At 38.1% G+C, this 57,671-nt stretch carries 49 protein-coding genes and 1 pseudogene (2 of these 50 cut by a window edge); 16 read left to right on the top strand and 34 right to left on the bottom strand.

Annotated elements, in window-relative coordinates:
- From LQ216_RS14945 to LQ216_RS14930, 4 genes are all read right to left on the bottom strand, one after another.
- Positions 1 to 609, bottom strand: the 5' portion of a protein-coding gene (locus LQ216_RS14945; protein ID WP_230130277.1) for a hypothetical protein. 75 nt of this gene lie to the left of the window's left edge; the window shows 609 of its 684 coding nt (coding positions 1-609); it begins with the start codon at positions 607 to 609; the stop codon falls past the left edge of the window.
- 502 nt (positions 610 to 1,111) lie between these two features.
- Positions 1,112 to 3,346, bottom strand: a complete 2,235-nt coding sequence (locus LQ216_RS14940) for a DUF262 domain-containing protein (RefSeq protein WP_230130276.1) — start codon at positions 3,344 to 3,346, stop codon at positions 1,112 to 1,114.
- A complete protein-coding gene (locus tag LQ216_RS14935) occupies positions 3,339 to 5,102 on the bottom strand; it encodes a DUF262 domain-containing protein (protein ID WP_230130275.1) in 1,764 nt (587 codons plus the stop codon). Before LQ216_RS14935 ends, LQ216_RS14940 begins: the two co-directional genes overlap by 8 nt.
- 123 nt (positions 5,103 to 5,225) lie before the next feature.
- Positions 5,226 to 6,074 (bottom strand): hypothetical protein, encoded by an 849-nt coding sequence (locus LQ216_RS14930; protein ID WP_230130274.1) that lies wholly within the window; start codon positions 6,072 to 6,074, stop codon positions 5,226 to 5,228.
- 1,206 nt (positions 6,075 to 7,280) lie between these two features.
- Here LQ216_RS14930 and LQ216_RS14920 point away from each other — a divergent pair.
- From LQ216_RS14920 to LQ216_RS14910, 3 genes are read left to right on the top strand one after another with little or no spacing between them, the layout of a single operon-like run.
- Entirely contained in the window at positions 7,281 to 9,182 is a 1,902-nt protein-coding gene (locus LQ216_RS14920) for a nuclease-related domain-containing protein (RefSeq protein ID WP_230130273.1), read from the top strand.
- A gap of 53 nt (positions 9,183 to 9,235) precedes the next feature.
- Positions 9,236 to 9,742, top strand: a complete 507-nt coding sequence (locus LQ216_RS14915; RefSeq protein ID WP_230130272.1) for a hypothetical protein — start codon at positions 9,236 to 9,238, stop codon at positions 9,740 to 9,742.
- On the top strand, positions 9,690 to 10,148 hold the full coding sequence (locus LQ216_RS14910) for a hypothetical protein (RefSeq protein WP_230130271.1): 459 nt from the start codon (positions 9,690 to 9,692) through the stop codon (positions 10,146 to 10,148). Before LQ216_RS14915 ends, LQ216_RS14910 begins: the two co-directional genes overlap by 53 nt.
- A gap of 9 nt (positions 10,149 to 10,157) precedes the next feature.
- Here LQ216_RS14910 and LQ216_RS14905 read toward each other — a convergent pair whose 3' ends face one another.
- From LQ216_RS14905 to LQ216_RS14860, 10 genes are all read right to left on the bottom strand, one after another.
- Positions 10,158 to 10,712, bottom strand: coding sequence for a hypothetical protein (locus LQ216_RS14905; protein WP_230130270.1), 555 nt, complete (start codon positions 10,710 to 10,712; stop codon positions 10,158 to 10,160).
- A 219-nt stretch (positions 10,713 to 10,931) separates the two neighbouring features.
- Complete coding sequence (locus tag LQ216_RS14900; RefSeq protein WP_230130269.1) at positions 10,932 to 11,357, bottom strand: hypothetical protein; 426 nt, start codon at positions 11,355 to 11,357, stop codon at positions 10,932 to 10,934.
- 56 nt (positions 11,358 to 11,413) lie between these two features.
- Entirely contained in the window at positions 11,414 to 11,572 is a 159-nt protein-coding gene (locus LQ216_RS14895) for a hypothetical protein (protein ID WP_230130268.1), read from the bottom strand.
- 205 nt (positions 11,573 to 11,777) lie between these two features.
- The gene (locus LQ216_RS14890; RefSeq protein ID WP_230130267.1) at positions 11,778 to 13,394 is read right to left on the bottom strand and encodes a type I restriction-modification system subunit M; all 1,617 of its coding nucleotides are present in this window, start codon (positions 13,392 to 13,394) and stop codon (positions 11,778 to 11,780) included.
- A gap of 18 nt (positions 13,395 to 13,412) precedes the next feature.
- Positions 13,413 to 14,609 (bottom strand): restriction endonuclease subunit S, encoded by a 1,197-nt coding sequence (locus LQ216_RS14885; RefSeq protein WP_230130266.1) that lies wholly within the window; start codon positions 14,607 to 14,609, stop codon positions 13,413 to 13,415.
- Between the two features lie 42 nt (positions 14,610 to 14,651).
- Positions 14,652 to 17,708, bottom strand: coding sequence for an HsdR family type I site-specific deoxyribonuclease (locus LQ216_RS14880; protein ID WP_230130265.1), 3,057 nt, complete (start codon positions 17,706 to 17,708; stop codon positions 14,652 to 14,654).
- Between the two features lie 4 nt (positions 17,709 to 17,712).
- Positions 17,713 to 18,291 carry a restriction endonuclease subunit S gene (locus tag LQ216_RS14875; RefSeq protein WP_230130264.1) on the bottom strand — a complete coding sequence of 193 codons (579 nt, stop codon included), beginning with the start codon at positions 18,289 to 18,291 and terminating at the stop codon, positions 17,713 to 17,715.
- 996 nt (positions 18,292 to 19,287) lie between these two features.
- A complete protein-coding gene (locus tag LQ216_RS14870; protein WP_230130263.1) occupies positions 19,288 to 19,494 on the bottom strand; it encodes a hypothetical protein in 207 nt (68 codons plus the stop codon).
- Positions 19,495 to 19,896: 402 nt separating this feature from the next.
- Positions 19,897 to 20,619 (bottom strand): hypothetical protein, encoded by a 723-nt coding sequence (locus LQ216_RS14865; protein WP_230130262.1) that lies wholly within the window; start codon positions 20,617 to 20,619, stop codon positions 19,897 to 19,899.
- 14 nt (positions 20,620 to 20,633) lie between these two features.
- Positions 20,634 to 21,443 carry a hypothetical protein gene (locus LQ216_RS14860; protein ID WP_230130261.1) on the bottom strand — a complete coding sequence of 270 codons (810 nt, stop codon included), beginning with the start codon at positions 21,441 to 21,443 and terminating at the stop codon, positions 20,634 to 20,636.
- 136 nt (positions 21,444 to 21,579) lie between these two features.
- On the opposite strand from LQ216_RS14860, the gene LQ216_RS14855 reads away from it, so the two are divergent.
- Positions 21,580 to 21,813: a DUF4368 domain-containing protein gene (locus LQ216_RS14855; protein ID WP_230130260.1), complete on the top strand. Its 234-nt coding sequence runs from the start codon at positions 21,580 to 21,582 to the stop codon at positions 21,811 to 21,813.
- A 7-nt stretch (positions 21,814 to 21,820) separates the two neighbouring features.
- Here the strand turns inward: LQ216_RS14855 and rlmD are convergent, their stop codons facing one another.
- Positions 21,821 to 23,197: a 23S rRNA (uracil(1939)-C(5))-methyltransferase RlmD gene (gene rlmD / locus LQ216_RS14850; RefSeq protein WP_230130259.1), complete on the bottom strand. Its 1,377-nt coding sequence runs from the start codon at positions 23,195 to 23,197 to the stop codon at positions 21,821 to 21,823.
- A gap of 227 nt (positions 23,198 to 23,424) precedes the next feature.
- On the opposite strand from rlmD, the gene LQ216_RS14845 reads away from it, so the two are divergent.
- The gene (locus LQ216_RS14845; RefSeq protein ID WP_230130258.1) at positions 23,425 to 23,640 is read left to right on the top strand and encodes a methionine aminopeptidase; all 216 of its coding nucleotides are present in this window, start codon (positions 23,425 to 23,427) and stop codon (positions 23,638 to 23,640) included.
- Positions 23,641 to 23,706: 66 nt separating this feature from the next.
- On the opposite strand, the gene LQ216_RS14840 is transcribed toward LQ216_RS14845, so the two are convergent.
- From LQ216_RS14840 to LQ216_RS14830, 3 genes are all read right to left on the bottom strand, one after another.
- The gene (locus LQ216_RS14840; RefSeq protein ID WP_230130257.1) at positions 23,707 to 24,429 is read right to left on the bottom strand and encodes an alpha/beta hydrolase; all 723 of its coding nucleotides are present in this window, start codon (positions 24,427 to 24,429) and stop codon (positions 23,707 to 23,709) included.
- A 16-nt stretch (positions 24,430 to 24,445) separates the two neighbouring features.
- The gene (locus LQ216_RS14835; RefSeq protein WP_230130256.1) at positions 24,446 to 25,006 is read right to left on the bottom strand and encodes a GNAT family N-acetyltransferase; all 561 of its coding nucleotides are present in this window, start codon (positions 25,004 to 25,006) and stop codon (positions 24,446 to 24,448) included.
- Positions 25,007 to 25,072: 66 nt separating this feature from the next.
- Positions 25,073 to 25,987: a diacylglycerol kinase gene (locus LQ216_RS14830; RefSeq protein ID WP_230130255.1), complete on the bottom strand. Its 915-nt coding sequence runs from the start codon at positions 25,985 to 25,987 to the stop codon at positions 25,073 to 25,075.
- Between the two features lie 358 nt (positions 25,988 to 26,345).
- On the opposite strand from LQ216_RS14830, the gene LQ216_RS14825 reads away from it, so the two are divergent.
- From LQ216_RS14825 to LQ216_RS14815, 3 genes are all read left to right on the top strand, one after another.
- Positions 26,346 to 27,140, top strand: a complete 795-nt coding sequence (locus LQ216_RS14825; RefSeq protein WP_354959112.1) for a carbohydrate ABC transporter permease — start codon at positions 26,346 to 26,348, stop codon at positions 27,138 to 27,140.
- A 74-nt stretch (positions 27,141 to 27,214) separates the two neighbouring features.
- The gene (locus LQ216_RS14820) at positions 27,215 to 28,279 is read left to right on the top strand and encodes a slipin family protein (RefSeq protein ID WP_230130254.1); all 1,065 of its coding nucleotides are present in this window, start codon (positions 27,215 to 27,217) and stop codon (positions 28,277 to 28,279) included.
- Positions 28,280 to 28,743: 464 nt separating this feature from the next.
- Positions 28,744 to 30,660, top strand: a complete 1,917-nt coding sequence (locus LQ216_RS14815; RefSeq protein WP_230130253.1) for a glycoside hydrolase family 3 N-terminal domain-containing protein — start codon at positions 28,744 to 28,746, stop codon at positions 30,658 to 30,660.
- A 552-nt stretch (positions 30,661 to 31,212) separates the two neighbouring features.
- Here the strand turns inward: LQ216_RS14815 and fabF are convergent.
- Positions 31,213 to 32,445, bottom strand: a complete 1,233-nt coding sequence (fabF, locus tag LQ216_RS14810; protein WP_230130252.1) for a beta-ketoacyl-ACP synthase II — start codon at positions 32,443 to 32,445, stop codon at positions 31,213 to 31,215.
- A 190-nt stretch (positions 32,446 to 32,635) separates the two neighbouring features.
- Between fabF and LQ216_RS14805 the strand changes: the two genes are divergently transcribed.
- Positions 32,636 to 33,772: a HAMP domain-containing sensor histidine kinase gene (locus LQ216_RS14805; RefSeq protein ID WP_230130251.1), complete on the top strand. Its 1,137-nt coding sequence runs from the start codon at positions 32,636 to 32,638 to the stop codon at positions 33,770 to 33,772.
- A 101-nt stretch (positions 33,773 to 33,873) separates the two neighbouring features.
- On the opposite strand, the gene LQ216_RS14800 is transcribed toward LQ216_RS14805, so the two are convergent.
- A complete protein-coding gene (locus LQ216_RS14800; RefSeq protein ID WP_230130250.1) occupies positions 33,874 to 35,502 on the bottom strand; it encodes a M4 family metallopeptidase in 1,629 nt (542 codons plus the stop codon).
- 241 nt (positions 35,503 to 35,743) lie between these two features.
- Positions 35,744 to 38,533: an EAL domain-containing protein gene (locus LQ216_RS14795; RefSeq protein ID WP_230130249.1), complete on the bottom strand. Its 2,790-nt coding sequence runs from the start codon at positions 38,531 to 38,533 to the stop codon at positions 35,744 to 35,746.
- A 348-nt stretch (positions 38,534 to 38,881) separates the two neighbouring features.
- Between LQ216_RS14795 and LQ216_RS14790 the strand changes: the two genes are divergently transcribed.
- Positions 38,882 to 39,019 carry a hypothetical protein gene (locus LQ216_RS14790; RefSeq protein ID WP_230130248.1) on the top strand — a complete coding sequence of 46 codons (138 nt, stop codon included), beginning with the start codon at positions 38,882 to 38,884 and terminating at the stop codon, positions 39,017 to 39,019.
- Between the two features lie 124 nt (positions 39,020 to 39,143).
- Here LQ216_RS14790 and LQ216_RS14785 read toward each other — a convergent pair whose 3' ends face one another.
- Entirely contained in the window at positions 39,144 to 40,337 is a 1,194-nt protein-coding gene (locus LQ216_RS14785) for a nucleoside transporter C-terminal domain-containing protein (RefSeq protein WP_230130247.1), read from the bottom strand.
- 947 nt (positions 40,338 to 41,284) lie between these two features.
- Between LQ216_RS14785 and LQ216_RS14780 the strand changes: the two genes are divergently transcribed.
- A complete protein-coding gene (locus LQ216_RS14780; protein WP_230130246.1) occupies positions 41,285 to 41,410 on the top strand; it encodes a hypothetical protein in 126 nt (41 codons plus the stop codon).
- A 42-nt stretch (positions 41,411 to 41,452) separates the two neighbouring features.
- On the opposite strand, the gene LQ216_RS14775 is transcribed toward LQ216_RS14780, so the two are convergent.
- The gene (locus tag LQ216_RS14775) at positions 41,453 to 41,908 is read right to left on the bottom strand and encodes an SRPBCC family protein (protein WP_230130245.1); all 456 of its coding nucleotides are present in this window, start codon (positions 41,906 to 41,908) and stop codon (positions 41,453 to 41,455) included.
- A 315-nt stretch (positions 41,909 to 42,223) separates the two neighbouring features.
- Between LQ216_RS14775 and LQ216_RS14770 the strand changes: the two genes are divergently transcribed.
- Positions 42,224 to 42,820, top strand: a complete 597-nt coding sequence (locus tag LQ216_RS14770) for an NAD(P)H-dependent oxidoreductase (protein WP_230130244.1) — start codon at positions 42,224 to 42,226, stop codon at positions 42,818 to 42,820.
- An 83-nt stretch (positions 42,821 to 42,903) separates the two neighbouring features.
- Here the strand turns inward: LQ216_RS14770 and LQ216_RS14765 are convergent, their stop codons facing one another.
- The 6 genes from LQ216_RS14765 to LQ216_RS14740 form a co-directional block, all read right to left on the bottom strand.
- Positions 42,904 to 43,872 (bottom strand): oligopeptide/dipeptide ABC transporter ATP-binding protein, encoded by a 969-nt coding sequence (locus tag LQ216_RS14765; protein WP_230130243.1) that lies wholly within the window; start codon positions 43,870 to 43,872, stop codon positions 42,904 to 42,906.
- An 11-nt stretch (positions 43,873 to 43,883) separates the two neighbouring features.
- Complete coding sequence (locus LQ216_RS14760) at positions 43,884 to 44,891, bottom strand: ABC transporter ATP-binding protein (RefSeq protein WP_230130289.1); 1,008 nt, start codon at positions 44,889 to 44,891, stop codon at positions 43,884 to 43,886.
- Between the two features lie 14 nt (positions 44,892 to 44,905).
- A complete protein-coding gene (gene opp3C / locus LQ216_RS14755; protein WP_230130242.1) occupies positions 44,906 to 45,913 on the bottom strand; it encodes an oligopeptide ABC transporter permease in 1,008 nt (335 codons plus the stop codon).
- Entirely contained in the window at positions 45,910 to 46,842 is a 933-nt protein-coding gene (gene opp3b, locus LQ216_RS14750; protein ID WP_290369282.1) for an oligopeptide ABC transporter permease, read from the bottom strand. Before opp3b ends, opp3C begins: the two co-directional genes overlap by 4 nt.
- A gap of 109 nt (positions 46,843 to 46,951) precedes the next feature.
- A complete protein-coding gene (tnpB, locus tag LQ216_RS14745) occupies positions 46,952 to 48,130 on the bottom strand; it encodes an IS200/IS605 family element RNA-guided endonuclease TnpB (RefSeq protein ID WP_230130241.1) in 1,179 nt (392 codons plus the stop codon).
- A gap of 194 nt (positions 48,131 to 48,324) precedes the next feature.
- On the bottom strand, positions 48,325 to 49,974 hold the full coding sequence (locus LQ216_RS14740; RefSeq protein WP_230130240.1) for a peptide ABC transporter substrate-binding protein: 1,650 nt from the start codon (positions 49,972 to 49,974) through the stop codon (positions 48,325 to 48,327).
- 159 nt (positions 49,975 to 50,133) lie between these two features.
- On the opposite strand from LQ216_RS14740, the gene LQ216_RS20525 reads away from it, so the two are divergent.
- The gene (locus tag LQ216_RS20525; RefSeq protein ID WP_354959106.1) at positions 50,134 to 50,499 is read left to right on the top strand and encodes a DUF3899 domain-containing protein; all 366 of its coding nucleotides are present in this window, start codon (positions 50,134 to 50,136) and stop codon (positions 50,497 to 50,499) included.
- A gap of 1,105 nt (positions 50,500 to 51,604) precedes the next feature.
- Here LQ216_RS20525 and LQ216_RS14735 read toward each other — a convergent pair.
- Positions 51,605 to 52,012, bottom strand: a complete 408-nt coding sequence (locus LQ216_RS14735; protein WP_230130239.1) for an RDD family protein — start codon at positions 52,010 to 52,012, stop codon at positions 51,605 to 51,607.
- 546 nt (positions 52,013 to 52,558) lie between these two features.
- Here LQ216_RS14735 and LQ216_RS14730 point away from each other — a divergent pair.
- Positions 52,559 to 53,080 carry a hypothetical protein gene (locus LQ216_RS14730; protein WP_230130238.1) on the top strand — a complete coding sequence of 174 codons (522 nt, stop codon included), beginning with the start codon at positions 52,559 to 52,561 and terminating at the stop codon, positions 53,078 to 53,080.
- Positions 53,081 to 53,154: 74 nt separating this feature from the next.
- Here the strand turns inward: LQ216_RS14730 and LQ216_RS14725 are convergent, their stop codons facing one another.
- Positions 53,155 to 53,541 (bottom strand): general stress protein, encoded by a 387-nt coding sequence (locus tag LQ216_RS14725; RefSeq protein WP_230130237.1) that lies wholly within the window; start codon positions 53,539 to 53,541, stop codon positions 53,155 to 53,157.
- Positions 53,542 to 53,829: 288 nt separating this feature from the next.
- Here LQ216_RS14725 and LQ216_RS14720 point away from each other — a divergent pair.
- Positions 53,830 to 54,254, top strand: a pseudogene (locus LQ216_RS14720) (VOC family protein).
- A 464-nt stretch (positions 54,255 to 54,718) separates the two neighbouring features.
- On the opposite strand, the gene LQ216_RS14715 reads toward LQ216_RS14720, so the two are convergent.
- From LQ216_RS14715 to LQ216_RS14705, 3 genes are all read right to left on the bottom strand, one after another.
- The gene (locus tag LQ216_RS14715) at positions 54,719 to 55,438 is read right to left on the bottom strand and encodes a YebC/PmpR family DNA-binding transcriptional regulator (protein WP_230130236.1); all 720 of its coding nucleotides are present in this window, start codon (positions 55,436 to 55,438) and stop codon (positions 54,719 to 54,721) included.
- A gap of 138 nt (positions 55,439 to 55,576) precedes the next feature.
- On the bottom strand, positions 55,577 to 56,137 hold the full coding sequence (locus tag LQ216_RS14710; protein WP_230130235.1) for a GNAT family N-acetyltransferase: 561 nt from the start codon (positions 56,135 to 56,137) through the stop codon (positions 55,577 to 55,579).
- A 153-nt stretch (positions 56,138 to 56,290) separates the two neighbouring features.
- Positions 56,291 to 56,836, bottom strand: a complete 546-nt coding sequence (locus tag LQ216_RS14705; RefSeq protein ID WP_230130234.1) for a CGNR zinc finger domain-containing protein — start codon at positions 56,834 to 56,836, stop codon at positions 56,291 to 56,293.
- Between the two features lie 119 nt (positions 56,837 to 56,955).
- Here LQ216_RS14705 and LQ216_RS14700 point away from each other — a divergent pair, with 119 nt between their 5' ends.
- Positions 56,956 to 57,671, top strand: the 5' portion of a protein-coding gene (locus tag LQ216_RS14700) for an MFS transporter (protein ID WP_230130233.1). 469 nt of this gene lie beyond the right edge of the window; the window shows 716 of its 1,185 coding nt (coding positions 1-716); it begins with the start codon at positions 56,956 to 56,958; the stop codon falls past the right edge of the window.

The raw sequence follows: 57,671 nt of genomic DNA, 5'->3' as shown, positions 1-57,671 counted from the left end.
ATATTCATGTTCCACAATTGTAAGTGGAACGAGGCCTTTGGAAAAAAGTTTATCCGTAATAGCTGTTACTTCTCCGTGAGTTAACGTTGGATCGAATGAAGCGATAGTAGTGGCCATAACACTTTCAACCTGTTGTGCCCAGTCTGATTCATAGTTATCTTCAGCAAAGACAAAGGCCCTTTTCACAGCATCTTTAGGACCTTCCACACGATTCAAGGTTACAGCTACATCATCATATACATCTGTTGCTGAGTCGTATAAATCATCACCACTAATATAATCGTCAAACTTTACTGATCCAAATTCCTGAGATACTGTATTATAGCGGTCCATAAACTCATCAGATGAAACGGTGTTTTTGGGTATACAATATTTTTCTATACCCCCATCATCTTCACCATAATCCACTTGATAAGCTTCCCCTGCACAGTCTGGATCTTCGATTGTAACCGGAACAATTGGCCTGTTTACAGTGTTATCTTCTATTGTTACCTTTTCTTCTGGCTGTTCTTCGTCTGGTTGTGCTTTATCATTAGAAAACAGAGCATTGCATCCATTTATGACCATAATAATAATGATTATTGCCAAAGCTGCTTTAAGATTTCCCATTATGTATGTTCCCCTCTCAGATGTGTTAGCAAGTATTATATCGGCTTAAATTGAAAGGTTTGCACACAGAAAAACGGAGAGCCTAAGCTCCCCGCTTATATATTTTCCGGTCATTTGATTCTTACTGTAACCTGATTGAGTAAGCTGTGCAGATGTCCGGCTTTTCTAGCGATACATAATTTAAGTAGTTGTAGAAAACAATAATCACTTCGTTACACAGATTTTTCAAATCAATTAGAACTCAACAGTCCCCTAGAATCAGATTTGTTACATGGGTTTTGAACAAATCCTGTATTACGTCTGAAACCCATGAATACGAAAGGTTTAATCTATAATGTTTCATTTAAAACTATTTCTGCAACCGCTTCGCAGTGTGTTTTGATAGAATGGTGATACTGAAACGCGTATATATTGATTTTGCGTAAAGGTGTACCCCCTACTGAAAGGGGCGTTAAAAATTTTCCTCAACAATTAAATATTATCTATATATTCGATAACGCAGCTAACTTATATATTGTTGAGCTTTTAGATAGTTAATAACATCTTCTTGTGTATCAAAATCATTTTCGATTCCATTTCCTTCCACTAAATAACACCATTTATTATCAACCAAATTATATGTTATCTCTATATTTGCATCATTGTTTATTAATTCAATATATTTGTAGTAATCTACTCCCCTTGTTTCAACATACGGTGGAAGAATATTATCCTTTGTTAATTCTTGATATAATGCAAATGTGTAGTATTCTTTACAATATCCTCCTGTTGTTGAAGAGTTTAACAACAAAATATTATTTTCATTTTCTTTTCTTATAAACCTTTTTTGACCGCATGCTTGAAGTATTTTCGGATACCTAATAAAATACTTTCTCCAATCTGATACTGTAGATATTTCTATTATCTGTAGCAAAGATTTTTCTATGTTATTTATATCAATTTCATCAAAAAGCTCTTTTACAAATCTTCTCTTATCCTTATCCCTTAGTAACCTTTTCCAACTAACATCTCTATCACTATCTACAACAAAACTGAGGTTTCTACTTTTACGAAGTAAATAATCCCCTTTACATAGAAGTGCTCTCCGCCATAAATCGTTGTTTACTGAAAGTCCATCATTAGAAAAAATAATCTTTGCTTTATTATAGTAATAATAAAATTTATTATAGAAATTCTCATCAATTTCGGATGACCAATCCAAATCTTTATTTTGATTGTATGCACTTTGTATACCTGCAAAGTTAAGTAAGAAACTTATTTGCCCTTTAAAATATCCATGGTTTTCAGCTTCTGTTATAATGTTTCTCCATCTATCATTTTTCAATATCAATATTGCTTTAATTCGTTCTTCCTCAACTTGTTCTCCTAAAAACCTACTGACAGTGTTGTCAGGGTCAACAAAATAGCCTAAGATACCTCTACTATAAGTGACTAGTTTTTTAATTGATTGAATTGATCTTGAAAACTCCCCAGAATTATTATCAATGGTATTTGCGGATAAATTTCTAACAACTCTAACCCATTCTGTAAATTCATCATTAATAATATCTTGATGATTATGAACAAAATATTGAGTTATTGAATACAACATTACACGATCATGATATGTTAATTTTTCCATACTATAATTATTAATTACTCTTTCAAATAAAGCATCTTCATCAAAAGTAGATTTATTTTGTATGTACTGCTTAATACCACTACCTTTGTTTTCCAGGGTATTAAGCATGGTGATTATTTCCAAAATTATTCTATCATCAAAACAACCCCATTCTAGATACTTAGAAAATGATATATCTTTTTTCACGTCTATTAAATCGTCTAATCTATCTTCTAAATCTATAATTTCATTTTTCAATGCATAATTATTTATTATGAGTGCTCTAATAAAATCCATTATTTTTTTGTCATAAGTATTGGTTACGGAATCTCTGTAATACCAGAATAAATCAGCCCATTTGCCATCCATGTTAAAAGAAAATTCATTAGTAATACCTTTTGGAATTGTTCCTTCATCTTCTTTTAATTGTAGTAGTTGTTGAAGTTTAGCTTTGAAATTCTCGAATTTAGTAAGCGATTTCCCTCTTGCATTCATTTTTATATATAAACTATCCTCTAATCCAAAGTTTTCTAGCTCTATAAATTGAAAAGAAATTGGCGCATTATTCCCCAGGAGCAGTTTCCCAAATAAATCATTACTGACTTTAAATTTTTCATGAATTGCATCTAACATTACAAGCATTGCTTTAATTGTAGGGTCTTTTTCCCAAGACATGAAAAACCAATATGCATTCTTAATTTTGTTACTTATATTCTTTTCGTTATTGAAATCCATATCCTTAAAAACACTATCATCTCTCACAAGTGCATTACAGAATTCTCTTGAACTTGACCTTGTTTCATATGTAAAATTTATTAAGTTATTTCGTGCTTTATCGATATGCCTTTCTTTTACAGCTAGGTACCAATGCAGTAGAAAAAGAGTAGTTAAACGTTGCTGCCCATCTAAAGGGATGAATTTTTTTTCTTTTTTAATTTCTTTTAAACTACCATAAACAAAATCTAAATCTAAATTTTCATCATTAACCAATACCACATAGAGTTTATCTAGAAAAGTATTACGAATTTCTTCTTCACTTTCTCTACCCTGAGCATAATCCCTTTGAATAATAGGTATTTCAACTATATAATTTTCAATTAACTGCCAGAATGTATATCTACTACTTTCCTCACTCATTGTTTAACCCCCTAAACGGTAAGAAATCTTTCAAAGTTTCAGTAATATTATTAAAATACCTCTTTCTATCATTATTACCCCAGAAGGTCATTTGTCTAATATCTTCACTATAATACTTCAGAAAAACATTTTTAGTGCATATAGGGATAAATGTACCTCTCCTATCATTTTCTAAAATAATTTTTCTCTTAACTGGAAAAATCGCATTTTTATATGAACGATTTGTTGCGGCATCTAATAATGTTAAATTTGAAATATCATTTATATCTTCATTATCCCCATAAGTTACTAAAATTTCATTATAAAGCTCTACAAAAGCATTCTCATCAGAAACTAAATCATCTTCTATAAGTTGTTTAATTTTATTTGCAAGTACCTTGTTATCAATTTCATCTTGAGCAGCTTTTAACCAATCCACTCTATGTTTTTTATCATTTGGCATTTCAGAGTTTACAGCATGAATATGTTCAATATCCCAATCCTCTATTTTGTAACTATCAAAAGGGAAACGAATATTTGAATTTTTATTTGAGAGTAATGAAATAACGTTAAATAATAACAACACGTTTTTAATTTTTTTTCGATCCAAATTATAATCCCAATCTTCTAAATCTTTTCTAGAAAAAATACTACTTCTTATTTTTTCATGAAAATAACCAAGCTGCTCTAATTTTGTCATAGTTTCTGTTTCTCTTTTCAACTCTTCAATCTTTACATCCACAGACACAAGGTATCCAACAAGATGATAAAATTGTCTATTATTAAACCATTCTTCAAACGTCATAAAATATTTCTTTATTCTTAACCATAGGTTATCGATTGGAGAATTATGATAGGATAGATTCCCATTTTTAATACGTTGTTCTTCTTCTTTGAATAATTTATTAAAGACTAAAAAAGAAAAGTATTCATTATTACTTTCTTCAATAGGTACATCAAACTGATTATTAACTTCACGCGACATTAGATTAAGGATAAATTCTATACGAGTTTCATATTTATATGAACCATTATATAAAAAATACCAAAAATCTTCCTTTTGAAGAGAATACTCTATTTGATCCCATTCATTTGCAATCTCTAACTGCTTCATATGAATTCTTTCTTTTTCGGATTCCGAACCAAAGTTTTCTTTCTTTAAGAAAAGAGCTTTTATTAATTCTGAATTTGTCAGTGGTATTTTTCCTAAATTAATACGTGTAAAAATATCTATAGGATCAATATCTTCATTAACTTGATACCAAATAAATTTAGTTTGATTTAAGAGTTTATTGTAAATTTCTATTGCTGTAGAAGTCTCATCTCCTTTGCTCTCAAACCATTTAGTTGCGTTATGTAACGCATTGTACATATGATAATAATCTATGTTATTGTACTTCTCGGCTTCATCAATGTTTTTTAGAAATTGACCACTGTCTGTTCTCGTTTCATACTCTAGTGAAAAAGTTGTTGCCGCTTTAGGTAAGATATTATTTTTAATATAAGTCAATATAATATAAATGGTTGTTAACCTCTGTTGACCATCAATAACTTCCCATTTATCTTCCCCTAATACAACTGTATTCTTAACAACAATAGGTTGCAAACAGTAAAATTCATCCTTTTTCAATTCGTTTTTTTGTGAAAACTCCCAAATATCTTCAAGTAAATCCGTCACTTGTTGCTTATTCCATCTGTAGCCTCTTTGATACCTTGGAACGTAAAATTTATATTCCAATATATCCTTGATTGTTTTTAAGTCAATTTCATTTGCCATTTGATAATCCCCCACCATGAAAAATTTTTGAATATGGTTCTCTTCTTACTGCTATTGAAATATTTACTGAGTATCTTTTAATTTCAACATTCAAGCTGCTGTAAGTTAAAACGTTATCTATATTTATATTAATGGTAACTGTTTAATAGCATTAATTGTCTTAAGCAAAAATCCTTGATAATTACCTAGCATTAATTCAAATTCTTCTTTCGAGATATTTTTCCCTGTTGGGTGTCCACTATCATTTCTTGTTTGTCTAATAATATCTAAGAAATTAAAATTCAAATTAATATTTTCAAAGCCTAATTGTTTAAAAACAGTAGGGTTAGCTTCTGCACGTTTCAAAAATTCAGCCAATCTTATATAAGCAGTCTTAGCATTTAAAACTTTTTGTTGAAAAGTTGACTGCTCTGTATGCGTACCATTGTTATTTAGATAAATCATATAACCTTCACATAATTGCTTTAATAATATCTCAGCAGAACAACCAAGCATTACTGATGCTGATAATATATTATTTGCACTTCCAGAAGCACATGCTTCATACAAATATTTTTTTTGCAATTCATCTATAATTGTGTTGTCAGCTAAAAACTTCATAAAACTCATATAAACTGAATCTTTTTCAAGCATCACTTTATGATTATCCACTTGAATCTCTTCTGTTTGAATCGGCAGCACACCTATACTACTGATTCCATAACAGGCGTAACTGTCATCATTAATATAGATATCCATACATATTTCTGATAGTAAGTCCTTATTTTCATTTATCATTTTTCTGAAGTTTAATGGAACCCTTAACTTAACAAATAGTTTCCTTTGGTCAGAAACTACTCTAGTAAATTCCCATTGAGGATCGAATACCAATTTCGAAATAGATAAAACATTAGCTAAAGTATTATGACTATCAACTTTTAACACCTCTACTATTGTTAAAAGTAAATCTTTTTCACTTACTGTAAATCTCATGTGCTATTCCCCCATCTTCAAAATTATTGTACGTTTTATTTAAACAAGCACTGAACAGATGATAAAACCCAGTCATTATACAGTTACCTTCCTTTTAACTCCTTGCACTTTTTTGAAACAGTATAACAAAGTTAAAATTTCCTAGTTATTTCGATTGCAAGTAAGGCAATGTCTTCTCAAGATACTGCTGCCAATAGTCCTCATCACCATTTAATTCATGGAGCCAGTAATACATCATCAGTATCTCAAATTCCTGTTTTCTTCCTTTTGTATATGACTTTTTCGGCATTTTCCTATAAAGAGAATCTAAATTAAACAAATTGCTTTTTTGCTTAAAATCATTATCATATTTCCTATAATTAGTAGTACTCTTTTTCCTATGAGAAGCTGGCCATAAATTGTCATTGTCCCAGAAGTAATTCACCCACTGGAAGGAAAATTCATGCAGATTAACCTGGTACTTTGTCCACGTTTTTTGTATCCATTCATTTATTTCAGCTGAAATAAAAACACTCTCACTTTGCATTCCCCTCTGACTCATTACCCTATGATAATCCTTAATAAATAAAAACAACATCTCTGTTTGATCCTTTATATAAGGATGCTTTTTAATCAACTTCGAATAACAGTCATAGGATAACGATCTAAATTCTTTATCAGAGCTGTATAGAAAAAAGAACTCATCTTCCTTTAAAATATTTCCAATGTTCTTGTTTATCTGCTTACCATACTCAGAATAAATACCTGTTAACCAGTCAATTATTTCTGGATCATATTCCTTCAGTTGCTGTTGATATTTAGTTAATTTCTCGTCTTTTAGTGCGGTTTTTTCTTCAGCCTCAGTAATATTTAAGTAATTATTAAAGTATTCAAAGACTTAATTAACGCACAGTCTCATGTTTTCATTTCGTTCATCTATATTAAATTCATCTATCTTATCTTCTCTTTTTCTCCTTGCAACGTATTCTTCAATGGTAAGCATTTAAATCACTTCGCTTTGCATATAGTTAATAAGAAATGCTGAATAAATTTATTTAACTTCAAAACCTTGTACGATAGTAACCAATTTTATTTATTTATTCGACTCCATCAACTCCATTATAATTTTATGTATTATAAGTTTCCAATAAATTACTAGTTTTTTCCCAATGTTTAAGTTTTTTGTAATATGATAAAAGTACTACATATTTCTGTGAGGTGTTATTAATGCCTGCAACAATAATTGAAAATTTTAATCCAAATGATCCTAGAACAGAGGGAGAAAAATATTTATTAGAGATGCTCAGAACAAGTCCGAGATTTGAAGGCTGGACAGTATTTGAACAGCCCCATATTAATTCTATGAAACCAGATTTTGTATTAACTCATCCCCAAAAAGGTATTTTGATTATAGAAGCTAAGGATTGGAATTTAAACTCCGAGGTATACAGTAGAAATGGCTATATTCGTGGTACCGATGGAAATTATTATAAAAGCAATCCTATAAATCAAGTGGAATATTATAAAAAAAACATTTTACATTATCAGCTGCTTTCGAGTGTCAATCTATCTGAAAGGTTTTCTCGTTATTTTTCATGTATTGAAACGATTGTTTATTTTCACAATGCAACTAAACAGGCAGCTATGAATTATTGTAATGCGTTTCATAGCCACACAAAAGTATGGACCAAAATAGATATGGATTATATAGGAGACACTGAGAATCCTTTAAATCACAATGATCATACTTATGCGTTATCAAGAAACTATTCAAGCTTTTCACAGAATGGTTTACTTGAAAATTTAGTTTCTGAGTTAAACCTTCAACTCCAACATGCTGATTATAACTATGAACGCCGGCAACCTTTTACTTTAACAAGTGACCAAAAAAAGTTAGCAAGTTTAAGTCCTGGTTCTATTCGTAGATGGAGCGGAGTCGCTGGTTCAGGAAAATCAATAATAATTGCTGAAAAGGCCACTCAAGCAGCGAAAATAGACAAACAAGTCTTAGTTTTGAGTTTTAATATTACTTTAAGACACTATTTAAGAGATCTTTGTAGTCAACAATTCGGTCCAGGAAAATATCAAGGGGAACGAAAAAAGCTAAAATCGCACATTACTATTAGTCATTTCCATGACTTTCTTAAATTGCTTTTAACAGAACACCAATTAGAGGTTAATTTTGATGACGAGAATGAAAATGAGGGTTATGAAATCACTCTTATGAAAACTGCAAATGATTACTTTCAATCACACGCCATAAAACCCCATCTTAAATTTGACTATATCCTAATTGATGAGGGACAAGACTTCAAGGCTGATTGGATACGTTTTTTAAAGAACTTTTTCACCGATAGAGGTGAGTTATTTATTGTATATGACAAAGCACAAAATTTATATGGTCATGGTGTATGGATAGAGGACAGTGAACAAATAAAGGATATAGGTTTTAGAGGAAAGCCGGGTCACTTAAAATATACACACAGATTGCCAAATAAGATAGTTCAAAAAATTGCTTTAGTAAGACAGAAATTACAACTCGACGGTGAAGATATTTTATTAGCTAAACAAGAACAAGAAAGTTTCTTTCAAAAAACATTTTGGCATAATTATCGCCCTCATACCCGTCTAGAAAAGTTACAACAAATTGAGCAACATCTTCGACATTTATACGGTTCTAACCAACTAGAGGATATCACTATTTTAACAACCAATGAAAATACCGGCGCTGAAATAGTAAAGTACGTTAATAATCTCGGTGCCGAGACTTCTCATGTTTATGATTTAAATAGACAACAAGACAGAGAACGCCGAAGAGTAGAAAAGTGGAAGTTCCAGGGGGGAACAGGTCGTTTAAAAGTTTCCTCTTACCATAGTTTCAAAGGATGGCAAACACCCAACGTATTACTAATTTTAGACTCTCCGACTACCAATTATAATGGGGAGCAAATCATTATGGGAAATCCACCACTTGAAGCTGTTCAATATGCATTATTTATAAGTATGTCACGAGTAAAAGGAAGAGCTAACAATGGAGAATATACATTCACATCCTTAAATTATTTACCTGAATATGACCATTTGTCATCTATTTTTGATGATCACTTTGAGGCGGAATTGCCTTTTTAGATATGTACCCTGTGTGTTGATTAATCATTTTTATGAGATGGGAGATAAAACTAATGGAATCTATGAAATTGCTTGAACAAATAGATGTTTGTATCGAGCGAACTGCTTCTATTACCAAAACAAAGGAAGAACCTATATTTGCATTGTCTGCTGGACAAATAATAGAATTAATAAGTATTTTTATGTTAACCAAAGAAGAGCATTTGCAAGACCCTTTATCTTTGAATAGAATTTCTCCTAAAAAAATACTAGATGAATGTTTCAATAAAGGTTATCTTCGAACTGATATTTACATGATGATGAATACTATAAGAATTTACAGAAATTATGCAGCACATAAAATCGATGGTAAAGACGATTACTATCACGTTTGTATGCCAATGTTAATTAACATCCTTCAGTGGTTCTATCTAGATTATTTAGGGGATACTGCGCAATTTGCTAATGTTAAAGAAAGATTTTATAAAGAGACTAATACCTTTCTTGTGAAAGAAGCTGTAGCAAGATATGAAGTTGACAAATGTATATGCAAAATTAGAACAAGTAATGAACGTATGTAATAGTATGTATAAGAAACTGACTGATTTAGGTGTAAAAGTTGAAAATATTGATTCAAATGTTACAAAGATATTGAGTCTAGTAAAAGAAATTAATAACGAGATACATAGTATTAAGAAATCCGCCTTAGATACTGAGGAGAAAATGTTCCTTATTAATGATAAACTCGATGGATTACTATCTGAAAATATTGAAATTGACACATACATATCCATTGTAAAACGTTGGCTTAGTTTTGACTGGGAACAGCTTGATTCTTATAGTAAGAATTATTTACCTACTGCAGAATTTCTTTTTGGCGAATTATTCGTTTTAAAGTGGCACCACACTTCTCGCAATAAGGCATTCCGGTTAAAGGGTATCTGTTATGATATTTGGATGGGTCTCCAATATTCCCCTTTGATTTAGCCCTTATTTTCATTTCTCTTTGTAGTAGTTGACGCCATATTTATTTGGACTTGCTTTCACATCGAAAATCAAACAGCATTCATCTATATGTCGTCTTGCGTAATCTGTTAGATTTGCATATCCGTAATCATTTCGGTATATGTATTTCGGATCGTTTATACAAAAATGAGAATCAACATATAGATATTTCCCCGAATCTAATAGACTACTAAGGTTAGAATTCGTCGCATATTCAAACAATGCATCCTGAATACTAATAGTGAACGTTTGATTGTTTTTAAGAGCTTTTTTATCAAAAGCATGGCTTGCCACATAGCGATCATCTACATAAGTGTAAACGCCAACCGCCTCTCTATAACCGAGATCAATCATTCTAATCTTTGCTGCCACCTTAGACACTTCAAAAAACTCAGATAATTCAAGGACTACTGATTCAAAAATCTCATAAGAATTTTCTCCTGAATGTAATCGTTTGTTTTTTGCAATTAACTCTTCTATCTTTACCCTTGTTTGCTTTTCTGGCATCAGTATTCTTGGAGCTAAAGCGTTAGCCAGCCATTCCATCCAATCCAATCCAACGGAGTTCTATTCTTTTCCGGCTTAGCACTTTCTATTACTCTACAACTGTTGCCTTTGCTTCTCGATTATAGAGTTTCTCGAGTTCAAAGAATTCTTTGTGCAATTCCCAGTGAACACACTCATGGATTATCGTATTATTCATAGATCCAATGTTGCGCATAAAAAACACATCGGGATCAATAAGCATTGTTCCTCTTTTTACCTTTACTGACTTTTAGACCCCAGAATCGATGTCATAATATCGAGTTTTAGCATTCGAAAATATATCTGCCCAAAAACAGAACCCGTTTTTGTGATGTGTATTTCTCGAATGCCAAGACCCATTCTTTCAGCTATTTTACGAGCTGGGACCTTCATAGGCTTTTCGAGAGCTTCCGGATAATACTTTTCAAGAAATCCTTCTGCTACTTGATCTAGTTGGTCCTTGCTAATGACAGGAACCAAGTATTCTGAAAGGCGATTCTCCTTATTCTCTCTTTGTTTCATGTAGATAGACACATCTGTTACACCAAAGTCCTGAAGGCCGTCCTCTAATATTGCTGCACAAGAAATTCTGAACCATTGAATTAACCCGTCAGTTTCCCTATTGCCTTTTACTGTTTCAGCAATTTGAATTTCAGCAAAAAACAATTACATCAAAATAAATGCAATGATCCTGTGAGCTAGTTATATTAATCCACTTCACTTCAAAGTCTTCTAAAGCTCGCCTCATCTGGTTCCTCAACAAGGTATGATCTTGATTCATGATGAGAAGGATTTTCTTCTATAAACTCTGATAACTCATCAAAAATTTCGTTATAATACAGTTCCTGAATAACGTCTCTGAATGAATGTAATTTCCCCATAGGCAAGTCTCCTTGCTCTTCTGATAAAAATAAGTCTAGTACACTATTCTCCTAGATTTCCGAATATCTCCGAAAACTGATCCTCAACAGAATCTTTATCATACTCAATTTTATATAGTAACTAAGTAATCATTTTTTTCAACTATTCCAAGCGTTTGTGAAAAGAGCCAAGGTTTAAATCCTCCTTAGCTCTTTTCTAACACTATTATTTACCTAAAAGACTGATAAATTTACTAAGTTCGTTTTTGGCTTCATCGGTTGTCCCGTTCAACTCGTTCAAAAGCTCAAACAATTTGTCATATGAAATCGCGATATCTGCTTTTACTTCTGTCAACTCTTGAGCCACTTGTGAAAGTGGAATAACTTCTCCTTCTTCAAACGTGTCGACATAACGTGGTATGTTCAAATTGTAATCATTTTCTTTGATCTCATCCAAAGATGCCACATGAGCATATTTCTCAACGTCTTTACGATTACTGTAAGTTTCAATAATTTTGTCAATGTTTTCAGGAGAGATTTTGTTTTGGTTCTTTCCTTTTACAAACTCATTTGAAGCATCGATAAACAAAATATCTTTACTTTTCCGAGCTTCACGACCTTTGAACACCAGCACACATGTTGGGATGCTTGTGCCATAGAACAAGTTAGCTGGCAATCCAATAACAGTATCTAACAGATTGTTGTCGATGATATTTTTACGGATTTTACCTTCAGACGCACCGCGGAAGAGTACCCCATGCGGTAACACGATAGCCATTGTTCCAGCTTTATCTAAATGGTACAGTCCATGAAGAATAAAGGCATAATCTGCCTTAGATGCAGGAGCTACACCATAACCCTTGAAACGTGTATCTTTTTCTCGGTCAACGTTTTTTGTATCCCAATTCTGAGAATATGGGGGGTTGGATACGACCGCGTCGAACTTCAAAGGAATTTGTGTGCCATCTTTTTCCGCAAATGGCCAGTCAGCATCAAGTGTGTCTGCGCGCTTCAACTCCATATTGCGATAATTTACCCCATGCATCATCAAGTTCATGCGAGCCAAGTTATAAGTTGTAGTATTCAACTCTTGACCGTAAAACTCAACGCTTCCTTCTTCATTACCATTTGGCAATTCTCTTTGAACTGTCAAAAGAAGTGAACCTGATCCCATTGTAGGGTCATATACACGGAATTGATGGCCAGTACCAGCTGCATCAAGCGTAACAATTTTTGCTAAAATTTTACTAACTTCATGAGGTGTATAGAATTCTCCACCTTTTTTACCAGCATTGGCCGCAAATTGCCCAATCAAATACTCGTAAACGTCACCCAAGATGTCACGGGCTGAATCGTCTTTGAAAGTAAACTCGTTAATCATCAAAACGATATCATTCAAGGCCTTTGCACGTTCGTTTGTACTTGAACCTAGACGTGTGTCCCCAAGGTTAACATCTGAAAATACATTAGCAAAGTCCGCTTCTGCGACTGCGTTACGTTTGGCATTTGTATTGAACGAGTCAAACATATCTTGGAAATCACTAGCTTTGATTTTGTGATTTTCAATTTTTGATACGATTTTGTCCCAGGTGTAGGCTGGGTCAATCGCATATCCGATACCTTTACTGATTTCTTCAAGGTAATCTTCTTTTTCAGTGTCATCTGTCACTTCGTAGAACTCTTCCAAATCATTGACTTTTAAGTATTCATCTTGATTTTCCGATAAATAGCGATAGAACATAAATGGTAAAATATAGTTCTTGTACTCACTTGCATCCATTGTCCCTCGCAGTTTGTTAGCCATCCCCCATAGCTTGGATGTAATATCTTTTGCATTACTCATCTGTGTAATCTCCTTTTCTTATACAAACATGTGTTGAAGCAGTGACTTTTTTAAATTATCAAGCGAATTTAACTCACGCTGATGAAGGGTGATGAGGTGGTCAATACTCTCGAAGAACTCTGAAATCATATTTTGTTCTTCAATAGCTAATGGTAATGAAATCATAATATCACTCATAATGTTGTTCATCAGTTTAGGATTTCCAACTCTTGATACATATTTCCAGGCCACACAATTTAATGCTTCAGCAACTGCTTTATTGGCATATCCCTCATCAGAAAGTAAAACACCATTAACGTTTGTGCTATAAAACTTTCCGTCACGGTAATTTACCGTTCCTGCATTTGCTCCGTCAGTTGTCCATGTAATTGCTGTATCGAATAAATAGTCTTTGTAATAGCCCATTAACCCGTTATTTTTGGTTTGTGATGAGTAAACCGGATATGGCATTTCGTCCGTTTTATTTTCGCTTGTTTCAGTTGCTGCAAGCACTTGACCACGTGTAACTTTGAAAATTTCTCCTATCTTCCGCTTTTCCCAAGCATCATTAAATCCTGCAAATCGAATTTCAGGAACATTGGCTCCATCCTTCGGAAACATTTTTTGAAGTAGACTCTTTTTCGTATCCCTCAGCAGTTCCAACTTACGCTGATGAAGGGTGATAGTTTCATCAAGTTGTTTGAAAAATGAACCGACTTTTTGTTGTTCGTCGTTGGTTTTTGGTAAAAAAAGTTCAGTATCAAAAAAATCAGCTGCGGTAATATTTAGTAAACCATGGTTGCGTGCACCTTCAGCAGCTCTCATTGCAATTTCTTTATGCCAATTATGCGTATCGTAATAACAAACTAAAAAATCAGAATCAACCTTCATAGGTTTAAATGTAATATAAAGTGTTGATAAAACACCATTATCATATAAATCCAAACGTTTCACTGCACCCCATGGGTAATCTTTAGAATAGCTTTTATTGTATGCAAACTCACCATTCATCAATAAATAGTATCCACTAATATCTTTACTTGCTACCACTTTTTTGAAAAATGTTTCTTGGTCTACTAACCCATATTGAGCCGAAATAGTTAATGGCAATGTTGATTCTAAATCTTTATTCTTTCTGGTAACTCTTTCAGTAACGTCCCCCAACCTACAATGTTCCCAAGCATCAATAAATCCTGCGAATCTGATTTGAGGTGATTTTGTTATTTTATCACTCATTTCTGTTCTCCTTTTTGTAGTCTGCTTAATTTTATCACTTGACTATTCTCCCTTCTTAATTTCGTCAGCCATTTCGTAAAATGCCTTACGGAATTCAATGCGATATCGTACCCAGGTTAATTCTGCAATCTTTTCAGCTGCAATTTCTTTATAATCAGATCTTGCGTCATTCATGATTGCGGTTAACTCACCTTGTTTATCCATATCCTCTTGACCTAATCGGTGTTTCTTAATCAAGTTTTCAAGTTCCTTAGGCTTTGTGCTGTTATCAAGTCCCCAAGTACGGATGAAGTTCGTTACAAGTTGGATATTAGTATCTTTTTGTGTTCTATCCATAGCTTGGTTCATTTTTTCAACACTTCGAGGTGCTGGATAATTATCAAACTCAAACTCTTTCGAGAAAATCTTAGATACAAAGTTCCGCATCTTAGATTTTTCTTTTTCATTGTCAGACTTGGCAATTTCAAGATGGATTTCATCACGTGTGCTTTCCGCTTTTGACATATCGTTCGCGTGAACCTCGTCAGCCATCCGGGCAATCAAATCAATCAAATAATCATAGTTGATGGTAACATCGTGAATATGAACCATAGAGAGATTGACTTGCGAAATATCAATGTCTTCTCGCTTTGCACGTCTTTCCTTCAACTCACCGGCGATTACAGTTGTTAAAATTACTTCCTGCTCTTCAGTAATACCTAGCCGTTCATAGAACTCTTCAGGATTATCATAGGCGGAAATAGGATTTTTGTCATCATCTTCGGTATATTGTTTCAACTGACTCAACAAGCGATTATACTCTTTCAAATTCTCAAAGACTTCATCCTGTGCTTTTTCACTTGGTGGTAATTGTACAAAATCGTCTGTGAGCGTTGAAAGTTTCTTGATGACTTCTTGCATCTCAGCTTGGACCTTGCTAAATGGTTTAGAAATGATACCAGACTCTTCGTTGCCTTCTTTCAAATCTTCAAGTGAAAGCTGTTCTTCAGCAGATGCACGATTTGAATAGATAGCAAAAGCCTTATTCATTTCATACTCGTTTTGCTCCGGCCAACGATAGTTCACGACATTTCCCCAAGGCTTATCGACAAGGTTATGCATTCGGTTAGTACGTGAGTATGCCTGAATCAAGTTCCCACCCTTAAGCGTTCGATCAATATAGAGCGTATTCATCTCAGGCGCATCAAAACCAGTCAAAAGTTGATCCACAACGATTACCAAATCTAAATAGTTACCATCATCAGCTGTTTTGTTTAAACGTCGTGCTAAGTCTTCTGTATAGGCTTTAACTGTCGTCATATCGAAAGCTGTGCCAAACATTGCGTTATACACTTTGATGGCTCTGTGCAAGTTTTCGTTCGTTTTCAGTTGATGAATACTATTGGATGTATCTGCCGAGAAACTCACCGCAATTTTTAGTCGTTTATCTGCTGGACGATTCGCATTCTCTTCCGCAAACTTATCGAAGTATTCCATCGCTCTTGGTGTACTTGCTTTATTACCACCAACGTGGACTGTAAACAAGGCATTATACTTACGGTCATTTGAACGTTTCTTCCAGTTATCGAAGATGTCTTTAACTACTAAGTTCACATGTTCTGGACTAACGTCGTAAACACTACCACGAACATTTTCATCGATATCATCTTCGGTGGGATCTTCGGGAGCCTCGATCGTTTCCTTGAATTCAACGTTAAACCCTAAGACATTTTTATCCGCAATAGCTTCTTTGATGGTATATGCATGTAGTAGTTCACCAAAGATTTCTCGTGTTTCAGGAAATTTTGGTGTACCGGTATAACCAACCCAAGCAGAATTAGGAATCGCTTTTCGGATTGTTTCGAGCATACCTTCATTTTCAGTACCGTCACCAGTTGAACGGTGGGCTTCATCCACGATAAAAAGAATATTTTCATTAAGCGGCTTGAAGCTGTCCCGCGCTACATAACGCGACATCTTTTGGATACTTGTCACAATGATGTTCTTATCGCTTTTCTTCGTTAGTTTGCGATTAAGGTCTGAGATATTGGCTGTGTCACCCACCACACCAGTTTTCCCCTCAAAACCCGCAACAGGATCATAGGCTTTATAGGCATCAGCTGTTTGGTTGGTAAGCGCGATTCGGTCAACCAAGAAGACAACTTTATCTACATTAGATAGACGGCTTGCAAGCCACGCTGTCTTAAAACTTGTGATTGTTTTACCTGAGCCTGTCGTGTGCCAAATGTATCCCAATTTACCATCGTCATATTTGAAGTTAAACTTTCTAACTTTATCAAGCACACGCTTTGTGGCATAGACTTGATAAGGACGCATGACTTTGATACTTTCTTTGTTTTTTGTACCATCAAGTACCATGTAGCGTGTTGCCAATTCATGAGCCATTGGAATGGACAACACTTTATCCGCAAACGTCTTCCATGAACGAATAGGGCGAGCATCATTTTCGTTTTGCCAGTTGAATACAAAAGCTCGGTTAAATTTTTTGAGTGGCGTATTTGCCATATAACGAATATCAAACTGCGTCATCGCAATTAGAATCTGCAAGGTTGAAAAGATATCGCTGTATTGTTTTTCAGCAATATACTGTTCCATCTGGTTTAAAGATTCTGTAGCGCTGTGAAGTGCTTTCTTTAATTCGATTTGAATAATCGGCAAACCATTAATAAGTAATGTCACATCAAATCGACGGTTAGGCTTACCATCAATAACTTTTGGCCGTTTAATTTGATTTACCACTTGATAAACAGTGTTTCCACCCCCAACTTGGGCTTGGTCAAATACTGTCAAAAACACATGCCTACCATTGTCAAGGTCAACTTCAATTTCAGAAACACCGTTAACACCATACAAAAATTGTCCAGCCTGGTAAGGTGTTTCAATATTAGTGATGATTTTCTTCACCTGGTTAAATTCAGTGACAGACAATGGTTCATCTAAACGAGCACGATTGTTTTGTTCTAGGATCATTTTAAAGTTATCCCAGAGTTGTTCGGTTGATTTGATTTCTTTTTTGTATTCCCATTGTTTTACTCCACCGATTTTGGTCAAATAATCGATGACTTCATTTTCAAATGCTAATTCCGATTGACTTTTCATTTGATTATTTCCCCTTTAAGGTTTCTTCTATTATCGAGCTCGTAAACTGCTCAATCAATTCTGCGTATTTGTTTAACTTACTTTGCAGATTCAATGTTTCTGCGTAAATAGCGCCTATTTTCTTCTGTTCCTCGAGCGGAACAACAGGAACGATAATTTCCCCAAGAGCACGTAGTGGAATTCTAAGAACCGGGCCAATCCCCTGTAACTCCCTTTCTTTTTGCCGCCTCACATCTTTGTAAGCATTAAACAAGAAGATAAAATATCGCTTATCAAGTTGTCCGCTATCAAACTCTATTTTTGTGAAGTTAAGAGACAACACTTTACCAACATTATTTTTACCGACACTTGTTGCTAGCTGCAATGAGTTACTGATAACAACATCACCTTCATTTAATGATAGGTTATTTTGAAATAAAGGTTTTGCCTTATCTTCAACAACTACGTCCTCATGATTATAATCAACTTCAAAAGACGCCTGGTCATAATAATTTATCTCTTGTTTTCCAAACTGCTTTTGCGCCCTGGTTGGATTTATACCTGGAACAAAAGTTACGAATTCTTTTATTTTTCTTTTCTCCAAATAAATTGCCTCCCAAATTTCAGATAGCATTTTTTGAAATATTTTTATATTCCTTATTAAATCACTTCAAAATACGTTTTGTCAAACGATAATTTGAAATATTATTATATTTCTTATTCTAGGGGTTCTAACTCTTAATTGATATTCATAGCTATTTGGCACTTCAGGAACGGTACCATATGTGTTCTGCTATTACATTTTGAGCAAATAGGTGTGATTTTTCTAACGGTGTTCATTTCCAATCTCCGCTTTAACATATAATAGAAAGTGCATAAAAAAGACCCCCAACCAAATCGGTTGAGAGCCTTTAGAGCGTTGATAATTAACACTTTGAGAACTGAGGTGCACGACGAGCGCCTTTAAGACCTTATGTTTTACGTTCTTTTGTGTGTATATGAATATGAAGAAACATGACAAACACGCACCTTGCATTAGAACTGTTTATTAAACTTTTTCCAAATCATAAGTACATTACTTCACAAACTTATTAAATTAATAAAACACCCACTAGATTAGTTTATTAATAAATAATAAAGAGCTGTTCACATTATGATAGCCATGAAGGACTAAGAATTAGCCCGAGTCACCCCTAGTTGTAGTTCACCACCTTAACAATTCTTAACAATTCTTAGGAATCCTTAGGAATTCTTAGCAGCCTACCTGCAGTTACTTCAGTTGAGTTTCATACAGCTTAATAACTGGCCCTTGATTAACTTCAGCTGTATTACCTAATTTAATGTAATAGTCTACAAGCCTTCTTTACCTAATGTTCAAATTATCCATACTTACCTCCCCTTCGATTATTCCTGTATATTTTCAAGCTTCTGCTTTTTTTCTAGCGATAAAATCAAAGTATCTCTCTGTTTTACGCCCATTTAATAATCCATAAAATTGAGTTAACCCTTAATAGTAGTCTGAGTGCAGTATAACTCAGGCAAAGGGTTTATATAAGTGTATTCCTTACCTAGTAAACGGATTTTACCGAGTGAAAATACATCACTTCAAATGAATTTGAACAATAGTTGCGATGCCGAATTTTTGTTTGACCCTATGAAAATTACTCTTTTCGATCGTATATAATGTGCCGTCCAGAAAAACATTTGAGCCTTTTTCTGGAAGATGAAATTGTTCGTCGTACCCCGGAAGTTTATTCACTGCTTCTGCTCTGAATAATTGGCCATCCTTTAAAAACTGAAAAACCATCTCACATCCCCCCCCCCATCATAAGGGATTCGCTACTTAAATTTGATTTCCTTTAACTAACATAAAATGAGCTGAAAATGCCAGACAGGTTCGGTTATCATGGATTACGTTTTGTGTGACCTCCCCTATTACTGGTCGACAATCTGTTAGGATACCATCCAAATAAAATATCTTTTTGAAGGTGGATTAATCAGAAAATTTACCTCACAATTATTTCAATTCAACTTTCGCCATACACTCCACATGTGTTGAGTGCATTTAACAGATGTAATTTACAAGAAGCGGCTATATCCACACTTTTAAAAGGTTATTAAAAAAAGCTTACCTTGATTAAAGTTTAAGGTAAGCTACATTCAAAAATGACCAAGAGGTGTATAACCTTATGCAAGACAAAAATAAGGATTAAACTACAACCAACTTTTTTGATAAAATAACAATAATTTTATCAGCAATTTGGAGCATTTTCTTATGGGGAATATTGGTCTGGCTAAATAGAACACCTCTCTTACTCAAAGAAACTTTTACCCAACCGTTATCAAAATCACTATCATCTATTATCAACTCTATATTAGATAATTTAGCACCCGATGTTTTTTTAAACCTTGTCCACTCAGGGCCAAGATTTACCTCATCCCCTTGTAAGAGCACGTTATTTAAATTTGGTAACCCTAAATTACTAAACCATCCAGATTTTATCTTTATATCTGGAGCAAATTTAATTATTTTCTCAACGGCCTCTAATAAATCTACTTCATAAGGCTCACACTTTACTCCGGTACCGGTCCGTAATCTTTTAAAGGCAATATGAGCTATGTCAGCTTTATTACTACCGATAGAATAAACGTAGCCAATACTTTCACTTTTATACACATCGAGAGTAAACAACCTCATTATATGGTTAAATTCTTTGTTCCATAGTTTTCCTTGTATTTTATATTTCTGACTATGTTTTAATTTAAACCGCTGATAACCCTGGATATTTTTCTTATCATCAGTGCCTTTATATATTCGTGTTTCAGCGGTGTCAGTTTTCCCTTCTATCTCTACTTGTTCTTTTCCAATCACAGTCTCCTCTATATCATTCGGGAAGTCTATTACTTTATTTATTGTTAAAATTCGTGGCATTAAGTTATCCCCCTTTAGCTGATCAATACGCTTTTTAAAGCTTCTATGGAGTTTAAAAAGTCCCCTTTGTTCCTAGATGTCATTGCAACTCCTTTATTAGTATCTATTGTTATAACCGTCGTCTCATTAGACGTAATCTCTACAAATGCCTGATTTACATTATATTTCCTTGCACTTAAGAGTACTCCCATATTATTCAAGCTATACTCAGAATTGCGCCTGGAAACCGTTATACTGATTTTATTGGAATGAACATTTCGTCTCGATAATAATTCTAAGTAACTGTTACATAAAAAATTTATATTTCTTTCTAGCACTCTGTAAGGTGATACTCCATCTATTTGGATAATCCAATTAGTTAGATCCTCACAGTCTTCATCCTCATCGTCATTACTACTTTTATAAATTTCTACATTTCCAGCTATAGCTCGATGAAAGATTTTCACTTTATTGTGATTACTAAAATTCATTGAAAAATCGTTACTTGAAAACTTCTGAAAACTCCTAATAGCTTCTTGAAAATTTAAAAATAAATCCTCAACATTCTCATTGGCGGCAGCTTTAAAGTTAACGGTTATGTGATAATCCAATTGTAAAAAATTAGTTTTTAACAGTACACTAACTATTAACCTTCTCAATAATGGAATTTTTAAAACTATCATTGATAGAAAAGCACCTAATAAACCTAAAAGGGTCAACCCATCTGTATTTAACATTCCTCTCCAAGTAAATTCATCATTAAAAAAAGTATGCGCAAAAAATGATAAAATTATAAATGAAAGAGCAAAGTAAAATCCAATACCATCTATAACTTTCTTATACACAGCTCTCCTCCTTTAATCACATAAAATAACAATATAATATAATAATTTTACCAGATCATTAGCAAGCTTCCCATATTATTCCTAAAAGTCCGACAATAATATAATTTTTATATAAATATTATTTAAGAATTATCGTATGGTACAGGATAAGTTTCAACGATTAGAATTAGAAAAAGCAGAGATTAAAAAGTCAACAGCTGAGAAACAGGCAGTCATTAAAATCTCTGCTATCTTGGATCAACTGAAAGATTTTTTCAAATTCAAAACGTTAACTAGTGAGATGCTATTCAGTTTTGTTGAAAAAATCGAGGTAAATGAGACTAAAGATATTAAGATTTACTACAAATTTGCACAGATTGAGGGGCTTTAAGCCCCCCTCAGTCTTTTTTTAAAACTAACTGTGAAATGCACTCCACATGTGTAGTCTGCGGAAACATATCCACCGGCTGCACCTCAACCGTCCGATACCCACCATCCTCAAGTATCTGCAAATCCCGCGCCAGCGTAGCCGGATTACAGGACACATACACAACTTTTCCCAGCTTCATCTCAATTATGGTGTTCAGTAACGCCTCATCACAGCCCTTGCGCGGAGGATCGACAACCAATACATCAGCCTTGTTACCATTCTCATACCACTCCGTAATGACATCCTCCGCTGCCCCGACAGCAAACTCCGCATTCTCTATCCCATTCAACTCCGCATTCCGCCTCGCATCCTCAATCGCTTCCGGCACGATCTCAACTCCGAACACCTTCTTCGCTCTCTGCGCAAGAAAAAGAGAAATCGTCCCGATCCCGCAATAAGCATCAATCACCGACTCTTCCCCGGTCAATCCTGCATACTCCAAGGCCTTATCATAAAGCACCTTCGTCTGGTCAGGGTTCACCTGGTAGAACGACAACGCCGAGATCGCGAATTTCACGTCCCCTATATAGTCATAAATCACTTCATTGCCCCAAAGTACCTTTGTCTTCTCACCAAGAATCACATTCGTCCGCTTCGAGTTCACATTATGGACAATCGATTTCACATGCGGCAGACGGGCGACAATTTCTTCAACAATCTTATTTTTCTGCGGAAGCTCGGATGTCCTGGTGATAATCACAACCATCAACTCCCCAGTTGTCTTCCCATACCGGCCCATAATATGCCGAAGAACCCCTTTATGATTTACCTCATCATACGCCTGGATCCCAAGCTCACTGCAAATCTCCTTCACAGCCTGAATCGCTTCATTCACAGCCGGATGCTGGATTAAGCTTTCATTCGTATCGACGATTTCGTGGCTGCGCGGTTTAAAGAACCCGGCAATCAGTTTGCCGTCCTTCTCACCGACGGGTACCTGCGCCTTGTTTCGGTAATGCCAAGGTTCTTCCATGCCCAATATCGGATGGACCTTGACGTTCTCCAGCTTTCCAATCCGGGTAAGCACTTCACGGACCTGCTTTTCTTTAAACTGCAGCTGTCCTTCGTAGCTTAAATGCTGCAGCTGGGTGCCGCCGTATTTATGTGCCTCAGAATCTGGCACATCAATTCGGTGCTCGCTTCTTTCATAGATCTCTACCAGTCGGCCAAATCCATAGCCTTTGTTCGTTTTAATCACTTTGATTTGTGCCTTTTCGCCAGGAAGGGCGTTTGGGACGAAGATGGGGTATCCGTCCACCTTCGCCACGCCTGCTCCGTCGTGGGTCAAGTCCTCGAATATTACATCTATATAATCATTTTTTGCAATGGGTGCTGTTTTTTTCATGGTCTACTTCCTTTTCTATTAGAATCCCTTTAGAGACTGACAGTATTTTAACATATATCCGATCGATGGGACAAAATTGGTAAAATTCCATGCCGGGCTTAGTCACAAAATGAGTTCGTTTTTCATATTAAATAGTAATGAATATTTTTTTCCCTAAAACTCGAGTTTTCTTGGTATATAAATCCTATTTCTAAGCAAAATAAGGAAAAATAGGTGAGGTGAGTAGAATGGGACTATTTAGTGCGATATCTGCCTGGAACGCTTCCAGATTTGATAAGCATGTTTCGAATATGGAGGAAAAGGGGCTGTGCCCGGACTGCCGCGGCAAGGGGTTTAATGCGTATGCTCCGAATGAGTTTTACTATGCGAATGTGTACGAATGCAATGGCTGTAGCGGCTCTGGTTCGTTTACCGACTGGGCGGAAAATAATACGCCAATATAATATGCAAGTCAAAAGGACTGATGTTTAACTCAGTCCTTTTGTTCTTTCAGGCATCAACCTATTCAGCTAACGATCAATTTCCTCAAAAAACTCCTCAATCCTCTGCACGAATTCTCCCGTGCTCGGATGAAAGATATCCTCGCCTTCTTCATTAAACTCTCGTATATTCGCGTCCGGCACCGCCAGCAGATACTCCTTTGCTCCGTCTTCGGTCAGGCCGGCTCCTTGCTGTGTTCCCCGAAGCACGAGAACCGGGCAGTTTACATTTTTTAATGGCTCGAGGAAATGGATGTCTCTGGAGTCCTTTTCAATTTCCTTCAATGTAGCCATGCTGACCCTGTCCAGGACCGGCCTTTTTCTGTATGGGATTTCTGCAAAGAATTCCGCCCAGCCTTCTTCCAGGTTGGCTTGGATCGGCGGATAATCTCCAATGATAAGTCCTTTCATCCGGTCAGGATGGCTGACGGCATAGCCAAGTGCGTAGGATACGCCGCGGGCATAGCCGAAGAGGACAAAGTCATCGATTTCAATATGGTTGATCACACTTTCAATATCGGACACGTGATCCTCGAGCGTGTAGCCTTTTTCAGGGGTGTCGCTTTTCCCTCTTCCTCGCATCGTAATCACGAGAACCCTTCGCGGCAGCAAGGCCTGCAGGATATCTTCATAATCCTCGTCGATTTCAGCCATTCCCGGAATGATGACAAGCGGCGTGTTGTCGTCGGAAGATCCTGTATTATCTAGATAATGAATTTTGACATCTTCATTGTGCACCCAGCCTTCAAGCAATCTCTTCTCCTCCTTTTTATAGTATTTTCACCATATAATCATAGCTGTGATGATTGATTGTCATCATCCTTTCTGAGTGATATCCAAGCCTTTCATACAGGTGCCTTGCATTTGGATTATCCTTTTCTACAATCAAGGAAATCCGAGCATGCCCTTTCTTTTCTGCTTGCTGTTCGGCTGCTTCTATTAATTTCGTCCCGATACCTTTTCCCTGAAAAGCCGCTTTTACACTTATTGTATCGATATAATAGTCTTCAGGCTCCGCTTCCTTCTCGGCTTTAATAGCCGGATCCCCTGAAATTTCCCTCAACCGTTCATTAATGGGCAGGTCTAGTTCATCTGCTTCGCTTCCATGATAGACGACAATAATTCCGCTCATTTCATCTTCCTCCATGGATACGATGCAATTTCTGTAGCTCAACCTGTTGACGTCTTGTTGGAAATACTGCCGTAAAACTTCCATTATTCTACCCTCATCCTTCTCTCCTGTCAGCGCCTCGGCGATATCCTTGATCGCCTCCCGTATTAAATAAGCCGCTTCCACGGCATCATCTGGAGTTGCTCTTCGTATTATCACCTTGCCATCCCCTCTCCTTCTTAATTATGTTATAAAAAAAGACCACGCAAAGGTGGTCTTTCATGATTACTGATTCGCCGGATCATCAGGCAGTTCACCTGCCGGAACGAATACATCAAAATGGCGATATTGATTGACGAATTCAGCCGGGGCCAAACCGCCGAATTCTCCGTCCAGATTTAGCTGCATTTTATCTTTTGCCGTCACTTTGATCCGATTCGCCTTCACATAAATGACGTCGCGGTCGTTTATATGCTCGCCGCGGCTAGCCAGCGTAGCAATGCGAATAAAGTCCGCCAGGTTTGTCTTCTTTAAAATAAGCAGGGTAAACATGCCGTCGTTCAAGGAAGCGTCAGGCGCCAATTTTTCAAAGCCGCCGACAGAGTTGGTATTTCCGACGAGGAATAGCATGATTTCGCCTTCGAATATTTTGCCGTCATACTCGATACTGACTTCGGTTGCCCGGATGGACGGGAGCATTTCAATCCCTTTTAAATAATATGCCAGCTGCCCTAGCATCGTCTTCAACTTGCTTGGCACTTCATAGGTTAATTCAGTGAGGCGTCCCCCGCCCGCTATATTAACGAAGTATCGTTCATTCATTTTCCCAATGTCAATCGGCATTGTATGTCCCGCCGCAATAATATCGACGGCCGCTTCAACGGACCTTGGCATATGGATTGCGCGCGCGAAATCATTGGTCGTGCCTACCGGGATGATACCTAGCTTCGGACGCTTCTCGGCATCGGCCAGTCCATTAACGACCTCATAAATGGTTCCGTCCCCGCCCGCTGCGATGACGACATCGTAGCCGCGTTCAATTGCAATGCGCGCCGCATCCGTTGCGTCGCCTTCCCCGGTTGTCGCGTGGCATGATGCCTCATAACCAGCTTGTTCAAGCTTTGCCAACACTTCCGGCAGATGTTTCTTGATCGCTTCCCGGCCGGAAGTCGGATTGTAAATCAATCTTGCTCTTTTCATTTCCCATCATCCTAATATTAAATATAAATACTTTTCGACATTTTTCTTTAAATGAAGCGGAATTCACCCGAAGGTCCTTTCCCCATTTGATATGAGCCTCAAGTAGCTCAACACTCTTTTCCACCTTTCTATCTTACCTCTACAACCGCCTATTAATCAAATTAATTGAATACTTTTCCATTTGGATTTACCCCCTTTTCGACTATAACCTGCATATGTGGAACAACGCGTTCAAGATTTTCAATATGGGGTATGCTTCAGCGATGGCCTGGTTCCTGTTCATCTTAATCATGATCCTGACAGTCTTCCATTTAAAATTCAGCAACAAATGGGTGCATTATGATGGGGGTGACAAGAAGTGAACCATGAAATGAAATTCTATCAAACGATGAAATTTAAAAGAAAAACGAAAAATGCACTCGTGCTCACGATCCTGATTCTGGGCAGTATCGCGCTGCTGATACCGCTCTGGTGGATGATTTCGACTTCCTTAAAAACACCTGCCGAGATCGCACAGCATCCGCCTTCCCTTATCCCGGAGTCATTCCGGTTATCAAACTATATCGAAGCTTGGAAGACCGGCGCGTTTTCCCGCTGGGGGCTCAATACGCTATTGATCTCCGTGATTTCCACCATCGGCCATGTTTTTGTTAATTCGTTTGTGGCTTACGGATTTGCCAAGATTAAGTTTAGAGGCAGAAATACATTGTTTGTCATTTTACTAGCAACGATGCTGATTCCTGCTTTCGTTACATTGGTGCCGCAGTATATTATCTTTTCAAAGCTTGGCTGGGTAAACACCTACCTGCCGCTGATCGCACCGGCTTTCCTTGGCAGTGCCTTCTACATCTTCCTGCTGCGCCAGTTCATGCTGACGATCCCCGATGAATTCAGTGAAGCCGCAATCATGGACGGAGCGAGCCACTTTAAAATTTGGTGGCACATCATGCTTCCGCTCACGAAACCGGCGCTTATTATCGTGGCGCTGTTTGCCTTCAACGCAGCCTGGAATGATTTATTAGGACCGCTTCTCTACTTGGATGATGAGAGTTTATATAATTGCAGCTCGGCCTGCAGACGTTCAAAGGAAACGTACAAGTCCAATGGCATTACCTGGTGGCGATGTCCTTTACCGTCATGCTACCGACTCTGATTTTATTCTTTATCTTCCAGCGCTACTTTATTGAAGGAGCGAACCTTTCTTCAGGGTCGAAGGGGTAAAAAAAGATGCAAAACGCTTGGATTTCCAAGCGTTTTTTTATGTACGGACAGTGTGAAATATTATATACTTTCCATTTCCTGCTTGATACAATGATGATTAGAGATTCGTCAAGCCGTTGTTTAAAATCTTTAAACGATGTAGCCAATCGGCGTTTCTCTTTGGCGACTGGTATTTCCTTCGGGGTGCCAGAATCTGCGGGTTCGACTCCCAATTTGGGTTCACTCACAGCAGCCATATGTTTTGGCCAATTCTGCAGGTTAAGGCCTCCATTGTCCATTTCATTACTGTGGGTGGATCCAATCATGTTTATTCCAAGAGGTGAGAAGATGTTTGAAGTGATTTTTTGGATTGCCATTGTGTTTATATCAATAGCGGGAATTTGGTCGATTGTTACGAAATTCATCAGATCGGTTACAATCTTTGCATTTGAAAAAGGTGTCAGGTTTCACAATGGAACATTCAAGGATGTTGTGGGGCCGGGAAGGTACACCTATTTGACTAGCAGCACTCGTTTGGAAGTTTTTGATATGCGGCCTGCCGTTTTACAAATAAACGGACAGGAATTGTTAAGCGCAGACCATGTGGGAGTGAAAATCAGTTTAGCGGTTACCTATAAGGTTACGGATCCGCAGACCCTTCTTTCTGAATACAAAGATTACGATGAATATTTATATACGACCATCCAGTTTAAGCTTAGGGAAGCCATTTCCTCCATGGAAATGGATGAAATCTTAAATAAGCGCCAGAGTATTAACGAGAAAGTTAAAGAATTATTGATCAATGATGTTTCTTTGTCCGGACTTTCGATTCGCTCTGTTGATTTAAAAGACATTATGTTATCGGCTGACTTAAAGAAGGCATTTGCAGAAGTGATCAAAGTAAAAAAAGAAGCTCTTGCCTCACTGGAAAAAGCAAGAGGCGAAACAGCGACTTTAAGAAGTCTCGCAAACGCGGCAAAATTAATAGAAAACAATCCCGAATTGGCAAGGCTCAGGCTCATTCAGACGATCGAATCCTCACAGGGAAATACTTTTGTGATTGATACTGGCCAAAATAAGCAGCCGGAATGAGGTTTTGTTCAGGCTGGACGAATGGCAAACAGGCTCCTGAGTATTTATAACACAGGAGCCTGTTTGCTGGATGCTCCGTTTCTTAATGGTGGAACAAACCCGTTATTAACGGGTTTAATGGAATCCTCTTTCAACCGGTATTTCCGACCTTAATTCTTGCACCGTATTCATAAGTTCATTAACGATTTATGCAGGATTCGCAGGCAAAACCAACGTTAAGGCCATCCTTGCCTCGTTGCCTTTTGTCAAATGACTTATAGGAATAAAGAAAGTCACTTTGTAATTCCTCATACCTATATGACAGATTCACGGATAGTCCCTATTTACCAAAAATAGGTTTTAGAGGGGGTAGCAATAGATTCTTGAAGATGAAATATAGTATACTCTCGATGTAAGCGCTACCAAATACATAAAGGAGGTAGAGCGTAATAAGGCAGGAACGTAAAGCATAGGAGGAGATCAGGTTGGCGAAGAAACGTTTGAAGCACTCCATTCTTACTGGTTTGACCCTGCTGGCCCTAGTAGGGTCCACGATAGGCGGCCAGTCCAATCATGTAAATGCCCAGGACAAAGGGAAAGTCCTTCCCTACAAGAATCATAGACTATCTGTTGAAAAAAGAGTAGACGACCTGCTTTCGCGAATGACACTGGAAGAAAAAATCGGGCAGATGGTGCAGCCTGAACGGAATGCGGTTACTGCAGCCGATATGAAACAGTATGGAATTGGGTCTGTCTTAAGCGGCGGCGGATCGCTGCCGACTACAGGAAATTCCCCGGCTGACTGGGCGAATATGGTCGATGATTTCCAGAGAGGTGCCATGTCCACCCGCTTGGGTATTCCGATTATTTATGGCGTAGATGCCGTTCACGGTCATAACAATGTATACGGCGCCACTGTTTTTCCTCATAACATTGGCTTAGGCGCTGCAAATGATACACGCTTGATGAAGCGGATCGGACAGGCGACAGCCAAGGAAGTCCGTGCTACAGGAATTTCGTATGTATTTGCTCCGGTTTTGGCAGCTCCTCAGAATATCCGCTGGGGCCGCACCTATGAAGGCTATAGCGAAGATCCACGGGACACCGGAAAGCTTGGTTCGGCACTGGTCGAAGGCCTTCAGGGTAATGTGAAGGACCGCGACTTCTTAAAGGGTGAGCATGTAGCCTCTTCGATTAAACACTTTGTCGGAGATGGGTTGACCGAAGGCGGAGATGACCAGGGAAATGTAACGGAATATACGGATGAAGAAATCAGGAAGCATATTAAACCATACAAGGAAGCGATTAAGGCAGGAGCCAGAACGGTGATGGTCACCTATTCAAGCATTAATGGCGTGAAAACACATGGCGATCATCACATGATTACAGAAGTATTAAAAGGAGAGCTGGGCTTTACAGGCTTCGTCATTTCTGATTATAATGGCCCGCAGCAGATTGCCCCAAATGATTTTAGACAATCGATTAAACGAAGTGTAAACGCGGGTATCGACCTGTTCATGATTCCGCATGACTGGAAAAACTTCATCTCTACCACAAAAGAGCTTGTGGCTTCAGGCGAAGTGTCCCAGAGCCGTATTGACGATGCCGTAACAAGAATCCTGCGGGTTAAATTCGAGAACGGCCTGTTTGAAACACCTTACGCTGACCGTGATTTAGTCGCCGAGGGAATCGGCCAGGCTGAACATCGGGCCATCGCGCGCGAAGCGGTTAGAAAATCACAGGTTCTATTAAAGAATGAACATAACATTTTGCCGCTTAAGAAGAATAATTCTAAAATTTTCGTTGCCGGCAAGAAGGCCGATAATATGGGCTACCAGGCTGGCGGATGGACCATCAGCTGGCAGGGAGGCTCCTCCCAATGGATGGGTCAGCCTGAAAAGAATTTGATACCGGGTACTTCGATCCTTGAAGGGATTCAACAGGCAGCCGGAAAAAATACGAAGGTGGACTTTAGTGAAGATGGTTCAGGCGCTCAGGGACACGATGTAGCCATTGTCGTAATCGGTGAACCGCCTTATGCTGAAATGTTCGGTGACCGCGATGATTTAGGCTTGCTTCAAGAAGATATCGATCTAATGAACAAAGTAAAAGCAACTGGTGTGCCAATGGTTGTCCTTCTTCAGTCCGGCCGCCCAATGATTCTGACCGAGCAGTTAAAGGATATGGACGCACTGGTCGCCTCCTGGCTTCCTGGCAGTGAAGGTGCAGGCATTGCAGACGTACTGTTTGGCGATTATCCATTTACAGGCAAGCTATCCTTCACATGGCCGAGAAATATCGAACAAGTCAACAGCCACGATAAAACACACCCACTGTTTAAAAAAGGATTTGGGTTAAAAACGAAACAAACCAGCAACAAGAAGCATGCCACTGTAAAATAATGATTGAAAAAGGACAAAGGCTGGCAAATTGCTGTCAGCCTTTGTTTTTTGGATAATTGTTAGACTTTAAAGGTAAATCCCTTTGAAAAGGTTTTATCCATATATACCTAAATAAAAAAGCACATGAATCCTTTTGGATCAACGCACGTTTTATTTACGGGTTAATATCCCCTTTTTTCAGGCATCATCTTAAAAGCATTTGCTAATTCAAGCGCAGTATTGGTTTTCTCAATCGAATCCTCTTGGGCCTGTTCAACGAAAGCACCTGGCAGTTGTATAAAGAAAAATCCACTTACATTTAATTAAATCCTAATGATATATTCCACTTAAACGAAAATAAACCGTTTGCCTTTGCTGGCCTATGGGATACATGGTCCAGAAGAGAATTTCCTCTTATATTTTACCATTTCTTAGATTTCCAACAAAAAGGGACGTTAATTCTCTTTGGGTAAACAAATCATTATGTGCAATAGGGGCATGAATCTGCCCCTGTTTTTTATAGGTATCTTTGCTCAAAGTGCAAATGATTTTGCAAAATTTTACCTTGCTAAATTATACAGCCTTAAAGATAAGGGCAGTATTATGCCCGCCGAACCCCATCGCATTGCTTAGAGCAGCTTTTATGTGGACTTCCCTTGCTACATTCGGTACATAATCCAGATCACATTCAGGGTCCGGAGTGTCTAAATTGATGGTTGGAGGAACCACACCTGTTTTGATTGCCATCAATGTAAGAATGGCTTCCACAGCACCCGCTGCTCCCATCATATGTCCGGTCATCGATTTTGTGGAACTGATAGGGGTGTTATAGGCATCCTCTTGTAAAAATGTCTTGATTGCCTGGGTTTCCGATTTATCATTGTAAATAGTGCTTGTACCATGGGCGTTTATGTAATGGATGTCCTTTTTACCCAGTCCTGAGTCAGCCAAAGCAAGTTCCATTGCCCTTGCTGCACCTTGTCCTCCGGGAGCGGGGCTCGTGATATGATACGCATCCGCAACGGTTGCATATCCAACAATTTCTCCGTAAATAGGGGCATTTCTTTCGATAGCCGAATCTAATGATTCCAACAATATGGCACCCGCTCCTTCACCCATTACAAGCCCATCCCTATTCTTGTTAAATGGTCTGCAGGCTGATTCAGGATTGGGATTTTGCGAAATGGCGCCCATCGCACAAAATGCCCCAATTCCGAGGGGAGTAAGAGAAGCTTCTGATCCTCCAGCTACCATAGCATCCGCCTCACCCCTCTGGATCACTCTGAAGGCATCCCCAATCGCATTCGATCCGGATGCACAGGATAAAACGGTGCACATATTTACGCCTTTCGCCCCTAAAGCAATCGACACCTGGCTCGCCGCCATATTCGATATCACCGTGGTTGTAGCAAATGGATATAAATTTTGGTAACCGCCTTCCTGGAGGCTCCTATAGCTCTCTTCGAAACTTTCAATTCCTCCGATTGCAGTACCAAACGACACCCCAATCCGTTCTGCCGTAATATTCTCTCCAATCAGCATCCCTGCATCACGAACCGCCATTAGCGATGAAGCTACCGCATATTGTGTAAACCGATCCATTCGATGCCTTTCGTTCACTTCCATATAGTCAGATAGATGAAAACCTTTCACTTCCGCCGCCGTTTTGGCAGAAAAATCAGTACTGTCGAATCTTGTTAATAAACCAATTCCAGATTTTCCTTTTACAACTGAATTCCACATTTCTTCGGCTGTATTGCCCACAGGGGAAATAGCCCCCATGCCTGTGATTACAACTCTTTTCATTGTAAAGCCCCCTTTTTTATATATAATTATTAATTGGACAATTTTCTTTAAATTCCTTTTTTTGGTACAAAAATTATAAAAAATGTGGAAAATTGTCTGTTTTTATTCTATGGATGGAACTGAAACTTGGAGGAAATTGGAATGATTTATCGAATAAGTAAATGATTATTGTATAAGGGGAAGTGTAAACATGGGCACATCAATCACACAAGAACCATATAATATTAGGCTAGTCCAATTCCTGGACGATCATAAACCTGGGATTTTTCAAGAATGGCACGATTCCTTCAAAACAGATGAAATGGACTTCAGCAACGAGCAGATGAAAGAAAATGGCTTTCTGATGTACTCTGTGCTTAGGACTGCCATTAGCGGGCTTGAATCCCAGTCCACCCTTACCGACTTGGCTCATAAAGTTGCAGCTGAACGGTTGGAGGCGAATATCAATATTGGCAATTTTGTGTACAATATTAATTTAGGACGAAGTATTATTATCAAATATGCGATGCAATCGGAAATACCCCTGAAGTATTTATATACATTCATTAACAACATCAATAAGTACTTTGATCAATTCTGTTTTGACACCGTTACTGAATATACGAATTTAAAAGATCAAGAATTAGAGGAGAAAACTTTATATATCAGTGAAAACCACAAGGATAAGTTAGCCATACTTGGACAAATGTCATCCAGTTTTGTTCATGAATTTAGAAACCCGCTCACTTCTGTCATAGGGTTTAATAAATTGCTTAGAAAAGAACATCCCAATGTGAAATACTTGGATATTATAGAAAATGAACTACAGCAGCTTAACTTTAGAATCACGCAATTTTTGCATACATCTAAAGCAGAGTTTAACGATCTAAATATAATTATCGAGGAGATTTCCATCATTCAGCTATTTAATGACATACAGCAATTAACCTATCCCAGCATCGTTGATAACGATGTACAGGTTGTGACGGACATTCAGCCTAGTTTAATCGTCACCGCCAATAAAGATGAGATCAAACAAGTGCTCCTCAATCTATTCGTTAATTCCATTGATGCGTTAAAAGATTCTGCCAAACCCAGGTATTTGAAAGTTTCTTGCAATGTTGAGGCAGGACACTTAGTCGTTCGAATTTCCAATAATGGTCCGATGATTGCACCTGAGCATATAAAAACGATATTCGAACCCTTTTTTACCACAAAAGAACTCGGCACAGGAATCGGACTGTTTGTTTGTAAGAAAATCATTGAAAAAAACGCCGGCTCTATACAATGTGATTCGAATGAGACTGCAACGACATTTAGCATCAATCTGCCTAGCTTACACTCATAGATGTATAGAGACCGCAGACTTAAAAAGGAATCCTCTTAAATAACAGCAGCAGAAAAAAAGCCAGACTGTTAAAGTCTGGCTTTTGCGCGAGTGTATAACTATTATTTTACTCCTACCGCATCAAATGCTTTGCTTACAGTTGTCACTTCCGGGCTTCCTGCTCCGTACAGATCGGCCGCAGACTGTACAATGCCAGCGCGGGCTTGCGAGAAGGATGTGGACGCTGTCAGGTATACGGTGTTGGCACGATAAAAAATGGCTCCTAGCTTTTGAACGCCAACGCCTTGAACGCTTATGCCATAATGCGTGCCGCCCGAACCGATTAAATAGGCTGCTTTGTTGATAATGCCACTATTGATATGGACACCGCCATTATCATCCGTACCGGTGTATCGTTTTGAATAATGGTCAGGATCGCCGTATTTCGCCGGGTCTGACATAGAGCGGAGAGCATCGCCGGCAATCGCAGGAGTATAGATATCTTCTCCGATGTCATAATCAGCTTTCTGGGCTTGTCCATTGAATTCGACAACCGTTCCGAAAATATCGGATATCGCTTCATTCAATGCCCCTGATTCATTCTGGTAAATCAGTCCTGATTCCGTATCCGTAACGGCATGTGTCAGTTCATGCGCTACGACATCAAGTCCCCCGGATAAAGGCCTGAATGTCGTGCCGTCCCCATCTCCGTATACCATTTGAATCCCATTCCAGAACGCATTGTTATACTTGTTCCCATAATGCACCGTCGACTTTAAAGCGCCTCCGAGGTTATCATATGAATTCCGGTTATAGGAAGATTTATAGAAATCATAGGTTTTGCCTGCATAATAATGTGCATCGACCGCCGGGGCATCATAGACCGCTTTAAAAACATTATCACTGTCAGCCCATAATGGGCCAGGAAGCCTTTGGGCATTATTGGCATTATAGGTGAAGACCCCTTTGCCTCGTGTATTATCCTGTAAATAATAACGGCCGCTTGAAAGGGTTGTGTTAAGAGAAACCGTATTGTTGGTCAACCCTGTTCCGGTCCCCACTGCATTTGTGCCAGACACTTCATGCATGCCATTATACTTATTAAGGACTTGTCCTGTTTCTGCTGAAATGAAATAATAATAGTTTCCTGGTGAAGGCTCTAGGAAATTCAGATTCACTTTATAGGCATATTCTGCCGCTTCCTTATCCGTGAACACCACTAGCTCGGCAGTTGGCACTCTTTCATATACAGGTGTAACACCTAAATCTTTTTCTGCAATCTTAATGGCTTCTTTATTCTTGATTCCTTGTTTGGACTTCCCCGTAAGCTTATGATCTAACTCATCTACTACGGAACCGGAAATGACGTTTAGAACACCATCCTCGGAGATGACGACTGCCTGGGTTGACCCCCACACCGGAATCCCTTCAAAGATTTGCTGCATTTTAAGGATCGTATTGCCTTTTTGATCGGTCTCTTGTTTTGTGATGGCAAATTGCTCTTTCGCATCTTTCTTTCCCAGTTTATAGGATTCTTTATGCTGATTCAGATAATTAAATATGATTTCTGTTTTTTTACTGTTTGACGGGCCTGTTAGCTTACCGGATTTATACTCCAGAGAATCCAATTTTTCATTATACTCTGTAACGCTTAAGACGTTCTGCGTGGAGGCTAATGCATTTGAATCAGCGACATTCGTGGCTAACAACCCAAGTGATAAAACTGCACTAACCAAAAGCTTCTTTTTCATAATCTGTTCCTCCTAAAGTTTTTTTCATGATGTGCGCTGAAAATCTGTTGCTCTAAACCTATCAAACTACTAAAGGTTTAACAATTGGGAAAATTCTGAATCTATCACCTCCTTTTAATGAATTATATACGAACAAATGTTCCGTAAACAATAGGATAATAGAACTAATGTTCTGACCTTTCGAAAAATAAATAGAGAGTGTCAAAGTAGACACCCTCTTTCTATTAAAAATGGAAATATACTACATACCTTTTTTCACAAAGAACTTATTTGCCAATTCCTCTGCCTCGACAGGCCTACTAAAGTAATAGCCCTGCATAAAATGGCAGTTGTTTTCGATGAGAAACTCAATTTGTTCCTTCGTCTCTACCCCTTCAGCGATGACATCCAGCTGCAAATTATGGGCCAGCGTTATAATCGTATTCGTAATCGCAGCATTATGAGTGTCTTGAATGATTTCCTTTACGAATGTCTGATCGATTTTTAGCGTATCTATCGGGAAATTCTTTAGATAACCTAATGATGAATAGCCTGTTCCAAAGTCGTCAATCGCGATCTTTACTCCAAGATTCTTTATTTCCCGCATGATGCTTAAGGTAGCATCGGTGTTTTGGATGATCGCATTTTCGGTTAACTCAAGCTCCAAATACTCAGCAGGCAACTTCGTCTCTGCTAATATATTTTTGATTACCATTGTCAATTCCGTTTTTACAAATTGCTGGGCTGCTAAATTAACAGAGACCCTGACAAAAGGATATCCTAAACTATGCCATTTCTTTGTTTGTTCACAAGCTGTTCTAAGGACCCATTCCCCAATTGGCACAATTAGTCCGATTTCTTCTGCGATCGGGATGAACTCAGCAGGGGGTATCATTCCTAAGGTCGGGTGGTTCCAGCGGATCAGAGCCTCTACACCGACTATTTCATTCGTTCTATAGTCAATCTGGGGTTGATAGTGGATAACAAACTCTTGGTTCGCCAAGGCTTTGTGCAAATCATTTTCTAATTTCACGCTTTCAAGACTTCGAATGCTCATGCTTTCCTTATAAAATTGATAATTAGGTCCTGATAGCTCTTTTGCTTTATACATCGCCGTGTCAGCGTACTTAATTAACTCCTCGGAGCTGTCTCCGTGACAAGGATATAGACTAATGCCCATGCTGGCATTTACAAATACATCGTTTCCATCCAAACTGATAGGCTCAGAGAAAGACTTTAGGATCATGTCAGATAATCCTCTTACTTCATCTTCACTTTTAACGCTTGGTAGAATCATTGTAAATTCATCGCCGCCTTGCCGGGAAACGGTACACCCATTAGGAAGAAGATTGTTAAGGCGGTCCGCCACTTTTTTAAGCAATATATCTCCATAACTATGGCCAAAGGTATCGTTAATTTTTTTGAAACGATCTAGATCGAGAAACATGACCGCCAGCTTCTCTTGGTGGCTCTCGGCATACGCTAAGCCTTGATTTAATCGATCCATAAACAGCACTCTATTAGGAAGATTTGTTAAACTATCATAATATGCATGGTATCTTATTTTATCTTCCATTTGCTTTCTATGTGTAATATCTTTGAACGTAACGACATACCCGACTATTTTGTCCCCTTCGAGTATCGAAGAAGAAGCAAATTCAACGGCAAATTGGCTGCCATCTTTTTTGAAAAAATGTTCATCCGTCGTGTATGAATTAGATAAGGCGACGAATTCAGTTTCATCACGGCCGCGCGTACGCTGATAAATTCTGCTGAATGGCTCTCCAATTAACTCCTCTTTATCCTTATAGCCAAGCATATTTACGGCTGCAGGATTGCAAAAAGTGAAATTACCGGTAAGGTCTACACCGAAAATGCCGTCACCTGCTGAATTGAGTATCAGTGCGTTTTCCCGGCTCAAACGCCAGAATTCCTGAACAGCGGTCTCCAATTCTGCGTTTTTTTGCATAAGTTCCGAGGTCCGGTCCTGGATAATCAATTCCTGTTTTTCAACGATGAGAAGATTAGAAAGAGCTAGCGCGGTCGCGTCCACGACGGATTGGGCAAGCTGAAGGTCCGCGTCCGTAAATGTTTCCGCCGATTCATCAAATACGGCAACCGGAATCGTACCAAGCACCTCTCCCATTGCAACAAGCGGCATAACATACAACCCTACGATACCAAATTGCCGGCAAATATCATGGTCAGGCCTATCATCATTGTAGACGTTGGGTATGTATACGGCCTGCTTCGTACTCATCACTTCGTTGTATAGGACATCCGTACTGTGGTCAAAATTTCCGTCCTGATGTGTTTTTTTCCAGTCGTCTAACGCCCAATCGCTTTCAAGGCTTAAGCTTTGCGGTTTTATCTGTCTTTCAGCAATCGGATCCAATATGTGTGCGCCGACATTTTTGTTTTTCAATACACTGCGTACATAATCGAAACAAAGTTCTAATGCGTTTTGCATGGATGAACATAATGACAATTCCCGATTAATATCTAACAATAATTGCTTTTCGGCAAGCAGGCGTTCTTTCCGAACAAAGCTATTAGAATTTCGTATAGCTACGGCAGCCATGTTTACATAAGCTTCAACCGTCTGAATTTCAGATTCAGATAAATTCATTTGAGCCCCATAATCGAACAAATAGACAATTCCATATATATCATCATCATAAAAAATAGGTACACATAATAATGATTTAATGCCGAAAGCATCGACAGGCATTGGATCAGGCCTGGTATCTTCTGAAGTATCAGGAATATAGATGGCTTTTTTAATAACCAATGCTTCTTTTGCCAGCTTATCTTGTTCGGGATCAACAACGAGCATGTCTAAGGTCATACCGTTCATGACCTCCGGTTTCCCCACATATCCGCGAAACGTTCCATCTCCCTGGGGCAAATAAATGCCCACGGCGTCACATTGGACGATTTCCTCGGAAATGGCTAAAACCACATGTTCCAGAACTTCCTTTAATTCGAGCTTGGTGTTAATAATCTTCGTGATATTCGCTAAACGGGAATATCTTGTCTGGTTTTCAAGCATTTGTAATCCCCTGCCCAGTTTAGGATTTTATTAGTACCTGACGCTGTGATCTTTAAATATTTATCATGAGAAAGATGTTCTATAAGTTACAGTATAAATCTAAATATTTTGTGATGGGATAAAAAACCTACCTTTACTTCAAAATAAAGGTAGGTAAATCATCTACTTATTAAATATATCGTAATATTTCAAATTTTTTTAATACAAAATTCTCCATACTTATCTCTTAGTACTCCTTTTTCACATATTTATTTTTAAATACAACAAGAGATTGTTAACAATGTTTAAAATTACAAAATTCGCGAACAATATTTTCAGTCATTTCTCAAAAGGAGGGACCAGATTATTATGTTCAAGGAGACCTTACCTTTACCTTTATTATCGGATGAATTTTTAGATCAGGTTGCAAATGAAATTAACAAACTTTATGGCTGGCCCGTTCAGGAAAACATTGAGGTTCCGGAAAATAGTGAAAATGAAAAGTAATTATCGCTACATTAGCCGGATAAGAGGGAAAAGCAAAGGAGCCGAAAGCCGGCTCCTTTTTGCTATCTAACGCATCTTTTAGTGGAATACGGCGGTGTTTCATTCCTCATATATTATTTAGCGCTTACCAAACGAATAATCCGACAACCATAGCACTTAACAGGGAGACTGCCATTCCGCTAAGCAACAGCTTCCATACATTTCTTCCGATGATGTGCGATTTTTCTTCATCGAGGATGGAATTAAATGTTCCATAAATCATGCCGACTGTACTAAAGTTGGCAAAAGAGGTGAGGAAAGTGACCGCAACCGCTACTGTATGCGGAGCCAGGCTGCTAATCTGATCTTTTAAATCAAGCATTGCAACGAATTCATTGGTGGCAAGCTTGATTCCCATTAATTGGGCGACATACATGGCATCATGTCCTGATAACCCAAGTAAGAAAGCGAACGGGCTAAAGATAACAGAAAAGATCTTCTGAATCGTCAATCCATCCACCACGAAACCTAATATACCGTTTACGCAGGCTGTTAACGCTACATAACCGATGACCATCGCCATGATGACGATAACCATCTTGATTCCAACTAGCATACTGTTCGAGATCGTGGAAAAGAAATCTTTCCGTTCCTCTTTAGTCGGAACATAAACAATATCTTCTTCTTTGCTGACATCGACCGGGTTTAGCATGTTTGCAATCAATAAAGCATTCAAACAGTTTAGGGGAATCGCAACAAATACATAGGTTGCTGGAACCATTGATAAGTAAGCTCCTATGATCGAGCCGCTGATACTGCTCATACTCATGATTCCAAATGTCAGCAAACGCTGACCTCCTAGGACTCTCAATTGATCGCGGAGAACCGCCAGAGCTTCCGTATTCCCAAGAAACATCATCTGGATAGAGAAGAAGCTCTCAAGCTTTGGTAAACCTGACACTTTTGAAATGAGCCAGCCTACTTTATCGATGATCCAAGTCAGTAAACCGAAATACGATAGAATATCAAAAAACGTGATAATGAAAATAATTGGCATTAAGGCACTGAAAAAGAAATCAACCTGCTCATTCGCCATCACAGAAGGGAAGACAAAAGAAATCCCTTCATTTGCACATGAGATCAACCAGGTAAAGAAAGATGCAATTTGATTAATGACCCATGTCCCTATTTCAGTCGATAACATGAACCAGGTTATAACCAATTCAACAACTAGCAAGGTAAGGATGGATTTCCATTTAACCTTTCTTTTATTAGGTGAACAAAGGTAAACGAGACCTATCACAACTAATACGCCCAATATATTTAACAAGAAATACATTTTTTCATCTCCTCAGATATATCATTTCCCATTTATTTTTCCATATAAAAAAAGCGCTTATTTTTTCACACTTTCAGCCACAGGACAGAAAGCATGAGAAAATAAGAACTTCTCTTGAAACACAGCATACTATATTGATTTTCTAATTTCAGGAACCAAGTGATTGGATTCTCCTATATTGCAGCCCACATCCCGAAGCAAGTCATTTGGTATAATATAATGAATGTTTCTATCCTGAAAAATTAGGGAAAAGACATAGTATCTAGATAATTAAAGGAGTAATAATATGAAATTTATTTTGTTAATCGTCTTAATTGTTGCGGCGTATTTTCTGTATAAAAGATTCATGAATAAAAAGCATTAAAACCTGCACACCGAGCTATATCACCTAATATTGTTAGGAATACCTCGTTAATAAAAAGAAGGTGGTACTTTAGCATTAAGCAAAGCCTCCACCTTCTTTTTACATCTTTATTTTTTCAAATGGTAAGGTGAAGTGGTGATAATTACATTTCTTCTATAAAGCAGGTAGGCCCGTATTAATAAGCTTGATTGGTTATGAAGAATATTATGCCAGCCCTGCTTTGTTAAGCTTCTGTTCCCCTAACTCCGTTGATTTTAAAGGTCGTCCAATTAAAAACCTCTTTATAGAAGAAATCATGATTTCCCCACCACCAGATATTAATAAGAATATAATGCCCCTATAATGAAATGAAAAACGGCTAATAAAAAATGTCTACAAGTCATATCTTAATAGACCTACCTTGTAACGATTCACCCTTTGGACATAACGGTTCCCCCGTACCATTAGATCAGCGATTTAGAAATATGAAATTAAGGCTCCTAGGTTTTTCCTATGTATATACAAAAATAGATTAGTACAATGTTTAAAATTACTTAATGAGCGAACAATAATTTCAGGCATTTCCAAAAGGAGGAATCAAATTATGTATAAGGAGACCCAGCCTTTATTATCTGATGATTTTTTAGTTCAGGTTGCAAATGAGATCAACAAACTTTATGGCTGGCCCGTTAAGGAATTAAATGAAGTTCCGGAAAATAGTGAAAAGTGAAATGTAACTATTGCTAATTAATCAATCAAAAATATTAATTAGTTATATGTTTAGGGGCGGCAAGGTATTTCCCGTTTCGAGCAAGCTCTTTAGGTTGCTTAGAATGGCCGGCCATCCATTATTTAAGCCCCTAAAGGTATCGTTGTCTTCAACATAGTCCGCATCCACCAGATTGTCATGTTTAAGCGTTAGCTTTACTGTAGCTTCCATTTGTTTCAGCTCAAAAGTAACCTTTGTGGGAAGTTCGCGGGGTGTATCGTCACCTTCTATTTTCCATGTAAAAGAAAGTAAACGATGCGGCTCGCACTTTAGTATTTCCCCGTGATCGACGACTAGCCCATTCCGCTCATAGGTGACGGTTGAACCTTCTTGCCAATCGGATTGAATTTTGCTTCCGAAGAAATATTTTTCGGTAAAATCGCTGCTTGTCAATGCTTCCCATAGTTTCTCCGGTGTGGTGGCAATGTAGGTCACATAGACGAATGTTGATTTTGTCATTATGCTTATCCTCCTCAAGTTTATTTTTCAATTCACTCAACGTTTCTATTCGGTGGTGTTCATATTTGTGGATCCATCGCTGATAATTCTCGGTTCTTTCGGTCGACATATTTGCCCAAAACTCACTTTTTTAAAAACGTATTGATCAAAAGAACTAGGAGAACACTACGTATAAATCAATCCTTTGACAACAGAAATTTATTGCAGTATTATGTATCTCGTATTCAAAATATTTTAGTTGAGTATAATTGCAAATATTTAGCAACTTTAGAATACAAAGATAAAGAAAGATACAGGTAATAAAGGGGGTGCAGCATGGGGTTTTTAAACAAATTATTTGGTGGATCAACTAATGAGGAGGAAAAACAAATGGAAAAATTAAATATTGGAATTATCTTGGGAAGCACACGTCAAGGACGGGTAAGCCCACAAGTAGGAAAATGGGTAAAGGAAATTGCTGACAAACGTGGAGATGCAAATTATGAAATCGTCGATATCGCAGACTTCAAATTACCATTCTTAGGAGAAGGTACTGGTGAAGAACCAGGATTGAAAGCTTGGTCAGAAAAACTTGCCAGCTTAGATGGATTCGTATTTATCGTCCAAGAATACAATCACAGCATCACTGGAGCATTGAAAAATGCACTGGATTCAGCCCGTGATGAATGGAACAATAAGGCAGCAGGTATCGTTAGCTACGGTTCAACAGGTGGAGCCCGTGCAGCTGAACATTTACGTGGAATCTTAGGAGAATTACAAGTTGCGGACGTTCGTATACACCCAACATTGTCATTGTTCACTGATTTTGAAAACTTCAGCGAGTTCAAACCAGCTGAATTACATCTTGATAATATGAACACGATGCTTGACCAAGTAAACGCTTGGAGTGGCGCATTAAAGACTTTGCGATAAAATATTGCAAGAATAAGTAAATTGGGGGGATGATTATTCATCCCCTTTTTTGCGTACTAAGTAGTACAAGTAATCTTCCCTTATTAGTCATAAAGGTGACAAGCAACGAAATGCTTCGGGGAAACTTCCTGCCACTTTGGTACGCTATCGGAACAAATCTGCATAGCCCTTGGACAACGTGTGCGAAAGCGGCAGCCGCTTGGAGGATTCAAAGGGCTTGGAACGTCTCCCTTTAAAATAATACGTTCTCGCGCTCTCTCAAGCTTAGGATCAGGAATTGGGATTGCTGATAGCAAAGCCTGAGTGTAAGGATGCAGAGGATTGTCATATAAATTCTCACTTTCGGCCAATTCTATTATCGTTCCTAAATACATGACGGCGATACGATCACTAATATGCTTAACCATTGATAAATCATGGGCGATAAATAAATACGTCAACCCTTTTTTTTGCTGTAAATCTTGCATAAGGTTTACAATTTGTGCTTGTATGGAAACATCTAACGCAGCAATAGGTTCATCAGCTATTATAAATTCAGGTTCTACAGCAAGAGCTCGGGCAATTCCTATGCGTTGCCGTTGTCCTCCGCTGAACTCATGCGGATAACGATTAGCATGCTTTTTATCTAAGCCGACCGATTCAAGCAATTCATAAACTTTATCTTTAATTTCCTTTTTGCCAAGATGAACTTCATGATTGTTAATCCCTTCTGATATTATCTCTAATACAGTCATCCTGGGATTAAGAGATGAGTATGGATCCTGATATATCATTTGAATTTTTTTCTTCATTCTTTTAATATCTGCCGCTGTTTTTATCAACTGAAGATCTTCCCCATCATAAACTACTTTTCCTGAGGTAGAATTGTATAATTGGATAATAGTCCGGCCAGTTGTCGATTTACCGCAACCAGACTCCCCCACTAAACCTAAAGTTTCCCCTTTATAAATATCAAAAGATACATCGTCAACTGCTTTTAATACTTTACCTTTTCCAACACTGAAATATTTTTTTAAATGTTTAATCTCAATGAGCTTCTCTTTTTCTTTCATCTATTGGCCTCCTACTCCGCTAACCATTCTACTCGAGGTGCTCGGTCATCTTCTAACCAACATGCGACTGTGTGCGTTTCTGAAACTTGAGTCCTGCTAGGAGCAAAGTTGTGACAAACTTTCATAACATAAGGACATCGAGCTGCGAAAGGGCAGCCTTCAGGTAATTGACCTAAATCAGGCGGTGTCCCCGGAATGGGAATTAACTTAGTAGAACGATTTGCATTCAGTTTTGGCATGGATAATAGGAGCCCACGTGTATAAGGGTGCTTTGGTTCATAGAAAATCTCATCCACCAAACCTGTTTCGACTATTTCTCCTGCATACATGACCGCAACACGCTGAGCCATACTGGCAACTACGCCTAGATCATGGGTAATAATAATAATTGATGTTCCAGTCTTTTTTTGCAGATCCTTCATCAAGTCTAAAATTTGTGCCTGTATGGTTACATCGAGGGCAGTGGTAGGTTCATCTGCCAGCAATACATTCGGATTACAAGCTAATGCCATTGCAATAACTACCCGCTGTCTCATCCCCCCCGAAAACTGGTGTGGAAAATCAGACATTCTTTCCACTGCATTTGGTATCCCAACAAGGTTAAGCAGCTCTGTAGATCTATTAAATGCTTCTTTTTTTCTGAGTCCCTGATGTTTTCTTAACCCTTCCATGATTTGCTTACCAATCTTCATGGTTGGATTAAGTGAAGTCATCGGATCTTGAAATACCATTGATATTTCCGAGCCGCGAATTTTTTGCATTTCTTTATCACTATATTTGAGCAGGTCCTTTTCTTCATAAAACACCTGTCCATCTTTAATCATGCTATTTTGTTTAGGCAATAGTCTCATTAAACTTTTTGCTGTTACTGATTTGCCAGAACCAGACTCACCAACAATGGCTAATGTTTCACCTTTTTTTAACTCAAAGCTCACGCCACGAACCGCCTTAATTTCCCCATCATCATGAGACTTAAAGGAAACATGAAGATTATCTATTTCTAATGCAGTATCTTCCATCATTGTCTCCTTTCTTACTTTCTCATTTTGGGATCTAGTGCATCACGCAGTCCATCACCTAATAAATTAAAACTAATCATCACAGCGCTGATTACAATTGCTGGAAATATTAATTTATAGGAAAAGAAACGCATTGATTTATAGCCATCTTCAATTAATACGCCTAATGAAGCCAATGGAGGCTGCAAACCCAGGCCGATAAAACTTAGAAATGCTTCAAAGAAAATTGCCGTTGGTATCGTGAACATCAAAGTTATGATGATAGAACCCATAACATTAGGAAGTAAATGCTTCCAAATAATCTTGGCATTGGAGGTTCCTAAAGTTCTGGCTGCCAGAATATACTCCTGCCCCTTCAACTGTAATATTTTCCCGCGAACAACTCGAGCCATTCCTACCCACCCTGTAATAACCATCGCTAAGATAATCGAGGTGATTCCCGGCTCAAGAATAAGGATGAATAAGATGATAACAACCAGATTTGGAATACCGATTAAAACTTCAATAATACGCTGCATGCCGTTATCGACTCGTCCACCATAAAATGCAGAAATCCCCCCATACACTACACCAATGATTAAATCCAAAAGAGCTGCAATGATAGCAATAAATAATGATATCTGCGTTGCCTTCCATACTCTGGTCCAGAGATCCCGTCCAAATTCGTCAGTTCCGAACCAAAAGTTTCTTGTGATTTCTCTAGCTTCATATTGATCTTTTCCGTTTACATCTTTTCCGTCGAATCCAAGCCATTCTAACCCTTCTATTTTTGGAGGTAAGTTAGATAGAGCTAAGTCCTGATCCATATGGGAATTTTCACTAAAAAAGGGACCAGCCAAAGCCATAAACGAAAACAAAATAATCGTTATAAGCCCCAGAAAAGCTCCTCTATTTTTTTTCAACCTTCTCCAGGCCTCACTCTTAAACGTAACCGGTGTACCAGCAAGGATTTCACTTTTATTAGACTCCAAAGGAGCATGAACAAATAAATCTTCGGTAACTTTTTGGTTTGAAGCCTTCATTTTTCATGCCTCCCTTGTATGCTAATGCGTGGATCTATTATTCCGTAAAATATATCGACTATGAAAACGATCCAGATAAATAGCGCACTGTACATCAAGGTAACCCCCATAATGACACTATAGTCATTGACCAGGATAGACTTTGTAAATTGCTCCCCAAGTCCGGGTACCGTAAAAATTTTTTCAATGACCAACGTACCTGTCATAATAGCTACAGCTAATGGTCCTAACATTGTTAAAACAGGAATGGTAGCGTTACGTATGATATGTTTGAAAACGACTGCTGTTTCACTAATCCCTTTTGCTCTCGCCGTTACAATATAATCTTGTCCCAATACTTCTAGCATTTCAGTTCTGATAAACCGGGCAACTGTCGCTATGACTGTCACAGATAATGCCAGGGAGGGCATTATTGTATTTTCATAGCTTTCCCATAATGCTGCGGGCAGCCAGCCTAGTTTAACCCCTATAAAATATTGTAAGAGGGCAGCAAAAACAAAGGATGGAATGGACATTCCCAGCACAGCAATAGTCACAGAACCATAATCTAAAAAACTATTATGATTTAAAGCAGATGTAATCCCAAGTATCAACCCTACCATCACGCCAAAAATTAGGGCTTGAGATCCTATTAGTACAGAGGGGCCTATGCGTTCTCCAAGAATATTATTCACTGATCGGCCTTCATATTGATAAGAAATTCCTAAATCCCCTTTCACTAGACCTCCTAAATAGCTTACATACTGTAATGCGACCGGTTTATTCAACCCATATTTTTCATTCATTAGTTCAAGCTGCTCTGCAGATAACTTTTCAGGGTTAGTAAATGGTGTCCCGGGGAGATGCTGCATTAAGAAAAAAGTAATCGATACAATAATAAACAATGTTACGAACATATAACCTAGACGTTGAGCAACATAGCCGTTCAAAACCCCACCTCCTAGCTGTTTTTATAATTGAACTACTCACCGCTTAACACCCATACGGGTTATTTGAAGCGGGAGATTCCTACGAACTCTGAAGTATCCTTCAGTTATTTTAGTAGGCTACCCCCGCAGTCCCTGCGGTTAGAAGTCTTATCACTTCATTTTTAAGATTTTTTCCTGCGTTAATATCTCTTTGGTGATGAGTGTGACACTTGGGGCACTCCCACTCACGCAATCCGAGATTTTTCACGTCTTTATTTCGGTAGCCACAGCCTGAACAAAGCTGACTGGAAGGAAAATTTTTCGCTACTGTTACAACCTGTTTTCCATACCATTTCGCTTTATATTCAATCATCGTTTTGAATGTTGACCAAGATACTTCGCTGATGGCTTTGGCTAGGTTGTGATTTTTTAACATATTCGATACAGACAAGTCTTCCATTCCAATCATGTCGTGGTTTTTGACAATTTCAGTTGAAACCTTGTCTAAATAATCTTTTCTTGCATTCGCAATTTTTTCATGGATGCGGGCGACTTTCCTTTTGGCTTTATACCAGTTAGAACTGCCTATGGTTCGCCTATTCATCATCCGCTGTGCTTTCGCTACCTTTTCTTCCAACTTGCGATAGAATTTCGGATTGGGGTAAATCGTTCCATCAGAAAGAATAGCAAAATCTGTTAACCCAACATCAATCCCAATGGCTGAGTGACTTTTCGGTAATTCTGCTACTTCTGTTTCTGTTCCCAGGGAAACAAAGTATTTACCAGAAGCATTTCGTCTAATTGTAGCATGTAGGATACGGCCTTGGACTTCACGGCTTTTGGCAAATCGGACAAGTCCAAGTTTAGGCAGTTTGATGTAGTTGTCAATGACCGCTATATTCCCGTTTGTATGTTTCGTTGTGTAGGATTGAACCTGGTTTTTTTTAGACTTGAATCGAGGTTGTTTGTTTTGTTTTTTGTAGTAGCGGTCATAGGAATCTGCCAGATTTTCAACGGATTTTTGCAGGGCAATACTATCCACATCCTTCAAAAAATCATATTGCCTTTTAAGTTCGGGGAGTGATTTTATGGTTTCATTTTTATTAAAATATTGACCCTTCCAGTTATTCGTTGGAAGCTGGCCGTTTTGAACCATTTCTTCGCAGATATGCCAATAAGCGTCTTTGTCCTTCTGTTTAGCAAGAAAGAAGTTGAACACGAACCTTGAACAGCCTATCGTTTTGTTGATAAGTTCTATTTGTCTTTTGTTTGGATAGATCCGAAATTTATAGGCCCTGTTCACAAGCATGAATTTCACTCACCTCCAAAAGGAACATTTGTTCCTATTATAGCATAATGAGGAAAGACTTGGCTATCACCAACTGACATTCATCTCCCACTTACTCATTGGGCTACACCCTTCACATTCCTTGAAGTGGGGGTCTTCTGTCGGAAGACGATAAAAAAGAGGTAATAAGTAATACCCCTTTTTTTCATTTCTATTTATTCACCTTCAATTTGAGTCCATTTAAAAGTGAAATCAGGCCCACTGGGATGACGGACCAACCCTTTGATAGCAGGTTTTTGAAGGACAGCTAAACCTCGTTGGTATAATGGCGCGATTGCCGAATCGTCAAATAGCATCTTTTCCGCTTTCAGCAACTTTTCATAACGCTTTACATCATCTTTTTCTACATTGATTTCTTTTACAAGAGCATCATACTCGGAATTAGTATAGTCCATACGGTTGGCGGAGCCATCCGTTACCCACATCCCGATATATGTCATTGGATCAATATAGTCGGGTCCCCAGGCAGAGATTACCATATCATAATCGAGATCCGATTCTAACTCGTATCTTTGTTCTACAGGTACAAGCTTAATCTTAATTTTTAATTCTGGTAAATTCTTTTCTATTTGGTTTTTTAAATATTCGGCGGTTTTATCATTTCCTTCAACAGCAGAAACTGTGAGTGTAATTTCCACTGAGTCTTGACCAATTTCTTTTAATCCCTTAGCGAGATAATCTTGTGCTTCCCCGATTTCCCCATGGTTCTGATCTCCATTAATATCCCGAAAATCCTTTCCGTCTGGAGAAAAGGAGAAATCCTTTGGTACCAATCCATACAAAGCTAATGAACCATTGTTTAAAATCCGATCAACATGGGCTTGTTTATCCCAGCTCATATCAATCGCACGACGTATATTTTCATTTCCTAAAGCTTTATGATTATGGTTAAAACGCAGGAAGAAAATTTCCGAGTCAGCAATTGCATGAAAGTCTTCGTTGTCTTTATATTGATCTACAGAAGCTGAACTTAAATTAATCATATCTACTTTTTTTGTATCATAAAGGTTTAACTGGGTTGCGGCTTCTTTTACCACAAATACATTGACCTCATCTAATTTCACACTATCTGCATCCCAATATTCAGGGTTTTTCTGATATTTCCAACTCGCATCGTGTTTCCATTCCGAGAGAACAAAGGGCCCATTATATATTAGTGCATCAGCTTCCAAAGCATACTTCTTTCCTTGACTCTCAACATACTTTTGATTTTGAGGTAAGAAGGTAGGAAATGTTAAGTATTGCCCAAGAAGAGCAGTGGGAGATACTAATGTTACTTCAAGTGTTTTCTCATCAAGAGCCTTAACTCCCAAATCGCTAACCGGCTTTTCACCCTTTAATATTTCGCTTGCATTCAGAATATTTGCAGTCTCAAACATACTTGCATAATGGCCCGTTTCATTAAATACCCGTTGCCAAGCAAAAACAAAATCGGTAGCTGTTACAGGCTCACCATTACTCCATTTAGCATCGCGTATAGTATAGGTATGTACTAATCCATCTTTACTAACTTGCTCATTCTCAGCCATAGCGAGTTCCGGCTCATGCTCTTTACCTAACCGGAATAGACCTTCATTAACATTGCTCAACACTGTAAATGAAACATTATCATGAGCATGAGCGGAGTCCATAGTTGGGATTTCCGATGCTTCCACCATGTTTAATGCTTGCTTTCCTTTAGTTGTTTTTGTATTCTCTCCATTTTCTGAATCTGTCTTTTTTGATGAGTTAAAATTACAACCCGCAAGCACCAAACCTACTACCGTTATTAGCAATAGCAACTTAAACACTAAATGATTCTTCAATAAAATCTCCCCTTTTTTAGATATACTTAAAATTAAAACTTTGAAAACATACTTGTTGATACTTTTTACAGGTAAAGTCCTATTAGCTAATCCTTTGTAAGGTTTCGATAAACTCGCATGTTATAATTCAGATATATTATCTTTAGGAGTTGTCATTATATGTTTCGTATAAATATATATGTGATTTTGGGAACACTTTTTTTTTCAACTCTTGTCTCCTATTACTTCAATCATTCTTTTAATAGATTGATATGGATCAATACCCTTTTCAGTTTTTCACTTATGCTAACTCTTCTTGGTGGCATGATGCTCGTGATACAAGGCGGATTTTTCAGCGGAATAATAAGGAGCTTCAGACTTTTCTTTTGGAAAACCAGTCCGATGAAGCAAGTGCTTGAAGAGATTGAAGGAAAAAGAGAGGATTCAAGCCCCTATCTATTATCTTTCAGATTTACTTTCCCCTTTTTATATTCTGGAACTTCATTATTACTATTTTCCATTATCTTTTCTTGGTATATATCTTAATTGTTCACTATTACGTGATTTTTTTTATCCGAGTCGGTCTAAGATTCAGGAAGTTTTGAAAAGCAAAACCCCTCATTAATTAAATCTGATACATCGAAGAATCCTCTAAACTACTATTAATCCATGTGGAGATTCCGGTACTGAATGTGGATAGAATGTGGATACTTATATAAAAGTATTCTTGCATATAACGAACTTTGAATTTATAGAAGTTTCTGTGGAAGAATGAATTGAATTTAAATATTGGGCATGCCGGATAGAGATTATTTTTAATGTTGTTGTCAGCATGGTCAGGTAGGATTAAACCTCCTCCGCTCGGCTTTAAACATGAATGGAGAGGTAAAAGGGAGATTAATGGCGGGAATGATTGCTTAGATGGCGGTACTGTACTTTTTATATACATAAGTGGAAGTCATTATGGAAAGAAGTGCACCATAGTTAAGGTTGAAAGTTACTTCATCTCCTACGCTTAAGTTTTTTTGGGGCATCGCCCACGGCGTGATCGCTGCTTGAACCAAGAATTTCAATATCCAACATAGGTATTAATCCTGCTACCAAAACGTCTTAAGTTCCTACTCCAAGAATAACTCTGCTCATTTGCCCGCGATCTTGAAATTGCGGAAGGACTCCAAATGCATTCTGGCCTATTTCTCCGTATGGAACCCGGAAGTTTGTTTTTCATTAGCTGTCTTTCCATCCATTGTCCCAAATTTATTTTCAGAATATACAATTGCGGTTTATTTCCTAAGGCTTTTCCTCCCAAAACCTATTTTATTACCGTAAACCCGCGGAAGAGATTCTTGGACAAGGGAAAAACACTTGTCACAAATAGAAAAAGTCCATTAGTTTAAATGTAATTACTTTCAGAATTTACAAAATATTTGTACGTTTTACAAGTATAGCACAGTTAATGGATAAGCGTTTGTTTTGTTTTGTTTTATTATCCACTATTATGGTCCTTAAAACCTGCTCCATTAAACTAAAAAGGGGAGCTCACTGTAATTGAGCTCCCCCCTTTGTTTTATCCTTTTTAACCTTTCTATGTTCTTAAGAATATCTTTAATTCCATTGAACGTTCATCCAATTTTCATTTTGGAGGAACTTATTAAGTTTGCGGTTTATCAAAGGTGACATACGTTCCTGCCATCAGATCATGTAAAGCTCTTTTGTCTTTTCGCAGCCCCACCATAAATGCGCTGACTATGAGGGCAATACCAATCGTTAGGCCGTAAACAAGACCTGCAACGAGTGTACGCATTAACATCGCGCCAAAACCTAATTTACCGCCATTCACTTTCGCAATCCGCACACCCATGATTTTCTTTCCGACTGTATATCCATGCCAAATAATCGGAATAATCAAGGCATACACCATATTTGCCACGCTATCAAAAGTATCAGCTTCCCAATTCCGTGTGATTAAATAACTGATCACCGAGACTGAGATTCCAATAATAAGTCCATCTAGTATATTAGCCAATAATCTTCTCCAAAATCCAGCCGGATTCGTCATATACTTCTTCCCCCTATTTTTTATCTATAATTTCATTTACTATCCTACCAAACTTTTTTGTACTTGTAATATAGAATTTAAAAGACTTGAAAGGATATGGAGACACTGATTAATTTATATTTTGGCTCTTCACCATAACTGGTGGTTTAATATTGATTAACGTAATATCTCAGTTAATTTTGCAACAAAGTTGATTGGAGAGGAAGGTGCGAGACTCCTGCGGGAAAAGCAGGCCAGTTAACGGAACGTCGACTAAGATCTGCCACGTCCTGTGGCAAACGTCGACGCCAACACATCCTGTGTAAGTCCCGGAGGCGTGCCCTTTGCCGAGGAGGCTCCCGGACTGCCCGCGGAAAGCGAGCGCCTGGAGCGGAAATCAACGGATAATCAAAAACTTAAACCACTTCCTTTGGTGAAGAACCTATATTTTATGAATCTGCTTTTTATTACCAGATTCTCACTGAGTGACCTACCCTCTTTGGTAATCTAAGTTTATTTACAAACCCAAGTGGTACTTAAATATAAAAAGGCAAGGAGGATGAAAATATGAATTTGTCTGCCAGATATATAGCTATCCCCCTTAGTTTGGGCTTGCTCCTGTTTTCAGGCTGCAGCAGTGAAGAGATATCTCAAGAAACCGAACAGGCTACTAAGCAGGTTGAACAAAAAGCGGAAGAAGCTGCGGGGCAAGTAAAGGAAGGTGCAGAGCAGCTTTCTGATACGCTAAAAGAAGAGACTCCTGGTATCGTTCAGAACATGAAGGATACTTATAAGGAGGGGGATCAGAAGATAAAAGAGAACACCCTTCAAAAAGGAGATACAGCTAAAGTCGAAAAGGATGCCTATTTGGCTTTAACTCCTGAAGCTTATGATGAACTGTACCAACTAATAGAAGTGAATGATTTAAAAGGTGTTGAAAATATAGAAAAAGATAATCAGGTTGAGACCATAAAGAAAGACAGCGAAGTAGAGGTACTTGAAAGAGATGTAATCCGGACTAAGGTTAAAAATTTAGATTCCGGAGAAGAAGGGTATCTTCCAACCTCGTTACTTGAACCGGTGAAATAATTTTGAACACGGAAAAACAAAAAGAGCCGAGTGCCGGCTCTTTTTGCTATTTGAACGGTCTGGGTCTGTTGTCATCATCCTCCGGTTCCAGCTAGGGTACGTCCAAACCCATCCTCTTTGCCCCCATTAACCAGAACAACGATTTTCCCCGCCTCGATTTCGTCTGCGTACCTTTTTGCATCCATTTCCGATAAACCGTTACCCGTTAAATTATCCTCAAGATTATCTTCAACATCCTTAAAGTACCGCAGGACTTTGTCCATGAAGGAATCCTCTTCTTCGGCGTGGGTTGTAATCGCACTGACATCTATATACTGGTCATCATTAGTGAACGAAATGTCTTTTTCATCCCTGGCAATAACCGTGAACTCACTTCCCTCAAATCCTCTTTCCATTAGTTCTCGAACGGCATTCATCACCTCTTCAGAGCTATTGAATACTCCATACACATTCCTATCCATATTCGCCTCCACCTTTCGTACTTTACTGTCTTTTTAACCCGTTGCGATTCTTTATAAACCCAATTTATTCGAAGGTCGGCAGAAGGAAGTTAGACAATTACTGGAGAATATAGAGTGAGATGAATCATTTCATCAGTCAGTTTTTGCAAAATAGCAATCGATAAGAAACCATACCTTCATATACGCGCTACGATATCGATACTGCGAAACTTTCTCGGAAGGAGGGGAGGATCATGCTGGTTCATTAAGATTATGTTTAGATAAAAAACTAATTTCTGAGTGACTATTATGGCCATTCAATTAGAGAAAATTTTTGTGAATCTACCGGTTAAAGATTTGAATAAATCCATCGAGTTTTTTTCTGAAATAGGTTTTGAATTCAACCCCCAATTTACTGATAAAAATGCAACATGCATGATAATCAGTGATAATATATATTTGCTATGTTGTTGGTTGAAGATTTTTTTAAGACTTTTACCAAAAAGGAAATTTCTGATGCAACCAAAAGTACAGAAGTAATTTTGGCATTATCTGCTGAAAGCAGGGAAAAGGTTGATGAGATTGTCAATAAGGCCCTAGCAGCTGGCGGAATAAAATCCAATGACCCGATGGACCATGGCTTTATGTACGTAAGGAGTTTTCAGGATATAGACGGACATCTTTGGGAAGTCATGTACATGGATGAAAGTGCAGCCGCTCAGAATCAGGATTAAAAGTGGCTTTACTAGCCCATAAAAAAAGAGGATGACTCAAAACTGTGTAAGTAAACTTGGTAAATGCTCTTCATCCAGGTGATTAAGGACAAAACAGCGCAAGTAAGCCCAGGAAATGTCCTTCATCCGGGTGACGAAGGACAAAACGGGACAAGTAAGCTCGAGAAATGTCCTTCATCCGGGTGATGAAGGACAAAACGGGACAAGTAAGCTCGAGAAATGTCCTTCATCCGGGTGATGAAGGACAAAACGGTGCAAGTAAGCTCGAGAAATGTCCTTCATCCAGGTGATGAAGGACAAAACGGCGCAAGTAAGCTCGAGAAATGTCCTTCATCCAGGTGATGAAGGACAAAACGGCGCAAGTAAGCTCGAGAAATGTCCTTCATCCAGGTGATGAAGGACAAAAAATAGACTGTTTCAAAAGATAGTTAAACAACGATCTTTTGGAACAGCCTCTTCGTGTTTTATTCACCTAAATCCACATTGTGGTACACTTGCTGAACATCTTCTAAATCTTCTAATACATCAAGCAGTTTCTCAAATTGCGCTTTTGCATCCTCTGGAAGTGTTACATCATTTTGCGCAAGCATTGTAATCTCCGCAACTGTAAACTCTGCGACACCAGCGTTCTTGAGTGCTTCTTGAACCGCATGGAACTGGTCAGGTTCTGCATAAACGATAACGGCTTCCTCTTCTTCTAGAATGTCACGCACGTCCACATCTGCTTCCATTAATAGTTCAAGCACTTCATCTGCTGTTTTGCCTTCAAGGCCAATGACGGCCGTTGCATCAAACATATAGGCAACAGATCCGCTTACGCCCATGTTGCCGTTGTTTTTGCCGAATGCAGCCCGCACTTCTGATGCAGTCCGGTTCACGTTATTTGTCAGTGCATCCACAATTACCATGGATCCACTTGGCCCGAAGCCCTCATAACGAAGTTCGTCATACGTTTCTTCTGAACCGCCTTTCGCTTTTTCAATCGCACGGTCAATGATCGTTTTCGGTACATTGTAGGTTTTTGCCCGCTCGAGTACGACTCTTAAAGCCTGGTTTGATTCCGGATCCGGTTCACCCTGCTTGGCTGCTACATAAATCTCGCGTCCAAACTTTGCATATATACGACTCGTATTAGCATCTTTTGACGCTTTTTTTTCTTTTATATTGTTCCACTTACGCCCCATCCCGCTTCACTCTCTTTCAAATTTGGATCTATATAATAATTAATATGAGATAAACTGATTTTCTAACAGCTTATATTATACATCATTTAGGTAATTGGTTTCGAGCTTAATAATCAAAAGATTTGAGAGTAAGAAACATTACTGAACTTTTGAATAGATGCATGTGTCTGTGAGCCGTTTACCGTCGGCTGATAAGTCTTCATTTCGCAAGATCCCCTCTAGTTCATACCCTATCCTTTCAGGTATCAAGCGGCTTTTATGGTTAGTGGATTCACAACGAATTTCCAATCTTCTCGCTTTTAATTCATCAAATGCAAAGCTAGACAATCCTTTAATGGCTTCTGTTATATAGCCGCTTCCACTAAATCTGGTATCGACCCAGTAACCTATTTCGAATTTAGGTATCCTCCAATCTATGTTGTGGAGACTGGTAGAACCAATCAACGCCTGTGATTGTTTATGAAAAATAAGAAAACGCAAACTCTCTCTATTTAAGAAGTTAATATACGCTTCCCTAATGTTTTGTTCTGTATCTTCAACTGCAGGAGTGTTTTGTACAAATGGCAGCCACGGTTTGAGTTCATTGATTGAAGCCCGGATGGCATCGTTTACTGCTTTTCCATCACCTGGCTTTGGCATTCTCAAGAAAAGTCTTTCAGTATTAATAGTGGAAGGTAATTCTATTAATTGAGGATTCATTGTTTTCATTCACCTACTCTAAGAAATGTAGCGCTCTTTACCTATATGAAGTAGTCACTATTTATTCCTCGCATCTTCTTATCCTGAGAGGACTGATTTTTTTATCCCATTTTTGTCTCTTTGTTCTTCAACATGATTCTAAGTAATCCGCGGTTAGTTTTTTGCTTTATTTCGTTCTCTATATCGTTTGACTTTATCAATGGTGCCACATGCTCGTCCCTCTGAACTTTCCGCATACATCCCACACCATTTTTTACTTCCATTTTTAGAATGGTCATAAAATACGTAGCGACAATCAGGACAAGCTTTTAATCTACTCCAGTGGTTCAAGGAAATTACATCGACTACTACACATAGCAATTTACTGATTAAATGGTTATCAGTAGCTGGAATATATAACGTTTTTGCAACTTTATTTTCAATCTCTAAACCTGCTTTTACAGGATATAGGTCTAGCCACGGAAGGATAATCTCACCGTTCTGTTCCTCGATAGCTGTTCGGATATCCCCTCGAAACTTTTTTAATTCTGCTATATCAACCTTTATATCTGGTGAAATCCTGTTCATTTTCAAAAATTGTACAAGGTCTTGCTTTGTATTTAGAAAATCCGTGATTTTTCTTGTTTCATTAGGAATGGACCAGGTATTAAGTAAATTTCTAATAATCTCTAAATCACCGGGTGCAGGTTTATGGCTCATTTGATAACCACCTAACATTTTTAATGGTTGCGTTCATGATGATTTTACCATATCATTATATCATAGAAAAGTTAACCACTTATATACTTTAATGGTTACAAGAAAGGTGTGGATATAAAATGTCTTTAAATCGGCCTCTTCAATTATTACTCGTTGCCACATTTCTAATGAATCTTGGAACATTTGCTGTCTTTACCTTTTTAGCTATTTATTTATCCGAACACCTGGACTTTTCTCCGATTCAAGTTGGAAGTGTTTTAACCGTTTTAATGATAACCTCCAGGGTACTTCCTTTTTTCTGTGGAATTATCGCTGACAAAATTGGTTACTCGTATTCTATGATGGCTGGAATGATGTTACGAGCTCTGGGATTTATATGCTTTTCTTTGACTGACTCCTTTATAGGGTCTACTTTAGCCGCTTCTCTAACCGGGCTAGGGACAGCATTGTATGAACCGGCAGTAGCTGCCCTTTTTAGTCAACAAGATGAGAAGATTCGAAAAAGAGGATTTACCTATTACAATCAAGCATTGAATGCCGGTGCCATTATTGGTCCCTTAGTCGGAGGACTGTTAATACAAGTAGAACCCGCCTTGCCCTTTTTATTCGGGAGTTTACTATATTTTATTATCAGTGTATTCATTTTTATATATCGCAATCAATTTAAGTTGCCCACTTATACTAGTTCCATACAATCAAATTTCACTGAAGTCTTAAAGGATAGAAATTTTATATATTTTAATGGCATTATGGTTTTTTTCTGGTTTATGTATAGCCAATTAACCGTTATGTTTCCTTTAGCCATCTTTAATATTACCGATTCGCAAGTAGATGT

The sequence above is a fragment of the Bacillus sp. CECT 9360 genome, assembly GCF_918741275.1.
Taxonomy (GTDB): Bacteria; Bacillota; Bacilli; order Bacillales; family DSM-1321; genus Peribacillus.
The sequence above is the reverse complement of the archived record's forward strand: the minus strand, read 5'-3'. Positions and strand labels throughout refer to the sequence as shown.

Bases quoted from the DNA above. Each gene is read 5' to 3' on its own strand.
- fabF (WP_230130252.1), bottom strand. From the start codon at position 32,445: ATGAAAAGAGTTGTAATCACAGGCATGGGGGCTATTTCCCCTGTGGGC.
- LQ216_RS14785 (WP_230130247.1), bottom strand. From the start codon at position 40,337: ATGTATTTCTTGTTAAATATATTGGGCGTATTAGTTGTGATAGGTCTC.
- LQ216_RS20525 (WP_354959106.1), top strand. From the start codon at position 50,134: ATGTTTCGTATAAATATATATGTGATTTTGGGAACACTTTTTTTTTCA.
- LQ216_RS14765 (WP_230130243.1), bottom strand. From the start codon at position 43,872: ATGAAAGAAAAAGAGAAGCTCATTGAGATTAAACATTTAAAAAAATAT.
- LQ216_RS14760 (WP_230130289.1), bottom strand. From the start codon at position 44,891: ATGGAAGATACTGCATTAGAAATAGATAATCTTCATGTTTCCTTTAAG.
- LQ216_RS14780 (WP_230130246.1), top strand. From the start codon at position 41,285: ATGTATAAGGAGACCCAGCCTTTATTATCTGATGATTTTTTAGTTCAG.
- LQ216_RS14895 (WP_230130268.1), bottom strand. From the start codon at position 11,572: ATGGGGAAATTACATTCATTCAGAGACGTTATTCAGGAACTGTATTAT.
- rlmD (WP_230130259.1), bottom strand. From the start codon at position 23,197: ATGAAAAAAACAGCACCCATTGCAAAAAATGATTATATAGATGTAATA.
- LQ216_RS14805 (WP_230130251.1), top strand. From the start codon at position 32,636: ATGGGCACATCAATCACACAAGAACCATATAATATTAGGCTAGTCCAA.
- LQ216_RS14910 (WP_230130271.1), top strand. From the start codon at position 9,690: ATGAAGTTGACAAATGTATATGCAAAATTAGAACAAGTAATGAACGTA.
- LQ216_RS14915 (WP_230130272.1), top strand. From the start codon at position 9,236: ATGGAATCTATGAAATTGCTTGAACAAATAGATGTTTGTATCGAGCGA.
- LQ216_RS14890 (WP_230130267.1), bottom strand. From the start codon at position 13,394: ATGAGTAATGCAAAAGATATTACATCCAAGCTATGGGGGATGGCTAAC.
- LQ216_RS14940 (WP_230130276.1), bottom strand. From the start codon at position 3,346: ATGAGTGAGGAAAGTAGTAGATATACATTCTGGCAGTTAATTGAAAAT.
- LQ216_RS14730 (WP_230130238.1), top strand. From the start codon at position 52,559: ATGAATTTGTCTGCCAGATATATAGCTATCCCCCTTAGTTTGGGCTTG.
- LQ216_RS14935 (WP_230130275.1), bottom strand. From the start codon at position 5,102: ATGGCAAATGAAATTGACTTAAAAACAATCAAGGATATATTGGAATAT.
- LQ216_RS14710 (WP_230130235.1), bottom strand. From the start codon at position 56,137: ATGAATCCTCAATTAATAGAATTACCTTCCACTATTAATACTGAAAGA.
- tnpB (WP_230130241.1), bottom strand. From the start codon at position 48,130: ATGCTTGTGAACAGGGCCTATAAATTTCGGATCTATCCAAACAAAAGA.
- LQ216_RS14845 (WP_230130258.1), top strand. From the start codon at position 23,425: ATGGGACTATTTAGTGCGATATCTGCCTGGAACGCTTCCAGATTTGAT.
- LQ216_RS14830 (WP_230130255.1), bottom strand. From the start codon at position 25,987: ATGAAAAGAGCAAGATTGATTTACAATCCGACTTCCGGCCGGGAAGCG.
- LQ216_RS14865 (WP_230130262.1), bottom strand. From the start codon at position 20,619: ATGCCACGAATTTTAACAATAAATAAAGTAATAGACTTCCCGAATGAT.
- LQ216_RS14725 (WP_230130237.1), bottom strand. From the start codon at position 53,541: ATGGATAGGAATGTGTATGGAGTATTCAATAGCTCTGAAGAGGTGATG.
- LQ216_RS14855 (WP_230130260.1), top strand. From the start codon at position 21,580: ATGGTACAGGATAAGTTTCAACGATTAGAATTAGAAAAAGCAGAGATT.
- LQ216_RS14775 (WP_230130245.1), bottom strand. From the start codon at position 41,908: ATGACAAAATCAACATTCGTCTATGTGACCTACATTGCCACCACACCG.
- LQ216_RS14885 (WP_230130266.1), bottom strand. From the start codon at position 14,609: ATGAGTGATAAAATAACAAAATCACCTCAAATCAGATTCGCAGGATTT.
- LQ216_RS14800 (WP_230130250.1), bottom strand. From the start codon at position 35,502: ATGAAAAAGAAGCTTTTGGTTAGTGCAGTTTTATCACTTGGGTTGTTA.
- LQ216_RS14795 (WP_230130249.1), bottom strand. From the start codon at position 38,533: ATGCTTGAAAACCAGACAAGATATTCCCGTTTAGCGAATATCACGAAG.
- LQ216_RS14705 (WP_230130234.1), bottom strand. From the start codon at position 56,836: ATGAGCCATAAACCTGCACCCGGTGATTTAGAGATTATTAGAAATTTA.
- LQ216_RS14870 (WP_230130263.1), bottom strand. From the start codon at position 19,494: ATGGTTTTTCAGTTTTTAAAGGATGGCCAATTATTCAGAGCAGAAGCA.
- LQ216_RS14820 (WP_230130254.1), top strand. From the start codon at position 27,215: ATGCAAAACGCTTGGATTTCCAAGCGTTTTTTTATGTACGGACAGTGT.
- LQ216_RS14920 (WP_230130273.1), top strand. From the start codon at position 7,281: ATGCCTGCAACAATAATTGAAAATTTTAATCCAAATGATCCTAGAACA.
- LQ216_RS14880 (WP_230130265.1), bottom strand. From the start codon at position 17,708: ATGAAAAGTCAATCGGAATTAGCATTTGAAAATGAAGTCATCGATTAT.
- LQ216_RS14770 (WP_230130244.1), top strand. From the start codon at position 42,224: ATGGGGTTTTTAAACAAATTATTTGGTGGATCAACTAATGAGGAGGAA.
- LQ216_RS14790 (WP_230130248.1), top strand. From the start codon at position 38,882: ATGTTCAAGGAGACCTTACCTTTACCTTTATTATCGGATGAATTTTTA.
- LQ216_RS14715 (WP_230130236.1), bottom strand. From the start codon at position 55,438: ATGGGGCGTAAGTGGAACAATATAAAAGAAAAAAAAGCGTCAAAAGAT.
- LQ216_RS14735 (WP_230130239.1), bottom strand. From the start codon at position 52,012: ATGACGAATCCGGCTGGATTTTGGAGAAGATTATTGGCTAATATACTA.
- opp3C (WP_230130242.1), bottom strand. From the start codon at position 45,913: ATGAAGGCTTCAAACCAAAAAGTTACCGAAGATTTATTTGTTCATGCT.
- LQ216_RS14930 (WP_230130274.1), bottom strand. From the start codon at position 6,074: ATGAGATTTACAGTAAGTGAAAAAGATTTACTTTTAACAATAGTAGAG.
- LQ216_RS14905 (WP_230130270.1), bottom strand. From the start codon at position 10,712: ATGGAATGGCTGGCTAACGCTTTAGCTCCAAGAATACTGATGCCAGAA.